Consider the following 47,514-nt stretch of genomic DNA (forward strand, 5'->3'; position numbering starts at 1 on the left):
GGCGCCGCTGATCCGCTCGTACACCGAGTTCGCGTCGGCCGCGGAGAGGTACGCGTTCAACCAGGCCATGCCGTCCCGGGCCGGCACGAGCTGCACCTGCCGGTCGGTGATGCACTTCGCGTGCCGGGTGGTGATCGTGTCGGGGTGAGCCTTCTCCCTTGCTCTGCGGGCGGTGCCGTCGAACTTCGCGACGGTGAGTTTCCGGGCATCGGGCAGCAGAGCCGATTCGAACCCGGCCCGGGCGTCTTCGGGCAGGGACCAGACGTGGTCCATGAGTGCTTTCGCGTGCCGGTAGCTGATCTCGCCCTGCTGCAGGGCCGTGCGGGTGGCCGCGAGGTCGTGCACGAGGGACTCGCTCTCGACCAGGAGCCGTTCCGCGCTGCCCTCGGGGACCCGCAGCGCACAGGCCAGCTCGGCCACCAGCGACCGCCGGGCCATCTTCGCCGCGTCCGACCCGAAAGGCCCCGTGCTGAACGGGCCCGTGCCGAACGGACTCGCGGCCGGTTTCGCCGCAGCCTGCGCCTCCCGCTCGCTCTGCACCCGCAGCTGGTCGATCGCGTCGGCCCGCATGGCCGACACGGCCGCGAGCATCCGATCGGTCGCTGCGACGACATCCACCAGCTCGGCCAGCGTCCCGTCGCCGGGCCGGCCGGAGCTGTCCTCGGGCTTGCCGTGCTCGGGCTTTCCGTCCCCGAACGCATTGTCCGGGTAAGTCAGGTACTCAGTGATGAGGTCCATGAGAACAGTCAATACCCGACCACCGACATTCGAAGCGGCCTCGGATTCGTCCCGAGCCTGACGGTTCACTAGCCCTCTCCCAGACTTGCGGTTTACGCTGGCCGTTGTGTCCAGACAACCCCCCGGCGATGACGACCTCGCACGCAACGATGGTCTGCCACGCGATATCGAGATCGGCATCAGCCCGAGGCAGCCGATCCGGCGCTTCCTGCGCCGCTCCCGGGAATGGGTCGAACGCTACCCCCGGCTGCGCTGGGCCTATCGCCTCGGCATCGCGGTGCTCGGCACGCTCATCGTCATTGTCGGCCTGATCCTGGTGCCTCTGCCCGGTCCCGGCTGGCTGATCGTCTTCCTCGGGCTCGCAACGCTCGGCACAGAGTTTCCCGCGGCGGCCCGTTTCGGCGCCTACGTGAGGCGGATCCTCACCAGGCTCTGGCAGCGGTGGCGCGACCGGGGGACGCGAAGCGCGACCCAGACGCGCGGGGAGTGACACCGCGGAATAGTGCGCGGGCGCGCGCGGTTCACCAGATGGATGCATATGCATGCACCGCAACCTCGGAAGGGCGCCTGCCGCATGACACACGAGCTTGAACTGGGTCTGGACACCTTCGGTGACGTCACCTGGGATGCCGACGGACGGCCGCTGCCCCAGTGGCAGGTGCTGCGCAACGTCGTCGCCGAGGCCGTGCTGGCCGACCAGGTCGGACTGGACTTCTTCGGGATCGGGGAGCACCACCGGGAGGACTTCTCCGTCTCGGCCCCGGAGGTCGTGCTCGCCGCGATCGCGGGACAGACCGAACGCATCCGCCTCGGTTCCGCTGTGACCGTGCTCAGCTCCGACGACCCCGTGCGGGTGTTCCAGCGGTTCGCCACCCTCGACGCGGTCTCGAACGGCCGCGCGGAGGTCATCCTCGGGCGGGGGTCGTTCACCGAGTCGTTCCCGCTCTTCGGCTACGAACTCGACCAGTACGAACTGCTGTTCGAGGAAAAGCTCAACCTCTTCACCGAGCTCCTCACCGAGGAACCGGTGACCTGGCAGGGCGAGACCCGGGCCGGTCTCGACCGGCAGCGGGTCTTCCCGCCGACCGAGTCGGGGGCGCTCCGCACCTGGATCGGCGTGGGCGGCAGCCCGCAGTCGGTCATCCGTGCCGCTCACTACGGCCTGCCCCTGATGCTGGCCATCATCGGCGGCGAGCCCCTGTCTTTCGCGCCTCTCGTGGACCTCTACCACCGGGCGCTGGCCAAATTCGACCGAACGACGCTGCCGATCGGCCAGCACTCGCCGGGCTACATCGCCGCGACGGATGCGCAGGCCCGAGACGAGATGTGGCCGCACTTCGCCGCCATGCAGGAGCGCATCGGCCGCGAACGCGGCTGGGGGCCCATGTCCCGCGACCGGTTCGAGCATGACGCCGGCCCCGACGGCGCACTCTTCGTCGGCTCTCCGCAGACCGTCGCCACCAAGATCGCGAAGGTCGCGGAGGGCCTCGGACTGTCCCGGTTCGACCTCAAGTACAGCCTGGGCACCCTGCCGCACGAGAAGCTGATGACCAGCATCGAGCTCTACGGCAGCGAGGTCGCGCCCCTGGTGCGCGCTCGCCTGGCTGCGAACGCGCCGACCCCCGGCGACCCGAGGCGGTAACGTCGTTGGTGAGCCCGCCGGCGCAGCTGGTCTCTCACCCGACCACCCGATCTCCGATCCCTGGAGGAGTCCCTTGGAAACCTGGCCCGGAACCGCCTACCCCCTCGGCGCAACCTACGACGGCAGCGGCACCAACTTCGCGTTGTACAGCGAAGCAGCCGAGCGCGTCGAGTTGTGCCTCTTCGACGACGACGGTGTCGAGACCCGTGTCGAGGTCATCGAGTCAAGTGCGTTCATCTGGCACTGCTACCTGCCGCACACGCAGCCGGGCCAGCGCTACGGCTACCGCGTGCACGGCGAGTACAACCCGGGCGAAGGCAAGCGCTCCAACCCCAACAAGCTCCTGCTCGACCCCTACGCCAAGGCGACCAGCGGCGCGATCGACTGGGATCCCGCGCTCTTCTCCTACAACTTCGGCGACCCGGATTCCCGCAACGACCAGGACTCCGCCCCGCACATGATGATGGGCGTCGTGGTCAACCCCTACTTCGACTGGCAGGGCGAACAGCCCCTGCACACCCCCTACAGCGAGACCCTCATCTACGAGGCCCACGTAAAGGGCCTCACCCAGCTGCAGGATGCCGTGCCGGAGGACCAGCGCGGAACCTACGCCGGCGTCGCGCATCCGTCGGTCATCGACCACCTGCAGAAGCTCGGCGTCACGGCGATCGAGCTGATGCCGGTGCACCAGTTCGTCAACGACGGCACCCTCGTCGAACAGGGCCTGAACAACTACTGGGGCTACAACACGATCGGCTTCCTCTCGCCGCACAACGCCTACTCGGCCAGCGGCGACCGAGGCCAGCAGGTGCAGGAGTTCAAGGGAATGGTGCGTGCGCTGCACGCGGCCGGTATCGAGGTCATCCTCGACGTCGTCTACAACCACACCGCGGAGGGCAACCACCTCGGCCCGACGATCTCGTTCAAGGGCATCGACAACGAGGCGTATTACCGCCTGATGGACGGTGACTTGCGCCACTACATGGACTACACGGGCACCGGCAACACGCTGAACGTGCGGCACCCGCACTCGCTGCAGCTGATGATGGATTCGCTGCGCTACTGGGCGATCGAGATGCACGTCGACGGATTCCGGTTCGACCTGGCCTCCGCCCTGGCCCGGGACCTGTACGACGTCGACAAGCTCTCCACCTTCTTTGAAATGGTGCAGCAGGACCCGATCGTCTCCCAGGTGAAGCTCATCGCGGAGCCGTGGGACGTCGGCCCCGGCGGCTACCAGGTGGGCAACTTCCCGGCCCAGTGGACCGAGTGGAACGGCAAGTACCGCGACACCGTGCGCGACTTCTGGCGCGGCGAGCCGTCGACGCTGGGGGAGTTCGCCTCCCGGATCACCGGATCGGCCGATCTCTACGAGCACTCCGGCCGGCGCCCGGTGGCCTCGATCAACTTCGTCACCGCCCACGACGGGTTCACGATGAACGACCTCGTGTCGTACAACGAGAAGCACAACGACGCCAACGGCGAGAACAACCAGGACGGCGAATCGCACAACCGCTCCTGGAACTCCGGTGTCGAGGGGCCGACGGATGACCCGGAGATCCGCGCCCTGCGCGCCCGCCAGCACCGTAACTTCCTCGCGACGATGCTGCTGTCGCAGGGCGTGCCGATGATCCTGCACGGCGACGAGCTGGGTCGCACCCAGCAGGGCAACAACAACACCTACGCGCAGGACAACGAGCTGAGCTGGATCCACTGGGACGAGGCGGACCAGCCGCTGGTAGAGTTCACCGCGGCCGTGTCGAGGCTGCGGAAGGAGCATCCGACGTTCCGGCGCAGCCGGTTCTTCGACGGCCACCCCGGGAAACGGGTCGACGGAGCCCCACTGGCCGACATCGTCTGGTTGAACAGCGACGGCGCGGAGATGCAGCAGCAGGACTGGGACGAGAACCGTGCCCGCACGGTCGGGATGTTCCTCAATGGCGACGGCATCCGGGAACGCGACGTGCGCGGCGAGCCGGTGATCGACGTGAACTTCCTGCTGCTCTTCAACGCGGATCCGGAAGACGTGCACTTCACCCTGCCCAGCGCGGAGTACGCCAGGGCCTGGGAGATCGTGGTCGACACGGCGGGCGCCGGAGCCGACTCCTTGCCCCGGCCGGCCGGGGAGACCCTGACGCTGCCGTCACGATCGCTGCACGTGCTGCGCGCGTACCAGCCGCCGGAAGTCGCTCCGGACCACTCGGTCGCCGCCTCCCTGGCGGCGCAGTCGGCGTCGCCGTCGCTGCCGTCGTTCAGCGCGGGGGCGGCGTTCACGCCGCCCGGCGAACCGTCGCCAGAGGCGGCCCCGCAGGCCAGGAAACCCGCGTCGGGGAGGCGCAAGGCCGCCACGCCCAGGGAATCGGAGTGAAGGCTCCGGTCACCACCTACCGGCTCCAGGTCACGGCCGGCTTCGACCTCGATGCGGCCACCGGCGTGCTCGACTACCTCGGCGACCTCGGCGCCGACTGGCTCTACCTGTCACCGCTGCTCAAAGCGGAGGACGGCTCCGACCACGGCTACGACGTCGTCGACCACTCCCAGGTCGATCCGGCACGCGGCGGCGCCGCAGCACTCGCCCGGCTCGCCGCGGCCGGGGCGGCGGCCGGGCACGGCATCCTCGTCGACATCGTCCCGAACCACATGGGCGTGCAGACACCCGCGCTGAACGCCTGGTGGTGGGACCTGCTGCAGCACGGCCAGGCCTCGCGCTACGCCGAGGCCTTCGACGTCGACTGGTCCTTCGGGGCCGGCAGGATCCGGCTGCCCGTGCTCGGCGACGACGAGGACGTCAGCCGACTGACGGTCGTCGACGGTGAACTGCGCTACTACGACCACCGGTTCCCGCTGGCTCCCGGCACGGCCGATGACGGGGCGGATGCCCAGGCCGTGCACGCCCGGCAGCACTACGAGCTCGTGGGCTGGCGCCGGGCCGACGCCGAACTCAACTACCGGCGCTTCTTCGGGGTGAACAGCCTCGCCGGCATCCGGGTCGAGGTGCCCTGGGTGTTCGCGGAATCGCACGCGGAGATCATCCGCTGGCTCCGGGAAGGCCTCGTGCACGGCCTCCGGGTCGACCACCCCGACGGCCTCGCCGATCCGGGCGGGTACCTCGACCAGCTCGCCGAAGCCACAGACGGCGCCTACGTGCTGGTCGAGAAGATCCTCGAGGGGCGCGAACAACTTCCGACGAGTTGGCCGACCGCCGGAACCACGGGCTACGACGCCCTCGCCGACTTCGACCGCGTGCTCGTCGACCCGGCCGGCCAGGCACCGCTCGACGCCCTGGAGACACGCCTCCGGCAGCACGCCGGCCGGCCGGAACTGTCCTGGCCGGAGCTGGTCTACCGGCGCAAGCGCGCCATCGCCGACGGGATCCTCCGCTCGGAGGTGCTGCGCCTGGCCCGGCTCCTGCCCGCCGAGGCCGGCACCGACGACGCGATCGCCGAGCTGCTGGCCTGGTTCCCGGTGTACCGGTCGTACCTCCCGGTCGGCGCCGCCGACCTTCGGACGGCCGCCCGGCTCGCGGGCGTTCGCCGTCCCGGGCTGGCCCCGCTGATCGACCGGCTGCTGCCCCTGCTGGCCGACCCGGCGCATCCGGCCGCCGTGCGGTTCCAGCAGACCTCCGGCATGGTGATGGCCAAGGGCGTCGAGGACACCGCGTACTACCGCTACAGCCGCCTGACCTCGCTCAACGAGGTGGGCGCCGACCCGGAGGAGTTCGCCGTCGCCGTGCCCACATTCCACGAGCGCCAGCAGGCGCGGCAGGCGGCATTCCCCACCTCGATGACGACCCTGTCGACCCACGACACGAAACGCGGCGAGGACGTGCGCGCCCGCATTTCCGTGCTCGCCGAGGTCCCCGCCGAGTGGGAAGCGACCCTGGCCGAGCTGCGGGCGGCTGCCCCGCTCGGCGACGCGCCGTTCGAGAACCTGCTCTGGCAGGCGATCGTCGGTTCGTGGCCGGCCTCGAAGGACAGGCTCGCCGCCTACGCGCTCAAGGCGGCCAGGGAGGCCAGGACCTCGACCACCTGGACCGAACCGAACGCCGAATTCGAGGCCGCCATGCAGGCCCTCGTCACCGCCGCCGTCGACGACCCGGCGGTTCGCGGGCTGGTTCAGGAGTTCGTCGACCGCGTGCGACAGGCAGGCTGGAGCAACTCGCTCGCGGCCAAGCTGCTGCAGCTGACCGCGCCGGGCGTTCCCGACGTCTACCAGGGCAGCGAACTGTGGGAGACGTCGCTCGTCGACCCCGACAACCGCCGACCGGTCGACTACGGGCTGCGGCGCGAGCTGCTCGCCCGGATCGACGGCGGCTGGCTGCCGCCGGTCGACGAATCCGGCGCCGCCAAGCTGCTGGTCACGGCACGGGCCCTGCGCCTCCGGCGAGACGAGGCCGAGCGCTTCGTGCGTTACGCCCCCGTCGACGTGCTCGGCGCAGCTGCAGATCACGTGGTCGCGTTCGACCGCGGCGGGGCGATCACCGTGGCGACCCGCCTGCCGATCGGCCTGGCGGCATCCGGCGGCTGGCGCGACACGGCCGTCGTGCTCGCGGGCCGTCGGGTCGTCGACGTGCTCACGGGCGAACGGTTCGACGGCGGGCTGCTGCGCGTCGCCGACCTGCTCGGCCGTTACCCGGTGGCGCTGCTCGTGCCCGCGCCGCACCATGACGAGGGGAATTCCACTCATGATCGCTAAGCCGCAGAACGTGACCTTCGAGGTCTGGGCGCCCGCCGCCACAACCGTCGACCTCGCCTTCCCCCTCCCCATCCCCTTCCCCGACCCCATCCCCGACCCCATCCCCGATTCCCGCGAAACCGCGGTTGTGCGCGCTAAAACGCCCCCAGAACGCGCACAACTGCAGTTTCGCGGGATGGAACGGGGGGAAGGGGGATGGTGGCGAGGGACGGTTGAGGGCGGCGACGGGACAGACGGGACAGACGGGACAGACGGGACAGACGGGACAGACGGGGCGGGCGTCGGGATGGACTACGGGTTCCGGGTGGACGGGGAGGGGCCGTATCCGGACCCGCGTTCCCGACGGCAGCCGCACGGCGTGCATGAGCTGTCCCGCACCTTCGACGCCGGGACCCATTCCTGGCAGGACGCGGCCTGGACCGGCCGCCAACTGGCCGGCAGCACGATCTACGAACTGCACCTCGGCACGTTCACTCCCGAGGGGACGCTGGATGCCGCGGCCGCCCGGCTCGACCACCTGAAGTCGATCGGCGTCGACTTCGTCGAGCTGCTCCCCGTCAACGCCTTCAACGGCACGCACAACTGGGGCTACGACGGTGTGCTCTGGTACGCCGTGCACGAAGGCTACGGCGGGCCCGCGGCCTACCAGCGCTTCGTCGACGCCTGCCACGCCGCCGGCATCGGCGTCATCCAGGACGTCGTCTACAACCACCTCGGGCCGAGCGGCAACTACCTGCCCGTCTTCGGGCCGTATCTCGGCGAGGCCGGCGGCACCACCTGGGGATCGTCGGTCAACCTCGACGGACCCGACTCCGACCCGGTGCGCGCCTACATCATCGAAAATGCACTCATGTGGATGCGCGACTACCACGTCGACGGCCTCCGGCTCGATGCCGTGCACGCCCTCCACGACGAACGCGCGACCCACCTGCTCGAGGAGCTGGCCGCCGAGGTCGCCGCCCTCAGCGCCTCGGCGGGGCGTCCGCTCACCCTGATCGCGGAATCCGACCTCAACGACCCACAGCTGATCACGCCGCGGGAGGCGGGCGGCTACGGCCTCGACGCCCAGTGGAGCGACGATTTCCACCACGCCGTGCACGTCGCGCTCACCGGCGAGACGGTCGGCTACTACGCCGATTTCGAACCGCTCGGGGCCCTGGCGAAGGTACTCACCCGCGGCTTCTTCCACGACGGCACGTACTCCAGCTTCCGCGGCCGCGTGCACGGCCGCCGCATCGACACCGAGCGGATGCCCGCCTGGCGTCTCGTCGTCGGCTCGCAGAACCACGACCAGATCGGCAACCGCGCAACCGGAGACCGGCTGACCGCCCGGCTCGACGCCGGCCAGCTGGCGATCGCCGCGGCGCTGACCCTGCTCGGACCGTTCACCCCGATGCTGTTCATGGGCGAGGAATGGGGGGCCCGGACGCCCTGGCAGTTCTTCACCTCGCACCCCGAACCCGAGCTGGGCGAGGCCACCGCGAAGGGCCGCATCGGTGAGTTCGCCCGGATGGGCTGGGACCCGAACGTCGTGCCCGACCCGCAGGATCCCGCCACCTTCGAACGCTCCAGACTCGACTGGGACGAGCTCGCCGAGCCGGGCCACCAGCGCGTGCTGGCGTTCTACCGGGCCCTCGGTGCGCTTCGGCGCGGGCATCCGGACTTCACCGACCCCAGGTTCGACCGGGTACAGGTACGGTTCGACGAGGCCGAGCACTGGCTGCGCCTCCGCCGCGGCGAGACCGAGGTTCTGATCAACTTCGGCGTGGAACCGCGCGCCGTGCCCTCGGGGGCCGGCGCGGTGCTGTTGTCCTTCGCTGCGTCCGGGGATGCCGTGCGCGGCCGCGAGCCGGGCTCCCTGTTGCTCGCGCCGCACGCCGTCGTCGTGCTCGATGCCGCGCGCTAGCGTAGGACCACCATGGGCATCTTTCTCGCACCGACAACGAGCGCCGCGCTCGTACGCCTCGCCGAACTCGACGGCGACACCGGTTCCGCGCCGCTCGAGCGGCTGCGCGCCATCCGCGCGCTGCTCGTCGCCCTCGACACCGACCCTGCCAGCCTGGCCGGCGTGCGCGCGGCCCGCGAGCAGGGCGCAAGCTGGGAGCAGGTCGCCGATGCCGCCGGGTTGAAGCCCGCCGCCGCCAAGTGGCGCTGGCAGGGCAGCGACGAGGAAATCGCGGCCAGGCAGGATGCCGGACGGAAGCGCGCGGCGCGCCCGAGCAGCGTGCCGACAGACCTCCCCGGGCTCTCCGTCGCCGAGGCGGCGGCGCAACTCGGGATCACCCCGCAGGCGGTGTACCTTCAGGTGAGCCGCGGCAGGCTCGCCAGCCGAACGGTCGAATTACCCGACGGGCGAAGCTATAAACGCGTGTTCCCCGGCGAGCCGCCCCAGGCAACGCCGCACAACCATCAGGACGACGGAGTGAGACATGACTAACCTGCCCCCAGCCACGCCAACCCGAACGCTGCCGATCGCCGAGACCGAAGTGCTGTCGCACGCCGTGGCGGAGGGCCGGCGCTCGGACGACCCGACGGCCACGACCGCGGAGCCCGCGCCGTCCCGTCCCGTCCCCGCCCCTTCTGCCACCGCCCGCCCGGCGGTTCCGCAGCGCACGACGCTCGTCATCCTCGCGGCCATGGGCGCGCTGGCGATCGCGTTCATCGTGCTCATGGTCGTGGGCGTCACGAACGAGTCCATCAACGCGCTGGCCGTGTTCGCCACCCCGATCGCGTCGATGGTCGCCGCGTACTACGGCGTCACACTCAGCATCCAGCAGGTGAAGAACGAACGGGCCGAGAAGGAACGGGCCCTGGAGCGGGCGGATGCCGCCGTCACGGCGAGCCGGGAAACCGAGGTCTGGGCCGCGCAGATGGAGTCCGGTCTCCGCGTCGCAATGGCCAAGCTCAACGCGGCGCGGGTCAACACCGACGAGGTCACGAAGGCCGCCGGCACTCCCGACGACTTCTTCTAGCCGGCCGCCACGGGCGAGCCGACGCGGTTTGACCGCCCGGCCATTCCTGTGACATTCTTTACGGAACGAACGGTCAGTTAGTAATTCGTAGGTCGAAGGTGATGGAGCCATGTCCGAAGCATTCCTCGTCGATGGTGTCCGCACTCCCATCGGCCGATACGGCGGAGCGCTTGCGGGGGTGCGGCCGGACGATCTCGCGGCGCTCGTGCTCGCATCCGTCGTCTCCCGCTCCGGCATCGATCCGGCCCTGATCGACGAGGTCATCCTCGGCGGGGCCAACCAGGCCGGCGAAGACAACCGCAACGTCGCCCGGATGGCGATCCTGCTGGCCGGACTGCCCGACAGCGTGCCCGGCATCACGGTCAACCGGCTCTGCGCCTCGGGCCTGTCCGCGGTGCACATGGCCGCCAACATGATCAAGGCCGGGGAAGCCGACCTGGTGATCGCCGGCGGCGTCGAGTCGATGACGCGCGCGCCCTGGGTGCTGGCCAAGCCGGAGAAGGCCTTCGCCAAGCCCGGCGAGATCGTCGACACCTCGATCGGCTGGCGCTTCACCAATCCGCGCCTCACCGCCAGGGACAAGGCCACCTTCTCCATGTCGGAGACCGCCGAAGAGGTCGCCACCCGCGACGGGATCACACGCGAGGATGCCGACGCCTTCGCCCTGCGCTCCCACCGGCTGGCCGTGGCCGCCCGCACCGAAGGCACCTTCGCGCCGGAAATCGTGGGCGTGCCGACCAAGGCCGGCCTCGTCCTGGACGACGAAGGCCCCCGGCCCGAGACCACCCTGGAGAAGCTGGCCGGGCTCCGCTCGGTCGTGCGCCCCGGCGGCGTCGTCACCGCGGGCAACGCCAGCTCCCTCAATGACGGCGCCTCCGCTATCATCGTCGCCAGCGAGTCGGCCATCGCCCGGCTCGGGCTCACCCCCCGCGCCCGCGTCGTGGGCGGAGCGAGCGCCGGCCTGGCACCGGAGATCATGGGCCTCGGCCCGGTCCCGGCCACCGAGAAGCTGCTCGGCCGCCAGGGGCTGACCATCGGCGACATCGACGCCGTCGAACTCAACGAGGCCTTCGCCACCCAGTCCCTGGCCACGATCCGCCGGCTCGGCCTCGACCCGGAGATCGTCAACCGGCACGGCGGGGCCATCGCGCTCGGGCATCCGCTCGGCTCGTCCGGCAGCCGCATCCTGATCACGCTTCTCGGCCGGATGGAGCGCGAAGGCGCCCGGCGCGGGATCGCCACCATGTGCGTCGGTGTCGGCCAGGGTGCGTCCCTGCTCGTGGAGCTCGTCTAGATGGCCGGGGATGCCGTGCCCGCGGATGCCGTGCCCGCGGATTCCGTGCCCGGGGAGTTCTCCACCCTGCTCGTCGACCGGGGCCCGGACCGGCTGCACGTGCGACTAAATCGCCCGGAGGTCCGCAACGCGATCGACCAGGCCATGATCGACGAGCTGCACCTGGTCTGCGCCGAACTCGAACGCGAGCCGCGCATCCTGATCATCTCCGGCGCGGGCGGAATCTTCGCCTCCGGAGCCGACATCGCCCAGCTCCGCGAACGACGCGCGGCCGACGCGCTGCAGGGCATCAACTCCGGCCTGTTCGGGCGGATCGCCCGCCTACCGATGCCGGTGATCGCGGCCCTCGACGGCTGGGCGCTCGGCGGCGGCGCGGAACTCGCCTACGCCGCAGACTTCCGGATCGCCTCCACCACGGTGCGCCTGGGCAACCCCGAGACCGCACTGGGCATCATCCCCGCCGCCGGGGCGCTCTGGCGCCTCGCGGAGCTCGTCGGGGAGCCCGTCGCTAAGGAGATCATCCTGGCCGGCCGGATCCTGAACGCGGACGAGGCGCTGGCCGTGCACCTCGTCACCGAGGTGCACGAGCCGGGCGCCCTCCTCGCCGCCGCGCACGCCCTCGCGGACCGCATCGCCAAGCAGGACCCCCTCGCCACGCGCATCGCCAAGCAGGTCTTCCACGCCCCGGCCGACGCGCATCCGCAGGCCGACAACGAGGCGCAGGCCGTGCTCTTCGAATCAGAGGCGAAATTCGCCCGCATGACCGCGTTCCTGGAAAGGAAGAAGCGATGACGACAGCCCAGGAGGCCCTCGGCCTGCCGAACACGGCCGGTGTGCCCGATTCTGTCGGCGTGCCGGCGTCTGTCGGCGTGCCCGCGTTGGTCGGAGTGCTTGGCGGCGGCCGGATGGGCGCGGGCATCGCCCACGCCTTCCTGCTCGCCGGGGCGCGGGTGACCGTCGTGGAGCAGGGTGACGACGCGGCCCGGGCCGCCCGCGACCGGGTCATGTCGGCCGTCGACAAGTCGCTCAGCCGCGGCACAGTGTCCGCCACCCGCGCCGACCTCGACAACCGGCTCACCGTTTCCACGGATGCCGCGGCCTTCGCCGGCTCCGGGCTCGTCGTCGAGGCCGTGCCCGAGATCCCCGCGCTCAAGACCCAGGCGCTCCGCACGGTCGAGGCGCACCTGGCCCCCACCGCCTGGCTGGCCTCGAACACCTCGTCGCTCTCCATCACGGAACTCGCCGAAGCCCTCGACCGCCCCGAACGCTTCATCGGACTGCACTTCTTCAACCCAGTGCCGGTGTCGACCCTGATCGAGGTCGTCACGGGGGAGGGCACCAGCCCGGAACTCGCCGACCTCGCCCGCGGCTGGGTGAGCGCCCTCGGCAAGACCCCGATCATGGTGCGCGACGCCCCCGGCTTCGCCAGCTCCCGCCTCGGCGTCGCGATCGCCCTCGAGGCCATCCGCATGGTCGAGGAGGGCGTCGCCAGCCCCGAGGACATCGATGCGGCCATGGTGCTCGGCTACAAGCATCCGGTCGGCCCGCTGAAGACCACCGACATCGTCGGCCTCGACGTGCGGCTCGGCATCGCCGAACACCTGCAAAAGACCCTCGGCGACCGGTTCGCCCCACCACAACTGCTGCGCGACATGGTCGCGCAGGGAAACCTCGGACGCAAGAGCGGCCGCGGCTTCTTCGACTGGAAGGACGCATCATGACACTCCTCGAACCCACCACCGTGGCCCCCAGCACCGTCGTGCCGAGCTATGTGAAGGATGCCTGGTGGTCGCCCGCCGAGGGCGCGAAGACCCAGTCCGTACTCGACGCGAGCACCGGGGCCGAGGTCGCGAAGGTCAGCGCCGACGGGCTCGACCTCGCCGCCGTGGTCGAACACGGCCGCACGGTCGGCCAGGCCTCGCTCGGAAAGCTCACCTTCCACCAGCGCGCCCTGCTGCTCAAGCAGCTCGCGCAGTACCTCGGCGGGGTCAAGGAGGAGCTCTACGAGCTCTCCGCGAGCACCGGCGCGACCAAGCGCGACTCGATGGTCGACATCGACGGCGGCATCGGCGTGCTCTTCACGCTCTCCTCGAAGGGGCGTCGCGAGATGCCCAACAGCCAGGTCTACGTCGACGGCGACGTCGAGGCGCTCTCCCGCGACGGGTCGTTCAGCGGCCAGCACATCTACACCCGCATCCCGGGCGTCGCCTGCCAGATCAACGCGTTCAACTTCCCGGTCTGGGGCATGCTTGAGAAGTTCGCGCCGGCCTTCATCGCCGGCGTGCCCTCGATCGTCAAGCCCGCAACACCCACCGGCTACCTCACCGAGGCGATCGTGCGCCACATGCTCGCCTCCGGCATCCTGCCGGCCGGCTCGCTGCAGTTCGTCTCCGGCAGCGCCCGCGACCTGATCGACCACCTCGACTACCGCGACCTCGTCGGCTTCACCGGTTCGGCCTCCACCGCCCGCGCCCTCAAATCGCACCCGAACATCGTGCACGGCGGAGTGCGGTTCACCAGCGAGACCGACTCCCTCAATGCCGCGATCCTCGGCCCGGATGCCGTCGCCGGCACCCCGGAGTTCGACGCCTATGTCGCATCCGTCGTCACCGAAATGACGTCGAAGGCCGGCCAGAAGTGCACCAGCATCCGCCGCGTCATCGTGCCGGCCGGGATGCGCGACGACATCGTCGCCGCCGTCACCGAGCGCGTCGGCAAGCGGGTCAGCATCGGCGACCCGCGCACCGAGGGCGTCACGATGGGGCCGCTCGCGAGCATGGACCAGCGCGGAGAGGTGCTCTCCAGCGCCGCCCGCCTGGTCGACGGCGGCGGCCGCATCGTGATGGGCTCGCTGGATGCCCCGGACGGCACCGACCCGGCCGGCGCGTTCGTCGGCCCGCTGCTGCTGGCGTTCGACGACGCCGAGAGCGCCGCCGTGCACGAGATCGAGGCCTTCGGCCCGGTCGCCTCGATCATCGAATACGACAACCTCGACCACGCCGTGGCCCTCGCCGCGCTCGGCGGCGGTTCCCTGGTCGCGACGGTAGCGACCCACGACCCGGAGGTCGCCCGGGCCCTCGTGCTCGGCATCGCCGCCCACCACGGCCGCGTGCTCATGCTCGACCGCGACGACGCGCGCAGCAGCACCGGGCACGGCTCGCCCGTCCCGCACCTCGTGCACGGCGGCCCCGGGCGGGCCGGCGGCAGCGAGGAGCTCGGCGGCATCCGCTCGGTGCTGCACCACATGCAGCGCACGGCCATCCAGGGTTCGCCCGACATGCTCACCGCCATCACCGGCGAGTGGCACACCGGAGCCATGGTGCGCACCGGCATCCACCCGTTCCGCAAGTCCCTCGCCGAGCTCCGCGTCGGCGACCAGGTGGCCAGCGGGCTGCGCACGGTGACTCTGGACGACATCACCGCGTTCGCCGAGTCCACCGGCGACAAGTTCTACGCGCACACCGACGAGGAGGCTGCCGCGGCGAACCCGTTCTTCCCCGGGATCGTCGCGCACGGCTACCTGCTGCTGTCCTGGGCGGCCGGGCTGTTCGTGGATGCCGCGCCCGGCCCGGTGCTGGCGAATTCGGGCCTCGAGCGCCTGCGCTTCGTGACCCCCGTGGCCGCCGGCGACAGCATCCGCGTCACCCTCACGGCCAAGCGGATCACGCCGCGCGAGACTGAGGAGTACGGCGAGGTGCGCTGGGACGCCGTGCTGCACAACCAGAACGACGAGGTCGTCGCCACCTACGACGTGCTCACCCTGGTCGCCAAGGTCTAGCTGTACTGGGCGACTTTCAGGTTGAGTTGCGGAAAAAGTACCTTCAATTTGCCAACGAAGGTACCTTCTCCGCAACTCAGCGCGACGGCGAGGCGGGTCCTAGAGGTCGGCGAGCATCGCCACGGGGTTCTCGATGCAGCCTGCGATGTAGGTGAGGAATCCGGCGGCGGTTCCGCCGTCGCAGACCCGGTGGTCGAAGACCATCGACAATTCGACGACGGTGCGCACAGCGAGCTCGTGGTTGACCACCCACGGGCGTTCGATCATCCGCCCGATGCCGAGGATCGCGGCCTCCGGGTGGTTGATGATCGCCGCGGACCCGTCGACGCCGAGGGAGCCGAAGTTGTTCAGGGTAAACGTTCCGCCGGTGAGGGTGCTGGGCGGGAAGGTTCCGTCGGCCGACGCAGCCACGATGCCGGCGATGGCATCGCGCAGCTGCCGCGTGGTCATCGCCTGCGCCCCGTGCACGACCGGCACCATGAGTCCGCGTGACGTCTGCGCGGCGAGCCCGAGGTTGATCGCCGCGTGCTGCAGGATCTCCTGGCTCGCGGTGTCGACAGAGGAGTTCAACAGCGGGTACTTCCGCAGCCCCGCGACCACGAACCGGGCAATCAGCGCGGTCACGCTGAAACGTTCCCCGGTGGCCGCGAGCAGGCGGTCCCTGGCGACGAACAGCTCAGTGGCGTCGACGTCCATCCAGATGGTCGCCTCTGGGATTTCCCGGCGGGACGTGGTCAGGCGCTGCGAGACGACCTTGCGCAGCCCGGTGATCGGGATACGGATGTCTTCGAGCACGGCGGCAGGCAGGGCCGGCGTCGCGACCGGCCGGTCGGCAGATCGCGCCGGGGTTTGGGTGGGCGCTGCGGTGGGCGCTGCGGCCGGTTCGGCGACGGCCTGTTCCGACGCCTGCCGGCCGCGGATGTACGACTCCACATCGCCGCGCAGCACCAGGGACTGAGCGCCGCTCCCGCTCAGCTGGCTCGCGTCGAAGCCGTTCTCCCTGGCCAGCCGACGCACGAGGGGCGAGACCACCGGCGACCGGCGGGCAGGGTCGAGCAGCGCGACGGCCGGGCCCTGAACTGCGGGAGCGGCGGAAGCGGCGGCCGGGGAAGCGGCGGCCGGAGCTGCGGCGGCCTGAGTAGCCGGGGCAGCAGCAGCGGCGGCCGGCGCAGGAGCCTCCGTCGGCGCAGCGGGCCGGCCGAATCGTCCACCGGCAGGCCGGCGAACCCCGCGGGTGCTTTCGCCCGGCCCGTAGCCGACGAGCGGGCGCCCGGTTTCCCCGGCCGGGTCCTCCGGGGCAGCAGCCTTGACGGGCGGAACGGTCGCGGGGGCGGGTGCGACGGCGGCGGAGTCATCCGCCACCGTCAGCAGCACCGAGCCGGCGTGGATGACCTCGCCCACCTCGCCGAAGAGCTTCTCGACGACGCCGCCGAACGGCGACGGCAGCTCGACGATCGACTTGGCCGATTCGACCTCGATGACGGGCTGGTCGATGGCGATCGTGTCGCCCACGGCGACCAGCCAGTTGACGACCTCGGCCTCGGTGAGTCCCTCACCGAGGTCGGGCAGCAGGAAATCGCGTCCCATTATGACCACTCCCAGGTTCCGAGTGCGGCCAGGATACGGTCGGGCGTGGGCAGGAAGTACTCCTCGAGCTTGGGCGACGGGTAGGGGATGTCGAACCCGGTGATGCGCAGGATCGGCGCGGACAGGTAGTAGAAGTTGCGTTCGGTGAGGCGGGCCGCGACCTCGGCGCCGTAACCACCGAACTGGGCGGCCTCGTGGATGACGGCGGCGCGGGAGGTCTTGCGCACGGACGCGCTGACCGTCGCATCGTCGAACGGCGACAGGCTGCGCAGGTCGATGACCTCGATCGAGAGGCCCTCCTCGGTGGCAAGTTCGGCGGTGGCCAGCGCGGTCTTGACGGTCGGACCGTAGGCGATGAGCGTGACGTCGGTGCCCTCCCGCACCACAACGGCGGTGCTCATCGGCGCGGTCCGCACCGGCAGCGCGAGCTCAGCCTTCGACCAGTAGCGGCTCTTGGGCTCCATGAAGATCACCGGATCGTCGCTGGCGATGGCTTCGCGCAGCATCGAGTAGGCGTCGGCCGGGTTCGACGGAGTCACCACGGTGAGGCCCGGCGTGGATGCCCAGTAGGCCTCCGAGGAATCGGAGTGGTGCTCGACGCCGCCGATGTCGCCGGCGTAGGGGATGCGGATGACGATCGGCAGCTGGATCTTGCCGCGGGTGCGGTTGCGCATCTTGGCAACGTGGGAGACGATCTGCTCGAACGCCGGGTAGCTGAAGGCGTCGAACTGCATCTCCACCACCGGGCGCAGGCCGTAGATGGCCATCCCGATCGCGGTCCCGATGATCCCGGACTCGGCCAGCGGGGAGTCGCTGACCCTGGTCTCGCCGAACTCGGCGTAGAGCCCGTCGGTGACCCGGAAGACGCCGCCGAGCGGGCCGACATCTTCACCGAACAGCACGACGGACGAGTCGTCGACCATCGCGTCGCGGATGGCCGCATTCAGTGCCGCGGCCATGGTCATCGGGGCGGCCGGGCGCGTGGCCGGTGCGGTCGTGGAGCTCTCGTGCGTCGTGCTGCTGTGCGAGGTCATGCCGTTTCACCCGTCGTCTTGGCGGCCGCAGCCTCGTGCTCGGCGATTTCGTTCGCCAGGAAGTCCCGCTGCTCGGCGAGGGCCGTGCGGGGGGTGGCATAGACGTGTTCGAACAGCTCGAGCGGGTCGATGACGGCTGTCTTCGTCATGCACTCACGCGTCGCAGCCGCGAGTTCTTCGGCCTCCCGGGTGATACCGGCCCGTTCGCCGTCCGTCAGCACGCCCACGGAGACGAGGTACTTCTCGAGGCGTTCGATCGGATCGCGGCCGCGCCAGACCTCGACATCCGAGGAGTCACGGTACCGAGTCGGGTCATCCGAGTTGGTGTGCGCCTCCATCCGGTAGGTGAGTCCCTCGATCAGAGACGGTCCGCCGCCGTTCCGGGCGGTGTCGACGGCGGCCGAGACGACCGCATACATGGCAGCGACGTCGTTGCCGTCGACGAAGTAGCCGGGCATGCCGTAGCCGATGGCCTTGTCGGCGATCGTGCGGCAGGCCATCTGCTTGTCCAGCGGCACGCTGATCGCGAACTGGTTGTTCTGCACCAGGAACACGACCGGCGCCTGCCAGACGGCCGCGAAGTTGAACGCCTCGTGGGCGTCGCCCTCGCTGGTCGCGCCGTCGCCGAGCAGGGTCAGCGCGACCGTGTGGTCGCCCTTGAGCTTCGACGCGGTGGCCAGGCCGACCGCGTGCAGCGCCTGGGTGGCCAGCGGGGTGGCCTGCGGGGCGATTTTGTGCTGGTAGTAGTCGTAGCCGCTGTGCCACTCGCCGCGGAACGAGGCGAGGATGTCTTCCGGCGGCACCCCGCGGGTCAGCAGGGCGATGCTGTCCCGGTAGGTCGGGAAGAGCCAGTCGTCGGTTCTGAGCGAGGCGACGGCCGCGATCTCGCAGGCCTCCTGTCCGAGCGCGGAGGGGTAGGTCGCGAGGCGTCCCTGCCTTGTCAGGGCCGTCACCTGCACGTCGAAACGACGGGCGACGACCATCCGTCGGTACAGGCCAAGCAGGATGTCGGGCGCCGGCAGGGCGAAGCCGCCGGCCTCGGAAGGATCGACCGCACGGCCGGCGTCATCGATCAATCGGAGGGGTGTGGGTGCCGCCTGCGTTAACACGGGCGCACTCTCGACGTTGAGGCTCATGACGTAATCGTGCGGCATGCGCGCCCCGCTGACCGCATCATCGGGACAGTTGTGAACGATTGGCACGGTGTTGGTCGCGGCCGTGACAAACGGCTGGGATCAACGCGTTTTCAGCGCCAGATGTCCGGCGTCTCGCCGGGCGAGTGGCCCGCGATTTCCTCGAGGATCAGGTGCGAGCGGGTGGAGATCACGCCGGGCATGCTGTGGATGTCCCGCAGGATGGCCTGGCTGAGCTGCTCGTGGTCCGGGGCGCTGACGGTGAGGATGATGTCGATGTCGCCGCTGACCGCCTGGGCCTTCTCGACGAAGGGCAGTTCGGCCAGCTTCGAAGCGATAACGGCCCACGAGACGTCCCCGATCTTCACGACGACGAGGGCGGAGACGTGCAGCCCGAGGGACTTGCGGTCGATCTGCGCCCCGAACCCGGTTATGACGCCCCGACGCACGAGGTTCTGCACGCGCGTGTGCGCCGAAGTGCGCGAGATGTGAACCAGTTCGGCCATGGCACGCATCGAGAGGCGGGCGTCGCGGGCGAGGGCGGCAACGATCTTTCGATCGATGCTGTCGAGCGCGGCGGGCTGGTCGGATGCCGAGTGCTGCATGGTCAAAACCTCAGGATGATCAGGGGTCTTCAGACTATCGCCCGTGGCCGGTGACTTCGTCGGTTTCGGCCGCCAGCGCGGCGACGAGCTCCGCCGCGGGGCCGCCCCGGCGAAGCGGCGCCGCCTGCCCCGCCCACAGCGAGACGAGATCGGTGTTGCCCTGGGCGACGGCGGCCTGCTTGAGGCGCCCGGTGAGCCAGTTCTGGGCCGGGAAGGGCGCCGTCCGGGCGGCAATCGTGAGCTCCCGCAGCATCCGGTTGGGGATGCCGCGGGCGAGGCGGCCGCTGAAGACTCGCGTCAGGGTCGTGTGCGCGGCGTCCTCGTGCCACAGGAGCGCCTTGTGCTCGGTGCTCGCGGTGGACTCGTCGGTGCCGAGGAACGCGGTCCCCAGCTGAGCGGCAGCGGCGCCCAGGGCGAGCGCGGCGGCGATCCCTCGGCCGTCGGCGATGCCCCCGGCGGCAATCACCGGCACGCTCACGGCGTCGACGACCTGGGGAACGAGCGCGAACAGCCCGGTCAGGGAGTCCTCGGCCGGGCGGAGGAACGACACCCGGTGCCCGCCGGCCTCGAATCCGGTCGCCACGATCGCATCCACGCCGGCTCGGTCGAGGGCTACCGCCTCGTCCACCGTCGTGGCCGTGGCGACCGTGCGGATGCCCGCCGCGCGGCACCGCTCGAGCACGCTCGCCGGGGGAACCCCGAAGACGAAACTCGCCACGGCCGGTCGGGCGGCCAGGAGCGCATCGAACTGCTCGTCGAAGCCGGGCAGGAAACGCTCCGGCAGGCTCGGCAGTGCCAGCCCGAGTTCGGCGAAATACGGGGCCAGCGGCTCGAGCCACGAGGCGAACTCGGCCTCGGTGGGTCGCAGGTCGCTGCTTTCCTCGAACTCGAGCCAGAGATTCAGGGCGAAGGGCCGGTCCGTGAGGGTGCGCAGCTGCCCGGCGATGTCCCGGATGCGCTCCGGGTCGCAGCCGTAGAGCCCGACCGAGCCCAGCCCGCCGGCGTTGCTGACGGCCGCGGCGAGCGGCACGGAGGCAAGCCCGCCGAAGGCGCCCTGCACGATCGGAAGGTCGATGCCGAGCAGGTCGGTGACCGGCGTTCTGCGCCAGGGGCGGGGTGTGGCGCTATCCGTCATGCTGTCGAGCCTACGGGGTCGCTACTCCGACGTGCCCGGCTTCACCGACGCGCGCAGGGCGCGCAGGAAGTGCTCCTTGGGCCAGTGCCGCAGCCGGCGGGGGAGTGCCGGGCAGACCACCGCGATGAGGCGCACGGTGCGATCGAACCGGCGCTGCGAGGCGGCCGACCACGGGAGGTTGTAGAGCCGGCGCACCTCCGGGGGCAGGAGCCCGACGGTGAGCAGACGGCCGAGCGGCATCGCCAGGCGCAGCCAGACCGGCCCGGTTCGCGGATGAAGCAGCTGCACGGCCACGGCCCGGGTCGTGGCATCCGTTCTCAGTTCGGTGAGCCGCCGCCGCCAGTAGGCCCGGAAAGCCGCGCGGTCCGGCGGCCACAGGTCCGGCGGCACCTGCAGGGCCGTGCCCAGGCTCGCATACTCCCGGTAGACGGTGTCGGCCACCTCGTCCTCCATCGGGCCGTACACGAGCTCGTGCATGGTCACCGCGGAGTCATACAGGGTCGCGGCGACCCAGAGCTGGAGCTCGGGGGTGAAGGCGCTGTAGGCGGGCGTGCCGTCGGCGCCGTCGCCTCGCACCGGCCCGTGGGCGCGGTTCACCTGGCGGGTGGCCTGCGCGGCCTCCTCCTCCGTGCCGAAGGTGACGGCGTAGACGTAGGTCAGGGTTCCGCGCAGCCGGTCGAGCGGCCTGGCGGCGAAGTCGCTGTGCCCGGCGACGCCGTGCCCGATGGCCGGATCGGCTATCTGCAGCAGGATTGAACGGCCGCCCGCTGCGATCAGCACGGCTTCGCTGCCCATGTCCTGGATCCCCACACGTCACCTCCCGTTCGAACCCCGAGTGTATTGCGGAGCCCGGATCGCGCGCTCAGTTGCGGACAAAGTACCTTCCCCGGCGCCACGAAGGTACTTTTTCCGCAGTTCAACCCGGAGGGAGGTGGGAGGGGAGCCGCGGCGGGGTTAGCCTTGGCTGATGACCGGGGGCAGGCGAGTGCGGGGTGCGACCCGGCGCCTCCGCGCACTGGGAGCGTTCGCCGTCGCCGTGCTGCTGGCCCCCTGGCGCTCGCCGGTTGCACGACCCCTGCCGCTCCGGGCCAGCCGGGCGGTCTCACCGCTCCGCGGAAGACATCCGCTGAACGCGTGGCGGCGTATGCCGACGACCGGCTCGCGTCGATGACCCTGACCGAGAAGGTCGCCAGCCTGCTGATGCTGCACCGACCGGGAACGGATGCCGCGGAGCTGCGTTCCTTCGCCGATTCCCACGGCCTGGGCGGGCTGATCCTGATGGGCGACAACGTTCCGACCAAGACGGCCGACCTGGCCGCGCTGACGGCCGGGGTCAGCTCCGACCCCGGGCTGCCGCTCCTGCTCGGCATCGACCAGGAGGGCGGAACGGTGTCCCGCCTGCCCGGCGATCGGGCATCCGGCGCCGACCTGCTGAAGTCGCTGCCGGCGCGGGCGACGACCGAGGCGTTCACCAGCCGGTCGACCCTGCTCGCCGGCGCCGGGATCAACCTCAATTTCGGCATCGTCGCGGACGTCACCCCCGATCCGCACTCCTTCATCTACGACCGGGTACTCGGAACGGATACCGCGCAGGGAGAACAGCGGGTCGCCGCTGCCGTCTCCGGTGAGCACGGCCGGGTGCTGAGCACGCTCAAGCATTTTCCCGGACATGGCGCCGCCAACGGCGACTCGCACCGGGGCGTCCCCTCCACGGCACTCGGCCGCTCCGACTGGCTGGCCGAGGTAGCGCCGCCGTTCCGCGCCGGGATAGCCGCGGGGGCGGAGGTGGTCATGTTCGGCCACCTGGCGTACACCGCCGTCGACCCCCGCCCGGCCAGCCTGTCTCCCGAGTGGCATGCGATCCTGCGCACCGAGCTGGGGTTCGACGGCGTGGCCATCACCGACGACATGCTCATGCTCCAGCAGAGCGGCCTGCCCCAGTACGCCGACCCGGTCGAGAACGCGATCTCGGCCCTCGCCGCCGGTAACACGATGCTGCTCTATGTGCTGCCCGCCGATCCGGCTGCCGCCGGGGTCGACATCCCGCTGATGATCAAGGGAATCGCTGCGGCCGTCGACTCGGGCAGGATCCCCCTCGCCACGATTGACGACGACGTCCGCAGGCTGCTGGTGCTCCGCCGGACGCTGTCCGGCAGCACCGGGCCGTTCGTTCCGGTCGGCTGAAGATTCTTTTTTCGTTCTCGGAATAACTGGAGAACATATGCGCTTGCATATACCTGAGGGCGCTACCTGTGTCGCCCCACGGACCTGAGGAGCACGCATGAGCGGCATCACGAACATCCCCGGCTACAAGGCCGGCACCTGGACGATCGACCCGACCCACAGCGAGGTCGGCTTCAGCATTCGCCACATCATGATCAGCAAGGTCAAGGGCACCTTCGACAGCTTCGAAGCGACCTTCGTCACCGGCGAGAACCCGCTCGACTCGACCGTTTCGGCCTCGGCCACGGTTGCCTCGATCAACACCAACGAGGCGAACCGCGACGGTCACCTCCGCACCGGCGACTTCTTCGATGCCGAGACCTACCCGACCATCAACTTCGTGTCGACCGGCGTGCGCGAGGAAAAGGGCGACTTCCTCGTCGACGGCGACCTCACCATCAAGGGTGTGACCAAGCCGGTCACGTTCGACTTCGAATTCGGCGGCTTCGCCGTTGACCCCTACGGCAACTACAAGGCCGGCGCTACGGCCAAGGCCCAGGTCGAGCGCGAAGACTTCGGTCTCACCTACAACGCGGCCCTCGAGACCGGCGGCTTCCTGCTCGGCGACAAGGTGACCATCACCCTCGAGCTCCAGGCCGTGCTCAAGCAGGACTAGGTCTTCGACCATCGACGGGGTCTCGCCACACGGCGGGGCCCCGTCGGGCCGTTAACCGAGCTATTCCCCGACGATTTCCTCGCGCACCCGGCGAAGGTCCTCCATCAGGGATCCGATCAGGATCCAGTGCTCCGGGTGCGGGGTGCGGATGATCAGCGGTGCGGTCAGGGCGGCGGGCTCGCCCGGCGACGGCATGCGTTCGCCCGCCGCGGCATCCGCTCCGGGCGCGCGCAGTCGGAGATCGTGCGCGGCCCGGCCGAGTTCCTGGGAGAAGGCCTGCACGGTCGGCTCAAGGTTCAGCGCATCGTCGTAGTGGTCACGGAACGCGCGGGTCATGCCGATGCTGCGGGTGACGAGCGCTTTCAGCCGCTTGTACTCCTCGATGTCGGCGTCCAGCACCCGACGGTGTTTGGCCTGCCGGGGGTTGAAGGCGAGGCTCTCCTCCGCGTCTTTGATCGCGCGTTCCGCCGCCTCCTGCATGGGACGGAGCAGGCGGGCGGTGAGCATCAGCTCCTCGAGCGCGAACGGCCGCTGGGGCGAGCGAAGTGCCGCCGCGAGCCGGTCGAGCGTGTCGGCCACCTCCCCGGCAAGCCGCCGGACGGCCCCGTGCGACGGCCCCAGCAGCACGGGCGGCACGATGAGCACATTGACGATGAGGGCGATGCCGGCGCCGATGACGGTTTCGATGATCCGGTCGAGGGCATACGCGGGGGTGGACGTGCCGATCGAGAGCACGAGCATGGCGCTGATCGGAACCTGGTTGGCCGACCCGGGCGGCAGCTTCAGTGCCCAGGCGAGCAGGATGCAGATGACGATCGTCAGCAGCACGATCCAGCTCGACTGGCCGAACAGCAGGCCGACGCCGTAGGCGATGATCACACCGCCGATGACACCAAGGCTGCGCTCGACCGCCTTGCCGACGGACTGGTTGATGCTCGGCTGCACGACGAGCAGCGCGGCGATGGCGGCGAAGATGGGCAGCTCGCCGGGAAGCAGGAGTTGCGCGATCAGCCAGGCCAGGACGGTCGCCACCGCGGTCTTCACAGCCTGGAGCAGGGGAACCCGGCTGGAGGTTCGCAGGCTCGCCGTTAGTCGCACCTTCCTAGGCTAGTGGCGGCTCAGGCTCCGCCGGCGCGGCGGCCGGCGCGGCGGTGGGCGCGGCGGTGGGGTTGCCGCCCACTGAGAGGCCCAGGAAGTGCGCGTACTGGGCGACGGCCCGCTCGAATTCCCGCGCCTGGCCGGCCGAGAGGGGGTCGAACGGTCTCGGCTCGAGGCTCACGGACCGCGCCGTCTTTGTTTGCCGCCAGGTGCCGATCACCCGCCCGGATGCCAGGATGAGCGGAAGGAACATGCCGTTGCCCCCCGGAACGACTCGGCCGAGGCTGCCGTCGTCGATCGCGAAGCTGCGGTCCTGGTAGCCAATCAGATACTCGTCGAAGGCGGGCAGCGCAAGCAGGGGGCTGCGCTGAGTTGGATGCCCCTTGGCCTCGTCGGCGTCGCCGGTGTCCGCCGCGGCCGCCAGGTAGTAGGTGACGCCGTCGACGACCAGCTCGGCCAGCCGGTCCGCGGCGACCGCGAGTCCCGCCCGAGCGTCGGCGACGGTGAGCTGCGACCACCAGGCGAAGTCCCGGAGCGTCGCCGGCCCGTGCCCGTCGAAATAGCGCAGGACGAATTCCCCGAGGGCCTCGTCCCGGTCGAGTCGCCGGGGGGAGCGCACCCACTCGTCCAGCAGCACCAGCACCTGCTGTCTGCCGCGCTGCGGGCCCCAGCACAGCGTCCCGGTGAGGGCCAGATGCCCGATCAGGTGGTAGCCACGCTGGCCGCTGGTGCCGATCCCGTTTTCTTCGAGGACGGCCAGGAACTCCGCGCGGCTGAGCTCGCGGCCGCCGGACAGCGCATGCACCGCGACGGCCCTGGCCCGTTCGATGACGTCGCGGTCGATGTCGAGCTGGGCGTGCCGCGTGCGGGAACGCGAGACAATCCTCGGGCCCGTGAGCTGCTGCATCCAGCCCAGGTCGACGGCGGGAACGAAGTGAAGCGTGCCTCGCATCGGCCAGGACCGCACGATCCGGCCGGAGTTGATGGCGGCGTCGACGTCGGCGAGCGTCGTGCCGGGCGCACGCACGCCGAGGGCCCACTTGGCGGCGGCGTAGTCCTGGGCCTGGAGGGCGAGCAGGCGGTCCGTGACCTCCGTCACGCCGCGCAGCCGGCCGTCGAAAAGTCCCTGGCGGACGAGCCGAATCCGGATCACGTCCCGGCGTGAGGCCAGCGTCGACATGCTCACAGTATGGCTGGTCAGGTCAGGGATGTCGCGGGGTCCAGGGCGCGGGGGCGAGGGCGCGGGGCTAGGGAACAGGGCTAATCGAAGATGCGCACGAGCCGCCAGCCCAGGTCGCCGTCGCCCGGCTGCACGTCGAACACGTGCGTCTCGCCGTTGTCGGCCGTCGCCTGGAATCGCCAGCCGGCAATGGTCAGCGGCGGATGGCCCACGCCGAAGGTGTGCGGCTCGAAGGGTCGCCACCACTCGCAGGTCCCCACCAGTGCCGTCGGGGTGTCGGTCACCCGGAACCGCCGGGAGCGCCAGACCAGGCGCTCCGGCGTGCCGGCTTCTCCGGTCCAGATCATGACCGGTTCATCCACAGGGGGCATTGTGCACCGCCTCGATTCGTCGTCATTCGAACATACGTTCGATGAATCGACTATAACCCACACCTCACCACCGCGAAAGCGCAGTTGTGCGCGTTATTCGTGCCGAATAACACGCACAACTGCGCTTTCGCGGAGGGGGTGGGTGTGGAAAGGAGGGGGTGGGTGTGAATCGGAGGAGGGGAGTCAGGCGAGGTCGTCGTCGGTGCGGGCGCCGAAGACGATTTCGTCCCAGCTCGGCATCGAGGCTCGGCCGCGCTTGCCCTGGTTGCCGGTTGTGCGAGCCTGCGCCTTGGCGGCCTGGTTCGCCCAGGCGTTCCGCGGCGGCTCTTCGACCGTAGGGGCCTCTTCAAGTTCCGGGAACGACTCCGCGGGGACATCGACGAGGCGCACGCCGGCGCTGGGCGCCAGGCGGCTCGTTCCGGGCGCCTCGGTCTCGAAGACGGCGGCTTCACGCTCGCCTCGGCGGCGACGCAGGGATTCGAGCAGGTCGGCCGTGTCGCCGAGGATCTTGGCGGGCTCGTCGGCACGCTTGATGGCCGCCTTGGAGACGGCATCCGTTGTGCCTGCCGTGCGTGAATAGGGAACGGGGTCGAGGATCGGGGCCGTGTCGTTCAGGATCTCGTCGGCCAGGGATTCCTTGAAGGCAAAGGCGCCGCTGTCGAAACGGGACACGTCGGCGAGGCTCGTTTCGGCGCCGACGGCGCGCAGCCGGGGGATGAGCGCGCCCTTGAGTTCACCCTGCTGGGACAGCGCGATGGCCTCTCCGCCCAACGGGGAGAGCGAGTTCTTCTTCGGTTCGAAGCTCCAGCGGGCGTCGTGGTCGATGTCGCCGGCGGTGAAGGAGAGTTTGACGATCCAGCCGCCGCCCGGCTCTTTCCAGCTGGCCCAGCGTTCGTCGGACGCCCCCAGTGAGGCGAGGCGTTCCCGGATGACGCTGCCGAAGTTCGCATCGTCGTCGAGCGGATCCGGGTCGATAGCCGTGTGCACGGGCACGCTCAGTGCCGACGACACGATGTATTCGCGCTCGGCCACGACCGGGCCCTCGAAACGGCGCACGTAATCCAGGGAGGCCCCCGTCACCGCGGCGACGTCTTCGGCAGACATCCCGGAGCGGATATGGGCCTGGATCTCCCGGGGGGAAAGCTTGGGACCCGACGTCGTTTCGGTCTGGGTTTGGCGAAGCCGGGACTGGAGAACTTCATCGATGGGGATCCTAAAACGATCACCCTCCTCTGACGCTGCGAGCAGCGCGCCGTTCTCGACTCCGATAACCTTCAATTCCTGCATGGCGAAAGCCCTCTCGCGATCACTGGTAGGTCTCAGAGTGCCATGCGATGGCCCCAATTCGAGGGAATACGCCGGGCGTGCCGGAAGTTGATCTCTGTGCCGGCCGAGATGTGAGGCGAACGGTTTGCTATTCGTCTCGGTTTGTTGCAAACTATGGCCGCCGATTCGTTCTCTCGGCGTAACTGAAATGGATGGGCATGGCAACCGATTACGACGCACCGCGGAAGACCGAAGACGACTCTGAGTCGATCGAGGCCCTGAAGGAGCGCGTGCCCGACAAGATGTCCGGAGTCGTTGATGTTGACGACGCGGACAACCCCGGTGGGTTCGACCTTCCGGGCGCCGATCTGTCCGACCTCGACCTCGATGTTGTCGTCCTGCCCCCGCAGGCCGACGAATTCACTTGTGTGGAGTGTTTCCTGGTGAAGCACCGCTCGCAGCTGTCTCACGAGACCAAGCTCGGCCCGGTCTGTAACGAGCACGACGCCTAGAAACGCACTCGGCTGAGCTGTCTACCAGCTCACGAAGCCGACGTACCTGACGCTGGTCGTCGCGATTCATTGATCGCGGCGGCCAGTTTTTTCGGGTGCCGGCTCGAGATCAGCCAGTACGGCGCGGGGTCCGAGACGTCCTCGATCGGCACGCGCACCACCGGGTCGACCCAGCCGCGGATGAGCAACCACGCCCGCATGTCAACCTTCGGTCCGCGCTCCTGCCGCGCATCCTCACCCTCGAATGCGATCGCCTCGCCGAGCACGGCCGTGCTGATCCGTGCCTTGCCGGCCTCCAGCACGCCGCCCCGCACGCGCACGACCGGCGACGCGACGATGAGCAGCACGACACAAGCGGCGTACAGCCCAGCGGCGGTGATGACGCCGACCGGCAGGGAAATGGGTGTGAAGACGAGGATGCTCGCCGGGATCACCAGCGCCGTGGCCAGGAAGAGCCAGGGTGCGGCCCAGAGTTTTTCGCGATATTCAGGCATGGCTCTATTCGACCAGACTTCTGCACTACCCTCGACACGTGACAGAAAGCGTTGAAGTGCTGATAACCGCGTCCGTCCTCCCGAATTACGCGCATCCGGGCGATGCCGGGGCCGATCTGCACTCCTCGGAGGCCGTCGAACTCGCTCCCGGAGCCCGCGCCCTCGTCGGCACCGGGGTGTCCATCGCCCTGCCCGACGGCTTCGCCGCGTTCGTCGTTCCCCGCAGCGGCCTGGCCGCGAAGCACGGCATCACGATCGTGAATTCGCCGGGGACCGTGGATGCCGGCTACCGCGGTGAGATCAAGGTGACGCTGCTCAACACCGACCTGACGGAGCCCTACCGGGTCGCCGTCGGCGATCGCATCGCCCAATTGATCGTCATGCCCGTCGCCCGGGCCAACTTCGTTCCCGTCGAACGGCTGCCCGGCAGCCAGCGCGGAGAAGGAGGGTTCGGCTCGACCGGGCTCACCGCACAGCTCACTGGCGCAGCCAGCAAAGGAGACACCCCGTGACCGATATCGCGAACCAGAACCAATTTCCCGAACCCATGCCCAAGTCCGCTCCGGAGGACCGCGCCACCGAGGGGCCGCTCGACGAGACCGAGGCCAACCAGGTTCGCCCCTACGTCGACCTCGGCGGGGTGAAGGTCCTCCCACGTGAGGGACTCCACCTCCGCCTCGAGATCGAGGAGGGCAGCAAGCGCGTCGTGGCGATCGGCCTCGACTACGCCGGGTCCACCCTCCAGGTGCAGCCGTTCGCGGCGCCGCGCTCCAGCGGGCTGTGGCACGAGATCCGCGACCAGATCGCCGACCAGATCGGCAAGCAGGGCGGAACGACCAGCGAGCGCGAGGGCCCCTTCGGCCCCGAGCTCGTCGCCGAGATCCCCGTGGCCGCCGGCCAGGGACCGGGCGGAACCACTCGCCTGGCCCGCTTCATCGGTGTCGACGGCCCGCGCTGGTTCCTCCGCGGCGTGATCGCCGGTGAAGGCGCCGTCAACTCGGACGCCGCAGCCGCGATCGAAGACCTCTTCCGCAGCATCGTCGTCGTTCGCGGCGACACTCCGATGCCGCCGCGCGACCTCATCCCGCTGCGTATGCCGGCGACGCCGGCCGGCGCCCCAGGCCCGAGCGACGCCTAGGCCGCCAGGGAGAACGCCCGCATGACGGACTCACCCGCCGCACCGGACGCACCGGAAGAGAACGAGAACGGCGCCCGGCCCCGGTCGGGACAACCGAACACGCCGCCGGCCCCGGCGCCCGCCGCCCCCGGCGCTGCCTTCGCCGACGGGATGGCCGCTGCGGCCCGGCGCGCCGGCTTCGCCTCGGCGGCCGAGGGGGAACCGATCAGCGGGCAAACGCTGCTGGCCTCGATGGGCGGCATCCGCGGTCTCGTCGAGGCGGTGCTGCCCGGCCTGGTCTTCCTGGTCATCTACACGCTCACCCGTGACCTGGTCCTGTCGCTGATCGCCCCGGTTGCGGTTGGGCTCGTCTTCGTAGCCTTCCGCCTGGCCGCGAAACAGACCCTCTCCCAGGCGATCGGGGGGCTCGTCGGCATCGGCATCAGCGCCGTGCTCGCCTTGTTCACCGGGAAGGCCGAGGACTTCTACCTTCCCGGATTCTGGACCAACGGCGTCTACGGCTTCGTCCTGCTCGTCTCGGCGCTGATCGGCTGGCCGCTGATCGGTCTCGCCGTCGGCTTCCTGATGGGCGAGGGGATCGCCTGGCGGACCAACCCGTCGAAGCGCCGGGTGCTCACGATCCTCACCCTCTGCTGGGCCGGGCTGTTCGCGGCGCGGCTGATCGTGCAGCTGCCGCTGTACTACTCGGGCAATGTCGAGGCCCTCGGCGCGATGAAGCTTTTGATGGGGCTTCCGCTGTATGCCCCGCTGCTGGTCGTCTCCTGGCTGATGGTGCGCTCGATCTACCCCAAGCAGAGCGAACCGTCCGAGCCGGAATAGGGCGGGAATCCGTTCCCGGCACTGCTAGAGTTATCTCGACGTCAAGATAGTTTGACGCTCAGACTCGGCCGATCAGCGCACGCCCAGCTAGGCTAACCATGCCGGCACCGGGTGTGTTCGGCCACACGGATTGAGGATGGCCGCCGGGTATCCGGGCGGTTTCCCACAAAGGAGAGGACCTCGTGTCTGCGGTTAACAGTTTTGGAGCAAAGGACACCCTGCGCGTTGGCTCGACGGACTATGAAGTCTTTCGACTCGACACCGTCGCAGGCCACGAGAAGTTGCCGTTCAGCCTGAAGGTGCTGCTCGAGAACCTCCTCCGCACCGAGGACGGCGCCAACATCACGGCCGAGCACATCCGTGCCCTCGGCCAGTGGGTTCCTTCCGCGGATCCCGACACGGAGATCCAGTTCACGCCCGCCCGCGTGATCATGCAGGACTTCACCGGCGTGCCCTGCATCGTCGACCTCGCCACCATGCGCGAGGCCGTCGCCGAGCTCGGCGGCGACGCGAACAAGATCAACCCGCTCGCACCGGCGGAGCTCGTCATCGACCACTCCGTCATCGCGGACCTGTTCGGCTCGGAAGACGCCCTCGAGCGCAACGTCGAGATCGAGTACCAGCGCAACGGCGAGCGTTACCAGTTCCTCCGCTGGGGCCAGACCGCGTTCGACGACTTCAAGGTCGTCCCGCCGGGAACCGGGATCGTGCACCAGGTCAACATCGAATACCTGGCCCGCGTCACGATGACCCGCACTGTGCTGGATACCGCGGGCAACAGCGTGCTCCGTGCCTACCCCGACACCTGCGTCGGCACCGACTCGCACACGACCATGGTCAACGGCCTCGGCGTGCTCGGCTGGGGCGTCGGCGGAATTGAGGCCGAGGCGGCCATGCTCGGCCAGCCCGTCTCGATGCTCATCCCCAAGGTCGTCGGGTTCAAGCTCAAGGGCTCCATCCCGGCCGGCGTCACCGCGACGGATGTCGTGCTCACCATCACGCAGATGCTGCGAAAGCACGGCGTGGTCGGCAAGTTCGTCGAGTTCTACGGAGAGGGCGTCGCCCAGGTTCCGCTGGCCAACCGCGCCACCATCGGCAACATGAGCCCCGAGTTCGGCTCGACGGCCGCCATGTTCCCGATCGACGACGTGACCCTCGACTACCTGCGCCTCACCGGCCGCAGCGACGAGCAGGTCGCCCTGGTCGAGGCGTACTCGAAGCTGCAGGGCCTCTGGCACGACCCCGCGCAGGAGCCCGCCTTCAGCGAGTACCTGGAGATCGACCTCGGAACCGTGGTTCCCTCGATCGCCGGACCGAAGCGTCCGCAGGACCGCGTCGAGCTCAGCCGCGCGAAGGAGCAATTCGAGACGGACCTGCAGAGCTACGCGACCCAGGACCTGTCCCGGGTGGATGCCGCCGTCGAGGCGACCTTCCCCGCCTCTGACCCGATCGGCTTCACCGCCGAGGACGAGCAGAGCGCCCACCAGCTCTCGCACCAGCACGTGAGCCACGCTCCCGTGTCGGTGTCCAGCCCCGTCCCGATCACCACCAAGGACGGCGCGAGCTACACCCTCGACCACGGAGCGGTTGCCGTCGCGGCCATCACGTCGTGCACGAACACGTCCAACCCGAGCGTGATGCTCGCCGCGGGCCTGCTCGCCCGCAACGCGGTCAAGAAGGGCCTCACGAGCAAGCCGTGGGTCAAGACCACGCTGGCACCGGGCTCGAAGGTCGTCACCGATTACTACGCGAAGGCCGGCCTCACCGACGACCTGGAGGCCCTCGGCTTCTACACCGTCGGCTACGGCTGCACCGTCTGCATCGGCAACACCGGTCCGCTCATCGACGAGGTGTCGGCCGCGATCAACGAGAACGACCTGGCCGTCACCGCGGTGCTCTCGGGCAACCGCAACTTCGAGGGCCGGATCAGCCCCGACGTGAAGATGAATTACCTCGCCAGCCCGCCGCTGGTCATCGCCTACGCCCTCGCCGGGTCGATGAACTTCGACTTCGAGACGGATGCCCTCGGCAAGGGCACCGACGGCAACGACGTGTTCCTCCGGGACATCTGGCCCGACTCCGCCGAGGTGCAGGCCACGATCGACAGCTCGATCGACACGGCCATGTTCACGAAGGAGTACGGCGAGGTCTTCGAGGGAGACGAGCGCTGGCGCTCACTGCCGACGCCCGACAGCGAGGTCTTCGAGTGGGACCCCGAGTCGACCTACGTGCGGAAGCCCCCGTACTTCGACGGCATGACGCTGGAGACCAGCCCGGTCACCAACATCGTCGGGGCGCGCGTTCTCGCCAAGCTCGGCGACTCCGTCACGACCGACCACATCAGCCCCGCAGGCAACATCAAGGCCGACAGCCCGGCCGGTGCCTACCTGCTGGAGCACGGCGTGGCTCGCGGCGACTTCAACTCCTACGGTTCGCGCCGCGGAAACCACGAGATCATGATTCGCGGAACCTTCGCGAACATCCGTCTCCGTAACCAGCTGCTGGATGGCGTCGAGGGTGGCTACACCCGCGATTTCACCGTGGAGGGTGCTCCGCAGGCGTTCATCTACGACGCGGCCCAGAACTACGAGGCCGCCGGCACCCCGCTCGTCATCTTCGGCGGCAAGGAGTACGGTTCGGGTTCGTCCCGCGACTGGGCGGCCAAGGGCACCAGCCTGCTGGGCGTCAAGGCCGTCATCGTCGAGAGCTTCGAGCGCATCCACCGCTCGAACCTGATCGGGATGGGCGTCGTTCCGCTGCAGTTCCCGGCCGGCCAGAGCTGGGGCTCGCTCGGGCTGGACGGCACCGAGGTCGTCACGATCACGGGCATCGACGAGCTGAACAACGGCAGCACGCCGAAGACGGTCCGCGTCACCGCCGCGCCGAGCGCGAACTCCGCGGCCGGCAAGGAGACCGTGGAGTTCGACGCGGTCGTCCGGATCGACACACCGGGTGAGGCGGACTACTACCGCAACGGCGGCATCCTGCAGTACGTGCTGCGGTCCCTGGTGGCCTAAGGCTCCCAGCTCCTCCCGCCCCTGGCGCGTAGACTCGACCTGTTCGAGTGTGCGCGCCAGCGGCATTTTCGGGCGCGAGTGCGGCAACGCGAAAGGTGGTATCGATGTCCCTTCTGGAGACGATCACGGGTCCTCGCGACCTCGACGCCCTCTCGAAGGAGCAGCTGGTCCAGCTCGCGGCCGAGGTCCGCGCGTTCCTGGTCAGTGAGATCTCGAAGACCGGCGGGCACCTCGGCCCCAACCTCGGCGTCGTCGAACTGACCATCGCGATCCACCGGGTCTTCGAGTCGCCGCGGGACTCGATCGTGTTCGACACCGGGCACCAGTCATACGTGCACAAGCTGCTCACCGGTCGGCAGGACTTCAGCAGGCTGCGCCAGCTCGGCGGACTCGCCGGCTACCCGCAGCGCTCCGAATCCGTGCACGACATCGTCGAGAGCTCGCACGCCTCCAGTTCGCTCTCCTGGGCGGACGGCATCTCCCGCGCCTTCGAAATGACCGGTCAGGACGACCGCCACGTCGTCGCCGTCGTCGGCGACGGCGCGCTCACGGGCGGCATGACCTGGGAAGCGCTCAACAACATCAGCGACGACAACACCCGGCGGCTGATCATCGTCGTCAACGACAACGGCCGCTCCTACGCGCCGACCATCGGCGGGATGGCGCGGTTCCTCAACACCGTGCGCACCCGCCGCAGCTACCGCAGCCTCTACCTGACCAGCCAGCGGGCCTTCGACCGGCTCGGCGCGCCCGGGCGGGCGCTCTACCGCGGCATGCGCGGCGGACTGCACGGCTTCCTCAGCCGGTTCTCGAACAACGAGGCGCTGTACTCGAACCTCGACATCAAGTACATCGGGCCGGTCGACGGCCACGACATGGACGCCATGCTCGAGGCGCTCCGCCAGGCCAGGGGCTACGGCGCCCCGGTCATCGTGCACGCCATCACCCAGAAGGGCAAGGGCTACGACCCGGCCATGCAGGATGCCGCCGACCAGTTCCACGCGGTCGGCCAGATCGACCCGGAGACGGGGGAGTCGACCGAATCGGCCGGCGCTCCATCGTGGACCTCGGTCTTCGCCGACGAGCTCGTGACCCTCGCCAGCGCGAACGAGCGCCTTGTCGGGATCACCGCCGCAATGCTGCGGCCGACCGGCCTGCACAAGATGGCCGAGCGGTTCCCCGGCCGCGTGCACGACGTGGGCATCGCGGAGCAGCACGCCGTGGCATCCGCCGCCGGCCTTGCCTTCGGCGGCCTCCACCCCGTGGTCGCGCTGTACGCGACCTTCATCAACCGCGCCTTCGACCAGGTGCTGATGGATGTCGCCCTGCACAAGGCCGGCGTCACCTTCGTACTCGACCGGGCCGGTGTGACCGGGCCGGACGGACCGAGCCACCACGGCATGTGGGACCTCGCGATCCTGCAGGCCGTGCCGGGAATCCGCCTGGCCGCGCCCCGGGACTCGACCCGGCTGCGCGAGGAGCTCGGGGAGGCCGTGGCCGTCGATGACGGGCCCACCGTTCTGCGCTTCCCCAAGGGCAGCGTCGGCGTCGAGTTCGAGGCGGTCGAGCGGCTGGAGGACGGGGTGGACGTGCTGCACGCCGGTTCCCAGAAGGACGTGCTGATCGTGACCGTCGGCCCGATGGCCGGCATGGGGCTCGAGGTGGCCGAGCGGCTCGCCGCCCAGGGCATCGGTGCCACCGTCGTGGACCCGCGCTGGGTCGTTCCGGTGCCGAAGAGCATCATCCGCCTCGCCGCCGAGCACCGGATCGTGGTCAGCATCGAAGACGGCATCCGGGTCGGCGGCATCGGCACCCGCATCCGCCAGGACCTGCGCGAGGCCGGTGTCGACACCGCGGTCACCGAGCTGGGCCTGCCCGACGAATTCCTCGACCACGGCTCACGCGCCGAGATCCTCGAACGCGTCGGCCTGACCCCGCAGCACATCGCGCGCGACGTCGTTGCGATGGTGCTCGGCAGCAAGATCCCGCACGCCCGCCCGCTGCCCGAGGGCCACACGCCCACCGGCTCGATCCCCGTCACCCGCCCCCGCCGCGACTAACCGACCCCGCGAAGGGCCTGTTACGCGAAACTGCAGTTGTGCGCGTTATGAGGCAAGTTTAGCGCGCACAACTGCAGTTTCGCGGGGATTAGACGACGGGGGAGGGAGCAGCGACGCCCACGCCGCGGATCGGCGGGGTGTGGAAGGCGGCGCCGAAGGTGCGCTCGCTCGCGCCGACCCGGTCGAGGTAGGGCGTGACCCCGCCCATCTGTGAGGGCCAGTTCGCGCCGAGGATCATGCACAGGTCGATGTCTTCGGCCGCGTGCACGACGTCGTCGTCCAGCATCCGCTTGATCTCGTCCGCGAGGCCGTCCTCGACCCGCTGCTGGATCTCCTCCGCCGTCATCGGCGATGTGCCGCCCGCGACGATCTTGACGGCGCCCTTGTCGAAGCCCTTGATCTTGCCCTTGGCGTCGCGGTCGAGGACCTTGCCGTACTCGGCGAGCGTGTGCAGGTTCGCGCTTTCGAAGAACCGCTCCGGGAACGCCGCATGGTGGGTGTCGAGCACGTGCGCCCCGACCTTCAGCCCGACCAGCTCGAGCAGCTGGAACGGGGTCATCGGGAGGCCGAACGGCGCCAGGGCGCCGTCGACGACCTCGAATGAAGTGCCCGTGTCGACCGCGTGCATGGCCTCGCCGAGCAGCTTCGCCAGCAGCCGGTTGACCACGAAGCCGGGGGTGTCCCTTGTGATCACGGCGTTCTTCCGCAGTTTGCCCGCGACGACCATGGCCGTCGAGAGCGTGGCGTCGTTGGTCACCGGCGTCTTCACGACCTCGATCAGGGGCATGATCGCGACCGGGTTGAAGAAGTGGAAACCGACGAGCCGTTCCGGGTGGGCGAGCTTTGCGCCGATCTTCTCCACCGACAGGGAAGAGGTGTTGGTGGCCAGGATCGCCTCGGGGGAGATGTGCTTCTCGATCTCGGCGAAGACGTCCTGCTTGACGCCGAGTTCCTCGAAGACGGCCTCGATGACCCAGTCGGCGTCGGCGAAGTCGGCCTTGTCCGTGGTGCCGGTGACGAGCGCGCGGAGGCGGTTGGCCTCATCCGCGCTGATGCGCTTCTTGGCCAGGAGGGTCGCGATCTCACCATGGATGTATTCGACGCCCTTGTCGACGCGGGCCTGGTCGAGGTCGGTGATGACCACGGGTACGCGCAGGCGACGCACGAACAGCAGGGCGAACTGGCTGGCCATCAGGCCGGCGCCGATGACACCCACTTTGGTGATCGGCCGGGCGAGCGCCTTGTCGGGCGCTCCGGCCGGCCGCTTGGCCCGCTTCTGCACGAGGTTGAACGCGTAGATGCTGGCCTGCAGCTGGTCGCTGGCGATGAGCTCGGCGAGGGCGTCGTCTTCGCGCTCGAAACCCTCGGCCTTCGTGCCGCTCTTCGCCGCCTTGAGCAGGTCGAGGGCGGCGTAGGGAGCGAGCGCGACGGTGCCGATGCTGGACTCGAGCGACTTGCGGGCGATGCCGATGGCGACGTCCCATTTCACCAGGCGCTCGATCTTGCTCGGCCGGTTCGGCCGCTCCACCTTCGTGCTGCCGGCGATGACGCCGTCGGCCCAGGCGATCGAGTTCTCCAGGAACGAGACCGAATCGAACATCACGTCGGCGATGCCGAGCGCGAGCGCGTCGGCGCCCTTGAGCGTGCGGTATTTGAGCGGATTCTCGATGATCACCTTGAGCGCGTTCTCGATGCCGATCAGGTTCGGCAGCAGGTACGACCCGCCCCAGCCGGGGATGAGCCCGAGGGAGACCTCCGGCAGGGCGATCGCCGGCACGGATGCGTCGACGGTGCGGTAATCGGCGTTGAGGGCAATCTCCAGTCCGCCGCCGAGGGCGAGGCCGTTGATGAAGACGAACGAGGGCACGCCCAGGTCGGCCTCCTTGCCGAAGGCGTAGTGGCCGAGCTGCGCGAGCAGCTTGCCGGCCTCCTGCGACGGGATCTCGCCGACCTTGCTGAGGTCGGCGCCGGCGGCCAGGATGAACGGCTTGCCGGTGATCGCGACGCCATGGATCTCGCCCCGGCCGGCGCGGGCGCGCAGCTCGTCCAGCGTCGCCGCGAACTCGAGCAGGGTGGCGGCGCCGATCGTGTTCGGACGGGTGTGGTCACGGCCGTTGTCCAGCGTGACGAGGGCGAGCGTGCGATTGCCGGAGAGGGGAATGTCGCGAACGAAACTGTGCGTGACCACCTCGTCTTCGGAGAGGGCAAGCAGCGGGGTGAAGTCGATTGCGGAGTAGTCGGTCATCGCTTTTTTGCCTTCCGGTTGAAGTGCGGGTTCTCCCAAATGATGGTGCCGCCCATGCCCAGGCCGATGCACATGGCGGTCAGGCCGTAGCGCACCTCGGGGTGGGCTTCGAACTGGTGCGCGAGCTGGTTCATCAGGCGAACGCCCGACGAGGCGAGCGGATGCCCGATGGCGATCGCGCCCCCGTACTCGTTGACCCGGGGATCGTCGTCGTCGATGCCGAAGTGGTCGAGGAACGAGATGACCTGCACGGCGAATGCCTCGTTCAGCTCGAAGAGTCCGATGTCGGTGATCGCGAGGCCCGCCTTGCGCAGCGCCTTCTCGGTCGAGGGCACCGGGCCGAGGCCCATCACCTCGGGCTCGACGCCCGCGAACGCGAAGCTGACCATCTTCATTTTGACGGTGAGGCCAAGTTCCTTGGCGGCGTGCCCGCTGGCGAGCAGGCTGACGGCCGCGCCGTCATTGAGCCCGGAGGCGTTTCCGGCGGTGATGCGGCCGTGCGGGCGGAACGGCGTCCGGAGGGCGGCGAGGCCCTCCATCGTCGTCTCCGGCCGGGGCGCCTCGTCCTGCGTGGCCAGGCCCCAGCCGGCCTCGCTGCGGGTGGCGACGGGGATCAGGTCGGGCTGGATCTTGCCGGCGGCATACGCGGCGGCCACCTTCTGCTGGCTGCGCAGCGCGAAACGGTCCGAGCGCTCCTTCGTGTACGAGGGGAACCGGTCGTGGATGCGTTCGGCCGTCGCGCCCATGACGAGTGCGTCCTCGCTCACCAGCCGCTCGGACAGGAACCGCGGGTTCGGGTCGGCGTTGGCGCCCATCGGGTGTCGTCCCATGTGCTCCACGCCGCCGGCGATGGCGAGGTCGTAGGCCCCGTAGCCGATCGCCGAGCCCATCGTGGTCACGGCGGTCATCGCCCCGGCGCACATCCGGTCGATGGCGAATCCGGGGACGGATTTGGGCAGCCCGGCCAGGAGCGCCGCGGTGCGCCCGAGGGTGAGGCCCTGGTCGCCCGTCTGCGTCGTGGCGGCGATGGCGACATCGTCGATCCGCTCGCCGGGAACGGAGGGATTCCGCTCCAGCAGGCCGATCATGGCCTTCACCACCAGGTCATCGGCTCGGGTGTTCCAGTACATGCCCTTTTCGCCGGCGCGTCCGAACGGGGTACGAACCCCGTCCACAAAGACGACTTCTGCTCTCTCGGCCACAATGCCTCCATCAATCAGCTCAGGTCTGATTCGATCCTATGGGGGCGCCAATTTGCCGACGGAATCCTTTGACTCTTCCTACGAGTCCGACTCCGAAGGCAGGCAGATGCTTTGGTGGACCTCGACAAAGGCATCGGCAATCAGTTGTGCGGTTGCGGCAACCTGCCACGCCCGCGCACCGAGGTCCGCGAGGGCGGATCCGATCGAATCCGCGCTCACCGACTCGGGCGGCGACCAGGCGACCCGGCGCAGGAAATCGGGGGTAAGCAGGTTTTCCAATGGGATGGCCAGCTCGTCCGACACGCTCGCCAGGGCGGCGCGCGCCGCCTTGAAGCGCACGTCGGCCTCCGGATTGCGCTCGGCCCAGGCCCGGGGCGGCGGCAGCGTATCGCTGCTCGCCTTGAGCGCCGGCAGGTCGGGGCTGGACATACCGGCCTGGATGGCGGCCCACCAGCGGTCAAGTTCGCTGCGGCTGGCTCGGCCGCTGAATTCGCGCAAATCGGCCAGGGCCTGCCGGCTCTCGGGCATCACCCTGGCCGCGGCGACCAGGGACGCGTCGGGCACCAGCCGGCCGGGGGAGACGTCCAGGTGCTGGGCCAGGGCATCCCGGGCGATCCAGAGCTCGCGGGCGACCGCCAGGTTCCGCTGGCCGCGGATGGAATGCACCCCGGACAGTCGGCGCCACGGGTCCACCCGGGGGGCCTTCGTCTCTCGCGCGAGCACGGCGGCGAACTCCTCGGCCGCAATCTGGGTCTTCTCGGACTCGACCAGCATCTCGACCATCCGGTCGCGCAGGTCAGGCAGCAGTTCGACGTCGAGCGCCGCATAGACGAGCCAGGCCTCGGGGAGCGGCCGGGTCGACCAGTTGGCCGCCGAGTGCTCCTTGGCGAGGTGGATTCCGAGCAGCTCTTCGACCACCGTGCCGAGGCCGACGCGCGGGAGGCCCAGGAGCCGGGCGGCCAGCTCCGTGTCGAACATGTTGACCGGGTCCAGGCCCACCTCGCGGAGGCACGCGAGGTCCTGGCTGGCGGCGTGCAGGATCCACTCAGCGTCCCGCAGCGACTCGTTGAGTTCACTGAAGTCACCGATGGCGGGCGGGTCGAACAGGAACGTGCCGGCATCACGCCGGTAGATCTGGATCAGGTAGGCGCGCTGGGAGTAGGTGAAACCGGATGCGCGTTCTGCGTCGATACCGATCGGCCCGGTGCCACCGGCCAGGGTCTCTATCGCTTCGAAGTAAGCGTCTCGCGTCTCGACGACACCGTGCTCAGCCACGTTTGGCTCGGCGCGCGGACAACGTGCTGACTCCTTCGCCGCCGGCAGGGGGAAGGCCGGCGAGCATGCAGAGAAGCTCACCCCAGCCTTCGACGTGGGCGGTGAGATTTTGGTCCAGGGGGGTCCACGAGGCTCTGAGCTCGATCTGGGCGCCGTCGCCCTGGCTGGCGAGTTCGCCGAAGCCGGAGGAGATGATCTTCGTGGCGGTGCCGGATGCCGCGGTGTACTGCGCCCCGTGGGAGTCGAGTGCGTCAACGAGCCAGGCCCAGGCGACCTCAGCCAGGAAGGGATCGAGCCCGATGTCGGTCTCCAGCGGAGCCTGTGCGAAACAGACGACGCGGAAGCGTCCGCCCCAGGCATCGGGCTCTTCGGGGTCGTAGAGCAGGATGAACCGGCCGGTGCCGAGGTCGGAGTCGCTGCCGTGTCGGACGGGGCGCACATCGGCGGCCAGAGCCACGGCGTGCGGAGCGAGGCTGCCCGGCGCGGGGATTTCGGTGACGATGAGTTCCGGCCGTCGGTGAGCGCGCCGAATCGCGTCGAGCGCTGCGGCAAATTCCGGCGGAAGCGTTTGCCTGTCCTCTGATTCGGGCACGTTTGCAGACTAGAGTTTTTTTCGGGCGCTGTCTGCGAGGCACGCCGACCGGTTCGGAGGTGTACGTGACCAGCACAAGCTCACGAGAACGCGGGCCGGGCACGGCCCTGCTCGTCACCGCCGCCGCCGTGGTCGGGACGGCCGCCCTGCTGGCCGCTACCGTCAGTGTGCTGTCGGCCGTGATGGCCCGCCGCATCGTCACTCCGCCGACCAAACGTGAGCAGGACACTCGCATCCATGCCGTCGATCTCGCCGCCGGCACGATCACCCTGCAGACCACCCCGGATACCGTGTTGCCGGGCGAGTACAGTCTCTGGTTCACGGACGAAACCGGGCACGCCCGGCTGGGTGAGATCATCCGCAGCGACGCCGCGGGCGTCACCCGGCGGCTGACCGCCGTCGACTTCGGGGACCTGGCGAGTGCGCGGCTCGGCCGCCTGGCCGGTTACCACTACCTCGGCCCGGCAGAACTCGGCTTCCCCTTCGAGGACGTCGTCATTCAAACCGGGCTCGGCGACGCGCCGGCCTGGCTTATCCCCGCGGCGGAGCCGGACGGCCGGTGGGCGATCCAGGTGCACGGCCGCGGGGTGCAGCGCCCGGAGACCCTGCGCGCCGTTCCGGCCTTCCGGGAGGCCGGGTATACCTCGCTGCTCGTGTCGTACCGCAACGACCGGGAGGCGCCGGCCAGCCTGGACGGCCGCTACGGGCTGGGCGACACCGAATGGCTGGACGTGGAGGAGGCCATCGGGTTCGCCCGGAGCCATGGCGCGACCAGCGTCGTGCTGATGGGCTGGTCGATGGGCGGCGCCATCGCCCTGCACGCGGCGAGCCGCACCGAGCACAAGGACATCCTGGCCGGGATCGTGCTCGATTCGCCCGTCGTCGATTGGGCCGATGTCGTGAGCTTCCACGGTGAGGCGCTCGGGTTCCCCTCGCCGATCATGGCCGGGGCGATGAGGGTGATGGGGCAACGCTGGGGCGGCCTGCTGACCGGTCAGGCGACGCCGATCGACTTCCGGCGGCTGGATGTCGTGGCCAGGGCCGACGACCTGTCCCTGCCGATCCTGCTCATGCACAGCGACGACGACGGCTACGTGCCGTCGACCGGCTCCCGGGCGCTGGCCCTGCGCCGGCCCGATCTCGTGACCTTCGTGCCGTTCACCATCGCCCGGCACACCAAGCTGTGCAACTACGACCCGGTGGGCTGGAACCGGGCGATCACGCGCTGGCTGGACGCGCTCGTTCCCAGCGGGCATACGTCGCCCCCGCATCATCCACCAGCAGCTGGCGAAGACCGAACCGAGTAGACCCGGCTGCGGGGGAGTCGAGCAGCGGGGAGTCGAGTGGCGGGGAGTCGAGTAGCGGCCGGCCGCCGAGCGTCACCTGCGGGCTCGTCGACAGGCAGAACTCGTCGACGAGGTCCGCCGCGAAGAGCTGCCCGGCCAGCACCGGGCCGCCCTCGCAGACGATGCGGTCAAGGCCCCGGTCGGCCAGGGCGCGAACGATCGCCGCCACCGTGATGTCCCCGCCCTCGTCGTCGAGGGGCACGATCGTGGCGCGGGCGGTCCCCACGCTCGCCCGGGCACGGTCGAGGTTGCTTCGGGCGCACAAGATGAGCACCGGATGCCCCGCGGCATCCGCCGGCCTGGCGTGGAGTCGGTGCCCGCTGAGGTCGCCGCTGGAGGTGACGACGGCCAGGGCCGCCTTCGCGGGCACGACGTAGCCTTCGGCGCGCACGCTGCCCGCCCCGACGAGCACAACATCGGACAGTTCCCGGATGACGCCGAGGATGCGCCGATCGAGCCGGCTGGTCAGCGTGTTGGAGGTGCCGTCGTCGCCGGTGGCGCTGCCGTTGAGGCTGGCGATCATGTTGACGCGGAGGAACGGACCGTCGCCGCGGCGGTAGTGGGCCAGGAGCCAGTCGCGGCCGGCCGCATCCATCCCGTCGAGCGTCGGCGTGGGGGCACCCGGCTCGGTCGGGAAGATGCGGGTGAGGTTCACGCAGCCGCCAGTGCCCGCAGCTGGCGCTTCGTGCGGGCGAGCATGGCCGTCATCCCGCGCATCCGCAGGGGGGAGACGGCTCGGGTGATCCCGAGGGAGCTCGGGTAGTCGTCGGGCACGGCCAGCGCCTGCTCGACGGTGAGCCCCTCGACGCCCTGGGCGATGATCGACACGAAACCGCGGGTCGTCGGGGATTCGCGCGGCGCGGTGGCGTGCAGGTGTACCGCACCGGCCTCATCCACCTCGACGAAGATGTACACCGGCGACTGGCACTCGACCACCCGTTCGAGCAGGTCCGGGTGGTCCTCGAAGCGCGCGGGCAGCGCCGGCAGCTCGTTGGCGAACTCGAGCAGGAGCAGCAATCGGTCCTTCTCTTCGAGTTCGAGGAACTCGTTCCTGATCTCGGCCAGCTGCTCCGGCAGTTCCACGGATGTCATCGGCGGGGCTTCGGCGCGTCGCCCGGCTCGGTGCCCAGCACGATCGGAACCCGGATGGCGTTGCCCCACTCGGTCCAGGAGCCGTCGTAGTTGCGCACCCCCTGGAAGCCGAGCAAGTGGGTGAGGACGAACCAGGTGTGGCTGGACCGCTCGCCGATGCGGCAGTAGGCGATGACGTTGTCGCCCTCGGCAAGGCCGGCCTCGCCGCGGTAGATGGCATCCAGTTCCTCGCGGGTGCGGAAGGTGGCGTCGTCGGCGGCGGCGCGGGCCCACGGCACAGAGACGGCGGAAGGGATGTGCCCGCCGCGGAGCGCGCCCTCCTCCGGGTACGCGGGCATGTGGGTGCGTTCGCCGGTGTACTCCTCCGGGGAGCGCACGTCGATCAACGGGTTTCCGAAGTGAGCGAGCACGTCGTCCCTGAACGCCCGGATCGGGGCGTCTTCGCGCGGGACGACCGGGTAGTCCGCCGTGCTCGTCAGCACGGTCTTGTCGGTGGTCATGTCGCGGTCCTCGGCGACCCACTTGTCCCGACCGCCGTCCAGCAGGCGCACGTCCTCGTGGCCGAAGAGGGTGAACACCCACAGGGCGTAGGCCGCCCACCAGTTGTTCTTGTCGCCGTAGATGACGACGGTGGAGTCGCGGGAGATGCCCTTGGAGCTCATCATGGCCGCGAACTCGCGGCTGCCGATGAAGTCGCGTTCCACCGGGTCGTTGAGGTCGGTGTGCCAGTCGATCTTGACCGAGCCGGGGATGTGGCCGACTTCGTAGAGCAGCACGTCTTCATCGGATTCGACGACGACGAGACCGGGGGTGCCCAGGTGCTCCTGCAGCCAGTTGGCGGAGACGAGGCGCTCCGGGTGCGCGTACGCGGTGAACTTCGGGGACGGATCGAGTTCAACGGACATGGGGGACCTCCGGGAGGGCGACTGACGCGGCGCGAGATATGGATTGAGTGCGGATTAGGCTTGTCACCTGCCCACACGTTAAATCTACGCGGTGTGGGCGCCGGCCGCACCGCGGTCATCCCTACATACAGAAACGGGTGTTCCCCCATGGCCCCAGAGGCCCACCGCCAGGCCCTCCGGCTCGTCGACCGCTCCCCGAGCATCACCGGTGCCGAAATCGTCGCCGAGCTGGTTCCCCCGCCGCAGTTCGAACACGCCTCGTTCGAGTCCTACCGGCCGGACCTGAACTTCCCGTCACAGCTGGAGGCGGTCGAACGGCTCAACTCGTTCGCCGCGGCCTGGCGGTCCCAGCGGCCCAGCGGATTCTTCTCCCGCACCCGGAAGCCGAAGGATGACCTGCCGGGGATCTACCTGGACGGCGGCTTCGGGGTCGGCAAGACCCACCTGCTCGCCGCGCTCTGGCACACGGCGCCCGGGCCGAAGTACTTCGGCACGTTCATCGAGTACACCGCCCTCGTCGGGGCGCTCGGCTACGCCAACACGGTCAAGCAGCTGCGGGGCGCGAAACTGATCTGCATCGACGAGTTCGAACTCGACGACCCGGGCGACACGATGGTGATGACCCGGCTGCTCGGTGAGCTCGTGGCCTCCGGCACCCGGGTGGCGGCCACCTCCAACACACCACCGAACTCCCTGGGCGAGGGCAGATTCGCCGCGGTGGACTTCCTCCGCGAAATTCAGGCGATGTCCGCCAACTTCGAGACGGTCAGGATCGACGGTCTCGACTACCGCCGCCGCGACGCCGCCGGCAACGCCGTGGCGGTTCCGGACGAGTCGCTCCGCCACATGGTCGGAACGCTGCTGGGGCGCGGGTCGCGGGTGGCCGAGGACGGCTTCGGCGCGCTGATCCGGCACCTCGGCACGGTGCATCCGTCGAAGTACATAAAAATGATCAGCGCGATCGACGTCATCGCCCTGACCGACGTGTTCCTGCTGACCGACCAGACGGATGCCCTGCGCCTGGTGGCCTTCATCGACCGCGTCTACGACGCCGAGATTCCGATCATCGCCAGCGGCCTGCCGCTCGGCGAGGTCTTCGATGCCGAGATGATGGCCGGCGGATATCGGAAGAAGTACCTGCGCGCCCAATCGCGCATGGTGGCGCTGACGACGGGGGAACTTCCCCCGCACGCCGAATGATCCGGCGAAACACGCTATTTACCCACGGGCCTCGCGTGTAACCGGCACGAAACATTGCGGTAGGCCCGGCGAAATCTCCGCGCCGCAGAATGATGCCGTACCCGAGACCTGACCGTCGACTACCTGCGTTCATTTTTGGACCTCGCGGTACACCCTGCAAACATTCGAGAGGTGTGAGGACAATCTATGGACACGGGAAGCATTGCATGGGGGATCACAGCAACCGCGCTGGTGCTGTTCATGACTCCGGGAGTCGCGTTCTTCTACGGCGGACTGGTGAAGGCGAAAAGCGTCGTCAGCATGATGATGATGAGCTTCGGGGCACTGGGGCTGATCAGCGTCCTGTGGATCCTCTACGGCTTCAACATGAGCGCCGTCGACAGCCCGCTGCAGTTCGCGGGTAACCCCTTCTCGGACTTCGGCCTGTCAGCGCTGGCATCCGGGGAGACCGGCAACACCGACCTCCTCGGCGCGACCTACGGCGCGACCTTCGCCATCATCACCGTCGCCCTGATCTCCGGGGCCGTCGCCGACCGGGCCAAGTTCGGCTCCTGGATGATCTTCGCCGGGATCTGGGCCACACTGGTCTACTTCCCCGTCGCGGCGTGGGTCTGGGGCGGCGGCTGGATCATGAGCCTCGGTGAAACCCTCGGCCTCCCGGGCGTCATCGACTACGCCGGCGGTACCGCGGTGCACATCAACGCCGGCGCGGCGGCCCTCGCCCTCGCCCTGGTCCTCGGCAAGCGCGTCGGCTTCCAGAAGGGCATCACCAAGCCGCACAATGTTCCGCTCGTGCTGATCGGCGCGGCCGTGCTGTGGTTCGGCTGGTTCGGCTTCAACGCCGGCGCGGAATGGCTGAACGGCCTCGAGAACGTCGGCATCATCGTCATCAACACCTTCGGTGCGACGGCGGCCGCGATCCTCGGCTGGATGATCGTCGAGAAGTTCAAGGACGGCAAGGCCACCTCGGTCGGAGCCGCCTCCGGAGCCGTTGCCGGCCTGGTCGCGATCACCCCGGCCTGCGCGAACCTGGAGCCCGGCTGGGCGCTCCTGCTCGGTGCCGTTGCCGGTGCCGTGTGTGCCCTGGCGATCGAACTGAAGTTCAAGCTCGGCTTCGACGACTCTCTCGACGTGGTCGGCATCCACCTCGTCGGCGGCGTGATCGGCACCCTGTACCTGGGCCTCTTCGCCACCGACACCGGCCTCTTCACGGGCGGCGACTTCGGCCAGCTGGTCGTGCAGGCGATCGCCGCGTTCTCGGTGCTCGTGTACTCGTTCATCGTGGCCTACCTCCTCGGCCGGGCGATCGAGAAGACCATCGGCTTCCGGATCAAGAGCGAAGACGAACTCGCCGGAATCGACACCATCGTGCACGGCGAGGAGGGCTACGCCCTCGACCGGGTCTAGGAAATTCCCGCGCGGCCGGTAGCCGCGCGCACCACGCCAGGGGCGGTGGGGCGGTTCGATACCAGCAGATCGAACCGGCTCGCCGCCCTGTCGCGTGAGCGGGGCCGCATTAATAGCCGTCCCCGTGGCAGATTTCTACCCCCTGCCGCCTCGAATCAATCTCGGCCACACTGTTGGAACTGGTGGTGGACCCGAACACCGCGAGAATCCCCGTCAAGGATCCGGATTAGTCCGGTCCCTTGACGGGATCTTTGCGTTTACGGGGCGTTTCCGCCGAGAGTCGCCATTTCTACCCAGGGTCGCCGTTGCAACGGCGATTGTCGGCAGGAACGGCGACTCTCGCTGCGTGCGGGGGTGCGCGAGTGGCGCCGTGCCTGCGCCTGTCTTCCACAGGTCGGGCGGGCCGGAAGTTATGCACAAGGGCCGGTCAGGGTTGGTTTCGGGCCGGAGGAATGTCGGTGGTTCGCCGTACCGTTGGCGTATGGAAACCATCACAGGACCACCCGGTCGGGCACTCCCGGCCGGCCCTAACCCGGGCGTTGACCCGGGTGTCGCCCCCGACCAGGGTCAGCCGCTGACAGCGGCCGCGGTCCACCTGGAGGAACTCGGCGCGCTCATCGATGCGGTCACCGCCATCGACCGGGCGATGGCGGTGCAGGCCGCGGCCCGGGTGGTCGCGATAGACGCGGCCCGGGTCTGCAGCGAGCGGGAGCTCGACGGCAGTGCGTTCAGTCCGGCGTTGACCCGCCGGTCCCTGGTGGCCGAGCTGGCCTGCGCGCTGCGGATCCCGGAGTCGACGGCCTCGGGCCTGCTGGAGAGCAGCCGGGCCCTGGTCCACGACCT

General features: G+C 69.4%; 41 protein-coding genes and 1 pseudogene. 23 read left to right on the plus strand and 19 right to left on the minus strand.

Annotated elements, in window-relative coordinates:
- A partial coding sequence (locus BLQ39_RS13385; RefSeq protein WP_143006474.1) for a DUF222 domain-containing protein occupies positions 1–738 on the minus strand: 738 nt, incomplete at its 3' end.
- 106 nt (positions 739–844) lie between these two features.
- Between BLQ39_RS13385 and BLQ39_RS13390 the strand changes: the two genes are divergently transcribed.
- The 11 genes from BLQ39_RS13390 (at position 845) to paaZ (ending at position 15,119) form a co-directional block, all read left to right on the plus strand.
- Positions 845–1,228, plus strand: coding sequence for a TIGR02611 family protein (locus tag BLQ39_RS13390; protein WP_092324669.1), 384 nt, complete (start codon positions 845–847; stop codon positions 1,226–1,228).
- An 84-nt stretch (positions 1,229–1,312) separates the two neighbouring features.
- Positions 1,313–2,380 carry an LLM class flavin-dependent oxidoreductase gene (locus tag BLQ39_RS13395; protein ID WP_092324671.1) on the plus strand — a complete coding sequence of 356 codons (1,068 nt, stop codon included), beginning with the start codon at positions 1,313–1,315 and terminating at the stop codon, positions 2,378–2,380.
- A gap of 73 nt (positions 2,381–2,453) precedes the next feature.
- Positions 2,454–4,748, plus strand: a complete 2,295-nt coding sequence (glgX, locus tag BLQ39_RS13400) for a glycogen debranching protein GlgX (protein WP_092324672.1) — start codon at positions 2,454–2,456, stop codon at positions 4,746–4,748.
- The gene (gene treY, locus BLQ39_RS13405; protein ID WP_092324674.1) at positions 4,745–7,075 is read left to right on the plus strand and encodes a malto-oligosyltrehalose synthase; all 2,331 of its coding nucleotides are present in this window, start codon (positions 4,745–4,747) and stop codon (positions 7,073–7,075) included. Before glgX ends, treY begins: the two co-directional genes overlap by 4 nt.
- Positions 7,065–8,981, plus strand: a complete 1,917-nt coding sequence (gene treZ / locus BLQ39_RS13410; protein ID WP_241986923.1) for a malto-oligosyltrehalose trehalohydrolase — start codon at positions 7,065–7,067, stop codon at positions 8,979–8,981. The genes treY and treZ overlap by 11 nt, the downstream gene beginning before the upstream one ends.
- A gap of 12 nt (positions 8,982–8,993) precedes the next feature.
- The gene (locus BLQ39_RS13415; protein WP_092324675.1) at positions 8,994–9,512 is read left to right on the plus strand and encodes a cobalamin biosynthesis protein; all 519 of its coding nucleotides are present in this window, start codon (positions 8,994–8,996) and stop codon (positions 9,510–9,512) included.
- Positions 9,505–10,047, plus strand: a complete 543-nt coding sequence (locus tag BLQ39_RS13420; protein ID WP_092324677.1) for a hypothetical protein — start codon at positions 9,505–9,507, stop codon at positions 10,045–10,047. Before BLQ39_RS13415 ends, BLQ39_RS13420 begins: the two co-directional genes overlap by 8 nt.
- Positions 10,048–10,156: 109 nt before the next feature.
- Positions 10,157–11,341 carry a thiolase family protein gene (locus BLQ39_RS13425; protein ID WP_092324678.1) on the plus strand — a complete coding sequence of 395 codons (1,185 nt, stop codon included), beginning with the start codon at positions 10,157–10,159 and terminating at the stop codon, positions 11,339–11,341.
- On the plus strand, positions 11,342–12,133 hold the full coding sequence (locus BLQ39_RS13430) for an enoyl-CoA hydratase/isomerase family protein (protein WP_092324680.1): 792 nt from the start codon (positions 11,342–11,344) through the stop codon (positions 12,131–12,133). It begins immediately after the preceding gene.
- On the plus strand, positions 12,130–13,062 hold the full coding sequence (locus BLQ39_RS13435) for a 3-hydroxyacyl-CoA dehydrogenase family protein (protein ID WP_092324681.1): 933 nt from the start codon (positions 12,130–12,132) through the stop codon (positions 13,060–13,062). Before BLQ39_RS13430 ends, BLQ39_RS13435 begins: the two co-directional genes overlap by 4 nt.
- Positions 13,059–15,119, plus strand: a complete 2,061-nt coding sequence (gene paaZ, locus BLQ39_RS13440; protein WP_092324683.1) for a phenylacetic acid degradation bifunctional protein PaaZ — start codon at positions 13,059–13,061, stop codon at positions 15,117–15,119. Before BLQ39_RS13435 ends, paaZ begins: the two co-directional genes overlap by 4 nt.
- A gap of 99 nt (positions 15,120–15,218) precedes the next feature.
- Here the strand turns inward: paaZ and BLQ39_RS13445 are convergent, their stop codons facing one another.
- The 6 genes from BLQ39_RS13445 to BLQ39_RS13470 all read right to left on the minus strand — a co-directional run bounded on the left by BLQ39_RS13445 (position 15,219) and on the right by BLQ39_RS13470 (position 21,408).
- Positions 15,219–16,706, minus strand: a complete 1,488-nt coding sequence (locus BLQ39_RS13445; protein WP_092324684.1) for a dihydrolipoamide acetyltransferase family protein — start codon at positions 16,704–16,706, stop codon at positions 15,219–15,221.
- Positions 16,706–17,740, minus strand: coding sequence for an alpha-ketoacid dehydrogenase subunit beta (locus tag BLQ39_RS13450; RefSeq protein ID WP_092324686.1), 1,035 nt, complete (start codon positions 17,738–17,740; stop codon positions 16,706–16,708). The genes BLQ39_RS13445 and BLQ39_RS13450 overlap by 1 nt, the downstream gene beginning before the upstream one ends.
- Positions 17,737–18,876 (minus strand): pyruvate dehydrogenase (acetyl-transferring) E1 component subunit alpha, encoded by a 1,140-nt coding sequence (gene pdhA / locus BLQ39_RS13455; protein ID WP_092324729.1) that lies wholly within the window; start codon positions 18,874–18,876, stop codon positions 17,737–17,739. The genes BLQ39_RS13450 and pdhA overlap by 4 nt, the downstream gene beginning before the upstream one ends.
- A gap of 110 nt (positions 18,877–18,986) precedes the next feature.
- Complete coding sequence (locus tag BLQ39_RS13460) at positions 18,987–19,478, minus strand: Lrp/AsnC family transcriptional regulator (RefSeq protein ID WP_092324687.1); 492 nt, start codon at positions 19,476–19,478, stop codon at positions 18,987–18,989.
- A 34-nt stretch (positions 19,479–19,512) separates the two neighbouring features.
- Complete coding sequence (locus BLQ39_RS13465; protein ID WP_092324689.1) at positions 19,513–20,613, minus strand: NAD(P)H-dependent flavin oxidoreductase; 1,101 nt, start codon at positions 20,611–20,613, stop codon at positions 19,513–19,515.
- A gap of 21 nt (positions 20,614–20,634) precedes the next feature.
- Entirely contained in the window at positions 20,635–21,408 is a 774-nt protein-coding gene (locus BLQ39_RS13470; RefSeq protein ID WP_092324730.1) for an oxygenase MpaB family protein, read from the minus strand.
- Positions 21,409–21,747: 339 nt separating this feature from the next.
- Here BLQ39_RS13470 and BLQ39_RS13475 point away from each other — a divergent pair, with 339 nt between their 5' ends.
- Both BLQ39_RS13475 and BLQ39_RS13480 read left to right on the plus strand, forming a co-directional pair.
- Complete coding sequence (locus BLQ39_RS13475; RefSeq protein ID WP_092324691.1) at positions 21,748–22,797, plus strand: glycoside hydrolase family 3 N-terminal domain-containing protein; 1,050 nt, start codon at positions 21,748–21,750, stop codon at positions 22,795–22,797.
- A gap of 97 nt (positions 22,798–22,894) precedes the next feature.
- Complete coding sequence (locus BLQ39_RS13480) at positions 22,895–23,452, plus strand: YceI family protein (RefSeq protein ID WP_092324692.1); 558 nt, start codon at positions 22,895–22,897, stop codon at positions 23,450–23,452.
- Between the two features lie 60 nt (positions 23,453–23,512).
- Here BLQ39_RS13480 and BLQ39_RS13485 read toward each other — a convergent pair whose 3' ends face one another.
- The 4 genes from BLQ39_RS13485 to sepH all read right to left on the minus strand — a co-directional run bounded on the left by BLQ39_RS13485 (position 23,513) and on the right by sepH (position 27,388).
- Positions 23,513–24,550: an FUSC family protein gene (locus BLQ39_RS13485; protein ID WP_092324694.1), complete on the minus strand. Its 1,038-nt coding sequence runs from the start codon at positions 24,548–24,550 to the stop codon at positions 23,513–23,515.
- Between the two features lie 4 nt (positions 24,551–24,554).
- On the minus strand, positions 24,555–25,730 hold the full coding sequence (locus tag BLQ39_RS13490; protein WP_092324695.1) for a winged helix DNA-binding domain-containing protein: 1,176 nt from the start codon (positions 25,728–25,730) through the stop codon (positions 24,555–24,557).
- Positions 25,731–25,810: 80 nt separating this feature from the next.
- Positions 25,811–26,101, minus strand: a complete 291-nt coding sequence (locus BLQ39_RS13495) for a hypothetical protein (protein WP_092324697.1) — start codon at positions 26,099–26,101, stop codon at positions 25,811–25,813.
- Between the two features lie 183 nt (positions 26,102–26,284).
- The gene (gene sepH / locus BLQ39_RS13500) at positions 26,285–27,388 is read right to left on the minus strand and encodes a septation protein SepH (protein ID WP_092324698.1); all 1,104 of its coding nucleotides are present in this window, start codon (positions 27,386–27,388) and stop codon (positions 26,285–26,287) included.
- Between the two features lie 197 nt (positions 27,389–27,585).
- On the opposite strand from sepH, the gene BLQ39_RS13505 reads away from it, so the two are divergent.
- The gene (locus BLQ39_RS13505; protein ID WP_092324700.1) at positions 27,586–27,879 is read left to right on the plus strand and encodes a DUF4193 domain-containing protein; all 294 of its coding nucleotides are present in this window, start codon (positions 27,586–27,588) and stop codon (positions 27,877–27,879) included.
- Positions 27,880–27,908: 29 nt separating this feature from the next.
- Here the strand turns inward: BLQ39_RS13505 and BLQ39_RS13510 are convergent, their stop codons facing one another.
- Positions 27,909–28,373: a DUF3093 domain-containing protein gene (locus BLQ39_RS13510; protein WP_092324701.1), complete on the minus strand. Its 465-nt coding sequence runs from the start codon at positions 28,371–28,373 to the stop codon at positions 27,909–27,911.
- 38 nt (positions 28,374–28,411) lie between these two features.
- On the opposite strand from BLQ39_RS13510, the gene dut reads away from it, so the two are divergent.
- From dut to dxs, 5 genes are all read left to right on the plus strand, one after another.
- A complete protein-coding gene (dut, locus tag BLQ39_RS13515; protein WP_092324703.1) occupies positions 28,412–28,885 on the plus strand; it encodes a dUTP diphosphatase in 474 nt (157 codons plus the stop codon).
- A 35-nt stretch (positions 28,886–28,920) separates the two neighbouring features.
- Positions 28,921–29,511, plus strand: coding sequence for a DUF3710 domain-containing protein (locus BLQ39_RS13520; protein WP_092324732.1), 591 nt, complete (start codon positions 28,921–28,923; stop codon positions 29,509–29,511).
- Positions 29,512–29,532: 21 nt separating this feature from the next.
- The gene (locus BLQ39_RS13525; RefSeq protein WP_092324705.1) at positions 29,533–30,330 is read left to right on the plus strand and encodes a DUF3159 domain-containing protein; all 798 of its coding nucleotides are present in this window, start codon (positions 29,533–29,535) and stop codon (positions 30,328–30,330) included.
- Between the two features lie 182 nt (positions 30,331–30,512).
- Positions 30,513–33,347 carry an aconitate hydratase AcnA gene (acnA, locus tag BLQ39_RS13530; RefSeq protein WP_092324706.1) on the plus strand — a complete coding sequence of 945 codons (2,835 nt, stop codon included), beginning with the start codon at positions 30,513–30,515 and terminating at the stop codon, positions 33,345–33,347.
- A gap of 104 nt (positions 33,348–33,451) precedes the next feature.
- Complete coding sequence (dxs, locus tag BLQ39_RS13535) at positions 33,452–35,407, plus strand: 1-deoxy-D-xylulose-5-phosphate synthase (protein WP_092324708.1); 1,956 nt, start codon at positions 33,452–33,454, stop codon at positions 35,405–35,407.
- Positions 35,408–35,495: 88 nt separating this feature from the next.
- Here the strand turns inward: dxs and BLQ39_RS13540 are convergent, their stop codons facing one another.
- The 4 genes from BLQ39_RS13540 to BLQ39_RS13555 form a co-directional block, all read right to left on the minus strand.
- Positions 35,496–37,652, minus strand: coding sequence for a 3-hydroxyacyl-CoA dehydrogenase NAD-binding domain-containing protein (locus tag BLQ39_RS13540; protein ID WP_092324709.1), 2,157 nt, complete (start codon positions 37,650–37,652; stop codon positions 35,496–35,498).
- Positions 37,649–38,854 carry a thiolase family protein gene (locus BLQ39_RS13545; RefSeq protein ID WP_092324711.1) on the minus strand — a complete coding sequence of 402 codons (1,206 nt, stop codon included), beginning with the start codon at positions 38,852–38,854 and terminating at the stop codon, positions 37,649–37,651. Before BLQ39_RS13545 ends, BLQ39_RS13540 begins: the two co-directional genes overlap by 4 nt.
- 78 nt (positions 38,855–38,932) lie before the next feature.
- Entirely contained in the window at positions 38,933–40,129 is a 1,197-nt protein-coding gene (locus BLQ39_RS13550; RefSeq protein WP_092324713.1) for a ribonuclease D, read from the minus strand.
- Positions 40,122–40,721: a DUF3000 domain-containing protein gene (locus BLQ39_RS13555; protein WP_092324715.1), complete on the minus strand. Its 600-nt coding sequence runs from the start codon at positions 40,719–40,721 to the stop codon at positions 40,122–40,124. The genes BLQ39_RS13550 and BLQ39_RS13555 overlap by 8 nt, the downstream gene beginning before the upstream one ends.
- A 65-nt stretch (positions 40,722–40,786) precedes the next feature.
- Here BLQ39_RS13555 and BLQ39_RS13560 point away from each other — a divergent pair, with 65 nt between their 5' ends.
- Positions 40,787–42,028 carry an alpha/beta hydrolase family protein gene (locus BLQ39_RS13560; RefSeq protein WP_092324717.1) on the plus strand — a complete coding sequence of 414 codons (1,242 nt, stop codon included), beginning with the start codon at positions 40,787–40,789 and terminating at the stop codon, positions 42,026–42,028.
- On the opposite strand, the gene BLQ39_RS13565 is transcribed toward BLQ39_RS13560, so the two are convergent.
- From BLQ39_RS13565 to BLQ39_RS13575, 3 genes are read right to left on the minus strand one after another with little or no spacing between them, the layout of a single operon-like run.
- Complete coding sequence (locus BLQ39_RS13565; protein WP_241986924.1) at positions 41,940–42,722, minus strand: dihydrofolate reductase family protein; 783 nt, start codon at positions 42,720–42,722, stop codon at positions 41,940–41,942. The two genes, BLQ39_RS13560 and BLQ39_RS13565, sit on opposite strands and share 89 nt — an antisense overlap.
- Positions 42,719–43,159, minus strand: coding sequence for a SufE family protein (locus tag BLQ39_RS13570; protein ID WP_092324719.1), 441 nt, complete (start codon positions 43,157–43,159; stop codon positions 42,719–42,721). Before BLQ39_RS13570 ends, BLQ39_RS13565 begins: the two co-directional genes overlap by 4 nt.
- Positions 43,156–44,064, minus strand: a complete 909-nt coding sequence (locus BLQ39_RS13575; protein WP_092324721.1) for a sulfurtransferase — start codon at positions 44,062–44,064, stop codon at positions 43,156–43,158. The genes BLQ39_RS13570 and BLQ39_RS13575 overlap by 4 nt, the downstream gene beginning before the upstream one ends.
- Positions 44,065–44,211: 147 nt before the next feature.
- On the opposite strand from BLQ39_RS13575, the gene zapE reads away from it, so the two are divergent.
- The 3 genes and pseudogenes from zapE to BLQ39_RS13590 form a co-directional block, all read left to right on the plus strand.
- Positions 44,212–45,264, plus strand: coding sequence for a cell division protein ZapE (gene zapE / locus BLQ39_RS13580; RefSeq protein ID WP_092324723.1), 1,053 nt, complete (start codon positions 44,212–44,214; stop codon positions 45,262–45,264).
- A 186-nt stretch (positions 45,265–45,450) separates the two neighbouring features.
- Positions 45,451–46,671, plus strand: coding sequence for an ammonium transporter (locus BLQ39_RS13585; protein WP_092324725.1), 1,221 nt, complete (start codon positions 45,451–45,453; stop codon positions 46,669–46,671).
- 481 nt (positions 46,672–47,152) lie between these two features.
- Positions 47,153–47,514, plus strand: a pseudogene (locus BLQ39_RS13590) (HNH endonuclease signature motif containing protein); the annotation flags it as partial.

It is taken from the genome of Cryobacterium psychrotolerans (genome assembly GCF_900101115.1).
In the GTDB taxonomy this organism is placed as follows: domain Bacteria; phylum Actinomycetota; class Actinomycetes; order Actinomycetales; family Microbacteriaceae; genus Cryobacterium; species Cryobacterium psychrotolerans.

Excerpts from the sequence above, each read along its gene's own strand:
- pdhA (WP_092324729.1), bottom strand. The coding sequence starts at position 18,876 with ATGAGCCTCAACGTCGAGAGTGCGCCCGTGTTAACGCAGGCGGCACCC.
- BLQ39_RS13495 (WP_092324697.1), bottom strand. The coding sequence starts at position 26,101 with ATGCCCCCTGTGGATGAACCGGTCATGATCTGGACCGGAGAAGCCGGC.
- BLQ39_RS13470 (WP_092324730.1), bottom strand. The coding sequence starts at position 21,408 with ATGGGCAGCGAAGCCGTGCTGATCGCAGCGGGCGGCCGTTCAATCCTG.
- BLQ39_RS13395 (WP_092324671.1), top strand. The coding sequence starts at position 1,313 with ATGACACACGAGCTTGAACTGGGTCTGGACACCTTCGGTGACGTCACC.
- BLQ39_RS13420 (WP_092324677.1), top strand. The coding sequence starts at position 9,505 with ATGACTAACCTGCCCCCAGCCACGCCAACCCGAACGCTGCCGATCGCC.
- BLQ39_RS13465 (WP_092324689.1), bottom strand. The coding sequence starts at position 20,613 with ATGACGGATAGCGCCACACCCCGCCCCTGGCGCAGAACGCCGGTCACC.
- BLQ39_RS13585 (WP_092324725.1), top strand. The coding sequence starts at position 45,451 with ATGGACACGGGAAGCATTGCATGGGGGATCACAGCAACCGCGCTGGTG.
- BLQ39_RS13415 (WP_092324675.1), top strand. The coding sequence starts at position 8,994 with ATGGGCATCTTTCTCGCACCGACAACGAGCGCCGCGCTCGTACGCCTC.
- BLQ39_RS13525 (WP_092324705.1), top strand. The coding sequence starts at position 29,533 with ATGACGGACTCACCCGCCGCACCGGACGCACCGGAAGAGAACGAGAAC.
- BLQ39_RS13505 (WP_092324700.1), top strand. The coding sequence starts at position 27,586 with ATGGCAACCGATTACGACGCACCGCGGAAGACCGAAGACGACTCTGAG.
- BLQ39_RS13520 (WP_092324732.1), top strand. The coding sequence starts at position 28,921 with ATGCCCAAGTCCGCTCCGGAGGACCGCGCCACCGAGGGGCCGCTCGAC.
- sepH (WP_092324698.1), bottom strand. The coding sequence starts at position 27,388 with ATGCAGGAATTGAAGGTTATCGGAGTCGAGAACGGCGCGCTGCTCGCA.
- BLQ39_RS13445 (WP_092324684.1), bottom strand. The coding sequence starts at position 16,706 with ATGGGACGCGATTTCCTGCTGCCCGACCTCGGTGAGGGACTCACCGAG.
- paaZ (WP_092324683.1), top strand. The coding sequence starts at position 13,059 with ATGACACTCCTCGAACCCACCACCGTGGCCCCCAGCACCGTCGTGCCG.
- BLQ39_RS13460 (WP_092324687.1), bottom strand. The coding sequence starts at position 19,478 with ATGCAGCACTCGGCATCCGACCAGCCCGCCGCGCTCGACAGCATCGAT.
- BLQ39_RS13575 (WP_092324721.1), bottom strand. The coding sequence starts at position 44,064 with ATGTCCGTTGAACTCGATCCGTCCCCGAAGTTCACCGCGTACGCGCAC.
- BLQ39_RS13540 (WP_092324709.1), bottom strand. The coding sequence starts at position 37,652 with ATGACCGACTACTCCGCAATCGACTTCACCCCGCTGCTTGCCCTCTCC.
- BLQ39_RS13570 (WP_092324719.1), bottom strand. The coding sequence starts at position 43,159 with ATGACATCCGTGGAACTGCCGGAGCAGCTGGCCGAGATCAGGAACGAG.
- BLQ39_RS13510 (WP_092324701.1), bottom strand. The coding sequence starts at position 28,373 with ATGCCTGAATATCGCGAAAAACTCTGGGCCGCACCCTGGCTCTTCCTG.
- BLQ39_RS13450 (WP_092324686.1), bottom strand. The coding sequence starts at position 17,740 with ATGACCTCGCACAGCAGCACGACGCACGAGAGCTCCACGACCGCACCG.
- BLQ39_RS13490 (WP_092324695.1), bottom strand. The coding sequence starts at position 25,730 with ATGTCGACGCTGGCCTCACGCCGGGACGTGATCCGGATTCGGCTCGTC.
- zapE (WP_092324723.1), top strand. The coding sequence starts at position 44,212 with ATGGCCCCAGAGGCCCACCGCCAGGCCCTCCGGCTCGTCGACCGCTCC.
- treZ (WP_241986923.1), top strand. The coding sequence starts at position 7,065 with ATGATCGCTAAGCCGCAGAACGTGACCTTCGAGGTCTGGGCGCCCGCC.
- BLQ39_RS13430 (WP_092324680.1), top strand. The coding sequence starts at position 11,342 with ATGGCCGGGGATGCCGTGCCCGCGGATGCCGTGCCCGCGGATTCCGTG.
- BLQ39_RS13480 (WP_092324692.1), top strand. The coding sequence starts at position 22,895 with ATGAGCGGCATCACGAACATCCCCGGCTACAAGGCCGGCACCTGGACG.
- BLQ39_RS13435 (WP_092324681.1), top strand. The coding sequence starts at position 12,130 with ATGACGACAGCCCAGGAGGCCCTCGGCCTGCCGAACACGGCCGGTGTG.
- BLQ39_RS13425 (WP_092324678.1), top strand. The coding sequence starts at position 10,157 with ATGTCCGAAGCATTCCTCGTCGATGGTGTCCGCACTCCCATCGGCCGA.
- dxs (WP_092324708.1), top strand. The coding sequence starts at position 33,452 with ATGTCCCTTCTGGAGACGATCACGGGTCCTCGCGACCTCGACGCCCTC.